Origin of the sequence: Acinetobacter radioresistens DSM 6976 = NBRC 102413 = CIP 103788 (assembly GCF_006757745.1) — a bacterium.
Classification (GTDB): domain Bacteria; phylum Pseudomonadota; class Gammaproteobacteria; order Pseudomonadales; family Moraxellaceae; genus Acinetobacter; species Acinetobacter radioresistens.
This window is the reverse complement of record NZ_AP019741.1, coordinates 173015-230685: the sequence shown is the minus strand read 5'-3', so window position 1 is coordinate 230685 and position 57671 is coordinate 173015. Positions and strand designations below refer to the sequence as shown.

Sequence of the window (57671 nt, the reverse complement as noted above, 5' to 3'; positions counted from 1 at the left end):
AATCCATCTGTACAGAAAGGATACGGTGACGCAAGCAATATTCAAAAAGGTACGAATGATGCTCGTTCAGCGAATGATAATAAAGACATTTATGATCCTTCCAATCCGAAAAATTTAGGAATCAATTCAATGGATGATAATCGGAATATTGTCAAATATTCCGATACTCGTGACCTGACGAAGCAACAATCTACTATTACTGATTTATATGGCGGTGGGGGTGACGTAAGCTCTCTTACTGCGACATACAACACCAATACCATGCCTGACAAAGATGGCTTAGCTCTTAAAAATAAGTGTTTTCAATATTCTGATGCACAATTAAGTCAAATGGCAGAAGGTACGAATAAAGCAAATGCCGACCTAGCTAACCAGTGCCTCGTAATTCGTACTGTTTCTAATGCCAATGACCAAGCAGTTATTAGTGGATTTTCTGAAAACGATCCCTTACGCAAATCGGTAGTTAAACGAAATACAACCAACCTAAATACCAATTCTAAGGTAGCCAGTGTTAATAATAATTCGAGTGCTAGTGTAAACGCTGCAAACAGCCAAGCTTATTCGTGCGGCATTGAACCTACACGTACTGAATATTTATCCAAGACTTGTAACTCCTATGCTGTAGGCCGCCAACAAACATGTACTCAAAACCGTACAGTAGTTTGTGGCAACAATGTCACAGGTACTCGTGATTTACCTGAATGTCTATCAGGTATGGATCGTGGCACAGTTAAGTTAACCAGTGCCTCCAACGGCAGAAATAGTACTTTTGTATCCAATGATGCCGGTTTTTCGATGAATGAGCGTTGGAAAGATAAGGGATCATCTGCTGCTCAATGGGATTTCAATTTCCTTGTTAAAAACCCTGAACGTACAGTAATGACTTTTGTAAGTTTCTATTTTGATAACAAGTCTGAATTCTTCTTAAATGGCAAATTGATCGCAAGCGCCGATTCCAAAAAAACTGATGGTAGTCGTACTTTAAATCTCGATTTAAGACCATTTTTAGTTGTTGGCCAAAATACTTTTGTTGCAAAAATGGTTAACTACGATGGTCCGGCTGCAATGAACTTCGTAATCAAAATTGACCCTTCAACATATACAGGATGTCAGTGCAAAGAATCTTGGGTAACAACTTGCACCATCTCTAAAGTGGGGATTTGATCATGAATAGTTATCTAAAATTGCTCACAAAATCCCTGCTAGGTATGTCCTTGTATGCAACTGCACAGGTTGCCTTGGCAGGGCCGTACGATCCAATCTGCTCTTATACAAACAACTTTCGGGATACCTTTCAGGTAGTCCGTCAGGACAGACCCGTTACAGTCAGTTTGACTGATAAAACCTTTGGATTCTCATGGGCTGCAAGGGAATATCCGACTGATGCGAGTTGGGAGTTTAAAGTTAATCTGACCAATGCAGAAAAAGTGAGAGTACGTCTAAGACGAGTTGTTTATGACGACAATATGTATATCTATGTGAATGGACAAGAGATTTTTGGCCGTGTCGGTGGTGGTGTTGATGGCTATGATGCCAACTTAGATGTAGGAAGATATTTCATCAATGGTGAAAACTCTATTCGAGTCCGACTGGTCAATGATATTCCGAAGAACGCAGCAATCGGCGCAACTTTTGAATATTCAGAGGGCGGTTGTACTTTTCCAGAACTACCACGACCTCCAATTCCTCCATTACAAGATATGCAGCGTTGCGTAGAGCAACTGGTATGTACTCAGCCAGTAGATACAAGGCAATTTAATGGACAAGATGTTAAGCGAGGATGTTGGCAATATACAACAACCCGTACTTGTTATGACTTCTTAGAAGATACATCTACCTGTAAAGAACCGACTCCACCAACCGGCGGTTCCTGTGAAGTTGTGTCCAAACAATGTTTGGATGAAAAAGAATATAAAGTCGGTGACAACACTTTTAAGGGATGTACGCTTTATGAAACTCGAACCAAATGTACGACCCCGATCAAGCCGGAGCAAATGACTCCAACAGAATTAGCCGCTTACAATAAAGAAAACGCAGAACGTCAATTGTCATGTAAGCCTGTTCAAACCTGTGTTGGACCAAACTGTTATATCGGTGAGCAAGAAAAAGATAAACCTGATGAAGATATGCCATATGTTTTGGCCCTTCTTGAAATTGGGAATCAAGCCGGTAAATACATGGATAAAGACAACATCCGGTTATTCAATGGGGTGAAATCTCAATGTCGTTCAAGACGAGGCTTTGGTGCTTTGGCTGCATGTTGTAAGGGCAAGAGCAGTACGCCACCAAAGGCAAAGGATAGTAGTGGTCAAGATATAGTACCGACCAATGAAAATGCTTTTGCAAATACTTTCTCGACTGTAGACCAAAAATACAGTGATCCAAATGCTACCGCTAATCAAGATTTCGTAAATGCCGGCGCAAACCCTTATACCTATGACTCAATGTATGCGCCAAATGAAGCGTTATACATGCTGCAAGGTACATCTTCTGTAGCTGAAACAAAAGCCGGACAAGAAGCTTTAGCAAATGGTGGTGGTTCAAAACTAACTGCCATGGGATATGGGTTTAGTCCAAGTGGTACTGCCACAGGTGATCAACAAACTTTTGCTGAATACAGTCAAGTAAGTAAATCGGGTACAAGTGATGATTAAGTATTTAAAAAATATAGCTTTGACAGGTGTACTTACACTATTTGGTAGTATGGCTTATGCAGCAGACCCAGAGGGATTTGTATGTAAATACCCAACCAGTTTTAAAGACACTTTACAAGTGACACGACAGGACAGACCGATTACTGTTACGAATAACGGTAGCCAGTTTGCATTTTCTTGGGGCGCATCCGAACAATATTCAGATATTGAATGGCATTTCAAAGTTAATCTGGATGCAGATGCAAAATTCAAAATGAATATGGGGTGGGTTAAATTTGACGATGACCTTCATGTTTTCATTAATGGTGTGCAAGTCTTTTCTAGGGTAAGTGGTGGTACTGGCGGGTATACCGTGAACCAAGAATTAGGGCAACATTTCAAAACTGGTGAGAACATCATCCGTGTTCGTTTAGTCAACACAAAACCAACCTATGCAGAGGCCACTCTTAATTTCTCTTATTCAGAGGGTGGTTGTACGCCGATCGACTATACCGCACCAGTATGTACTGATGGACTGGACGGTGATGCCTGTATTGATAAGCTAAATAACTTCTGTGCTGATCCTAAAAATGCAAAATATACCGACTGTATTGAGTGGAAATCAGTTATAGATCAAGCAAAATCAGAAGAAAACACGAGCGGTACAACTGCCGGAACAGGTGGTGCAGGTGCGGGAGTGGGTGGCATGGTTGGAAATGTTAGTACAGCAGCAAACTTGATGTTTAGTCCAAGTGCGTTTGCTGCACAACAAGCAATTGGCTTAATTCAACAGATTTTCACATGTAAAAGTGCGATGTCTGAGGAAGAAAAAGCATTACCGAACCGACTCAGTGCAAACTTATGTATATATGTAGGTGAATATTGCTCTAAGCAAGTCAAAATTCTTGGTGTGAAACTTTGCCGTACCAAGAAGAAAACGTATTGCTGTTTTAACTCTACTTTAGCCCGAATCATCAATACCGAAGGCAACAAACAGCTAGGACGAAGCATGGGTGATCCTAAAACCGCAAAATGTACTGGCTTCACAATTGATGAATTTAGTCGTCTTGATCTCTCTAAGATGGACTTAACTGAATTTGTTGAAGAAGTAACGGCAAAAGCTCAAGCCAGTGGCGCAAAATCTCAAGGTTATTGGGAAGAACGTAACGGAACACGTTTAGAAAATACTTGGCAGAATGTGAATACCGAAGATATGAAGTACAAGATTTTATCAGCCGACAATCCGTACGATGTTATTAACCAACCTACATCTGGCAAAGCATCAGCACAGCAGGAAGGTCGAGTGGTAGAAGCTGAAACTCAGGTAAATACACCTACAGCCAAAGAAACAGGTGTAAACCCTATTAATCAGAGTCAGTTGAATGAAGCTAAAAATAAATTCCAAATGGGAGTAACTGACTAATGAGTATGAAAAAGTTAGCGACTAATCTTTTACTAATTTCTTTAGTTGGTAGTGGTGTGGTACACGCGAAAGAAACAGCCAAACCTGTTCCAGACAAGAAATTAGCATCGCCTGATCATCGCAAAGGTTTACTTGCATCTGAATTACTCAACCCGAGTGCGCTTACTTCTTATGAAGCTGAACAGACTTCTGGTGAAAAGCCTTTATACAGCCACCTTTTTAAGCCTACGCTACAGGAATGGATTAAAGCAAAGGGCAAATTGAAAGCTGACCCAAGCGGCTTGATCTATGAGAAAGATATACAAGTTGCTAAGCCAACACAGTTTATTCAGGAAGTACCTGAATTGATTGAAAAGCAGTATTTCTATCGCCAAAGCCTTCATGCGGAATTAATGGGCAGCAATGCCAAGTCTATTTTGGCATTTACTCATAGTAAGAACGGCAAAGTCTTTGTGAGTACCAGATTCAATAAAGTCTATGATCCGAAAGAATTTATTGATGAAGAAACTAGGGCTAAGGAATATTCTCAATGTGTAGACATATCAGCGCGTATAACAGTTACTAATGTTCCAATGAAGAACAATTTCGGTGTCGAAAGTCTGGTTGATTACTGGCAGGACTTTGAGATACCAGTCTGTCATACCAATAGTGACGAAAGTTAATATTAAAGAAACATTAAATAAAATAAATCGGCAATATTGCCGATTTATTTTATTAAAAACTTAAAATTATTACTTAAATGTTATATTATTAATTAATCTCTTATAATTTGATGTAATAATATTATGCCATCTAAATTTCAAGAATATAAGGCTATTGCAAGTAAGCTTAAGCTTGTTATTGATATACCAAATACATTACTTGAAAACGCTGTTTTTGTTGGGCTTTCTTTTGGCCTTTTTGTGGGTGAAAAGCTCGTTATAACATTACCCTTCATGCCTAAAAATCCGGCAGATTTAGTCGAATATCAAAATAATTTGCGAATGGCGTTTTTACAGCATGGCACTGTTAAAAAAGTAGCGTTATATCAAGATAACCGTAATGGTAACTATTTTGCCTTACCTCAACATAAGTCACGTTTTTATCGAATGAATCAGTTATTTGGGCTTCGCAATGGTGAATCACTACTAAAGGTTATTCAATCAGAACAGATAGTTAAGGTATTTCATGAAGATCAGTCAAAACATGAAGCCTACGGCGTTTTTGATTCCGTGAAGAATACTTATAGTTTTGATCCTTTTATAGTTTTTAATCATGCTTTACTCACCGAAGAAATCTTATTCGACCTCATTCCGTTAGCCGTATATCTGGGTAGTGGAAACTATATTGATGGGTATATAAGTAACAACAAGAAGGATAAAAAAAGGGTTTTTATTCCTAACTATTTACCCAAACATTTGCATTATCTAAAGCAAGTTCAAAACTTCAATTTCCATAAAGATATTTTGATTAAAAACCGTTTAAGTGGTTCATTTACTAATAATGAATGCGTTTTTTTAGTTAATAGATTCGTGAAAAAAACATTACGGATAGGTGACAGCCTTGACCTAGATTGGTTCGGCAGAGAGTTCGGTTTTTGGGCAAAAGACGAGAATGGAAACGTCTTTAGATTTTATAGCGGTAGCAATACTGACAAAGGGTTTACATGCCCAATTAATGAGTTAGAAGATTAATACGGTTTGAGGAATTCATAATGCGAGTAATTTTAGCGGAAAAACCATCAGTCGGTCGTGAGATTGCTCATGCGTTAGGTGGCTTCGTTAAATCACCTACCAATCGGTTTTTAACAAACCAGAAAGATTGCATCATTACATGGGCTATTGGTCATTTGGTTGAACTTCACCACCCGACTGTTAATGATCTTTCTAAATTGCCTATTCTTCCTAATGACGATGATTGGGAGCTACGGATTATCAAAAATGATGGCTACCAAGAACAATTTGATGTTATTAAAAAGCTTTTTGACAGTCCTCAAGTTACAGAGGTAGTGAATGCTTGTGATGCGGGTAGGGAAGGAGAGCTAATCGGTCGGCTGATTTACGATAAATCAGGCACTACAAAACCACTTAAGCGAATGTGGATTAATTCAATGACCAAAGATGGTCTGATCAAAGCTTATAAAAATATTAAAGACTCAGATGAATATGAAGGCTTGAATCAGGCTGCACGTTGCCGTTCTAAATCGGATTGGGTAGTAGGAATAAACGGTTCTATTGCCGCTACAGCAGTTATGAGCCGTAAACAGTATCTTTCCCAGATCACCGCGATTGGTCGGGTAAAAACTCCAGTATTAACCATGGTCGTTCACCGTCAACGAGAGATTGATAGTTTCGTATCACAAGCATTTTGGGAGATTGGAGCCAAGTTCCAAGTTGGAGCTGAGAACTATGAGAGTAAGTGGGTAAATTATGATGAAATTCTAAAGAAACAGAATCAGTCTAGCGAATCGAACGAAGCGTCCGGAGAAGAAGATGATGAAGAAAACTCAACAGATTCTTCTAGTAGTAACCGTTTCTATGATCGGGACAAAGCCAATGCCATAGTTGCAGCTTGCCATAATGGTAAAGAGTTAAAACCCGTATCCAAAGTCATTGAGAACAAGACCAACAAGAAGTCTAATGCACCGAATTTATTTGATTTGACGACAATCCAGTATGTCGCCAACTTAAAATACAAATTCAGCAGTAAGTTGACACTAGAATTGGTCCAAGAGCTATATGAAAAGCACAAAGCTGTGACATATCCACGTACAGAATCACAACACCTACCTTCGGATTATCCAAATGAAGTGGCGCGAATCTTTGACGATCTGATGTCTAAACAAAAGGGTGATATAAAAATTACTCTAATGGCTCAAGAAGCTAAAGACCGGATAAGTGTGGTCGGCAAGCATATCTTTGACGACAGTAAAGTAACTGACCACTTTGCAATTATCCCGACTGGTACTGTATTAGACGCTTCCGCTTCTGATGCTGTTAAAAAAATCTACTATCTCATTGTCGAGCGTTTTAAAGCTGCATTCTTGCCACCAATGGAATATAGCGAAACTGAACGCTTTACCTTTATCGAGGATCAGGCTTTCCGCTCTGTAGGTAAAACTATTATTAGCAAAGGATGGAAAGCTTTAGTCGAAACTGAGGAAGAAAATGGCGATAAAAAGAAGGGCAAGCAAGATGTCATTCTCCCTGCATATCAGGATAAAAGTGAAATTTCTCCATTATCTGTTGCCTTAAATCAGGGTAAGACTACGCCACCAAAACCGTTCACCAATGGTACGCTAATTCGTACCATGCAAAATATTTCACGATTATTGAAAGGAGATCAGAAAAAGGCTTTAAAGGATTGTGGTATTGGCACACCGGCTACCCGAGCAAATATTATTGATGATCTGCTATCTACAACTGCTAATAATGGCTCTCCAAAAAAGGCGATGTTGCAGGAAGTTGGTAATAACAAGTACATTGCGCCTACTGAGTACGGTAAACAGGTAGTCGAATTTTTGGAAGAAAATGGCATTACTTCATTGACTAAGCCAGAATTTACTGCGAATTGGGAATTGCAGTTAGCAGAGGTGAATAAAGATGCTCACAAGTCTATTGATTTTATGAGCCATACACATGAGGTTGTATCTGACTTCATTTCCAAACTACAGCTTGCACATAAAAATATTCCAGTAATTAAACTGGCTGGCTGTGTATGCCCTGAATGTAGCAGTGATCTCACCTTAGAGCCACGCTATGTCATCTGCTCTGATACAACATGTCGTTTTAAACTTCAACGTATGGTTGCAGACAAAATACTTTCTGATGCAGAACTACAAGTGTTAATTAATAACAAGGCGACTGGTGTGATCAGTGGCTTTGTAAAAAAAGCTGATCCAAAGGTAAAAGGTTCCAAGAGCAAAACCTTTAGTGCTGCACTTGAATTGGAGATTAAAGAAGATAAGACGTATCACATTAAATTCTTTTTTCCAAAAACTAAATATGATCTTCCTTGTCCTATCTGTAAATCACCAATGGAAGGTACTGTTTCAGGTGTTGCTTGTACCGACCATGAAGCATGTAAGTTTATGGTATGGCGTACCATTAACGAAAAATCGCTCTCTGACTCAGAAATTAGAATTCTTATTCAGAACGGCGTTACTGATGTACTTGAGGGTTTTAAAAGTGCAAAAGGAAATAATTTTTCAGGCAAGTTAATCGTTAATTATGAATTAAAGCGTGTTGGCTTTAGTTTTGACGGCGTAGATGTGGCGAACACTGGTACTGAAAGTAAAGATGACTGCACGCAAGAAAGTTGCACAGGCAAATATCTGATTTCAGGTAATCGGTATAAGTGTAATACTTGTGATAGTTGGTATACATCAAAGCCTAAAATTGCGCTTAAGCCATTCTCAGCAGCCCAAATGTCCAAGCTATTTAAAGGCAAAACGGTTACTCATGCGATCAAGATTGATGATGGAACTGGCAATGAGGTCAATAAGAAAGCAGAATATTATATCGATGCAAAGACCAAGTACATGCGTTATAACATCCTAGATTAAATAAAATGCCCTTCGGGGCGTTTTTTTTGATTATTAAATAATATTATAGTTAATGATTATCTTAATAATAAATAACATATTAACCGTATCATTTTAATTTTATTTTAGTTATTATTATCTCATTCATATCAACTTGGAGAATTTCGATTGCATTAACTTGTGAGGTGTCACTATGGGTATTATTTCCAAATTGTTCAAAAAAGATTCTGGCAAAAATACAGAATCACAAACACAGTCTAAGCAAACTGTAGAAGTGTTAAAGCGGAATTTTATCTTATGTGGCAACGTCTATCGCAATCGTGATAACTCCGTTCCTGACTTAGAACAATTCCTTAAGCTAAATCTTAGTGTCGATGATTATGTACTGTACGTGCATGGCAAATCACAAGAGGATTTACAGAAGCGATTGGCATTCAAAAACAAAGCTAAACGTATTTCCAAGAAACGCACAATGGAAAAACGGCTTCAATTAAAAGCGGATAAAAGCCAGAATAAATCTAAACGTATTGATGGACTGCAAAACGAGTTTTATGACTTTAGCATGTTCACTCCTTACGGCGTTTATCATGCAGCAAACACATTTGGTCTACATACGTTGAACCACTATAATCGTGCGACAGGCGCGATGATGGGTGGGGTATTTATGACAATGGGTTCTATTGATCCATCTACGACTACCTTTGATGAAAGTATCATTCAGGGTATGAATGACTATGCAATGCAAGACCTACAGGAATTCTCAGATTCGAGTAACGATCTGTTTTAATCTGTATTAATTCTAAATTTTAGATTTAAAGCCTAATTTAATATTAGGCTTTATTTTTTATAATTATAAAAAAACATTTCTGTAATAATATTTATTAAACGCCTCATATTCTATAATATAATATTGTGCAAATAATTTAGAATATTTCTGATGGCAAATGCAGACTTTATAATTTATACGCTTGGTGATACGGCCACTTTTGAGGCAATGTTACAAGGGGTAGCCTTAATTTTTCAAGACCCTTTCTATTCAGGGGATGCTGCATTTGGCGTGGGATACGGCGTACTTTTAGGTGTCTTAATCCTATTCACTATGGCGCTGTATCAGTCTGCATTTAAGCAAAAGTTTGATCTCAAAATGCTGATCATTCCATTTATATTTTATGTAATGCTGACTTTGCCTAAAACTACAGTAACTATTGTAGATTCTTATAATCAAGAAACTCCAAGACAGGTTGCGAATATTCCTCTTGGTTTAGCACTCCCAATGACTTTGATCAGTAGCGTTTCTCAAAGCTTTACTGAATCCATGGAAACGGCGTATAGCACGACAAATAGCCCAAGGCTTCTGGTAGATGGTTTTGTTTCACCATTGAGAACACTTTACGCATTGCGCTATGTGAACGTCAGTGAAGAAAGCCCATTTGTTTCCAACATGATCAATCAAGTCTATCAAAGCTGTATTGTCGGTAATTCTAAGTTTGATCCGGACGAATATAAAAATTCACCAGATAGCTATACCTATTTCATGAACTTCCTATATGACAATGCAGCAGGGATTGTTACCTTGCGTCAGATGGATGGTTCTTTTAAAACCTATAGTTGTTATGAAGCGGCGAGTGAACTACAGAAATCGTTTGAATCGTTTGTGTTTGGTGACGGCGTTAATCAAGGGACTTTAAATTACAACTTTAAACGTGCTTTAAATGGCGCATTACTCATGACGGATGGTTCTGGCACATTAACCAAAACTCGTGATTATAACGATGTAATGGCTAACTTTGCTCAGCTCACCGACTTGACTACAAATGACGGCCGACAATTTCTTTTAAATAGTTTATTCAATCAGCCGCTTCAATCAGCTTCAATGTGTACCAACAATAGTGGCTCTACTTCTGGTGAATTAAGTAATGCAGCTCACTGTACAGCATGGGTACAAGGTGAAGCTCAATTAGCCGAGGATAATGCCGCAGCAGCGACAGGCTTTCTTAAGATGATGCAGGATGGACAGAATATCTTACTTATTCTGGCAATCTTGATGTTTCCATTAGTGGTGCTGATGATTGTGTATATGGGAACTAAATCGGTCATCATCGTTTCAAGTTACCTGATGTACTTGGCTTCGGTTTATCTATGGATGCCGTTAGCGAGTATTATTAATTTCTATTCATACATTAAAATTAAAAATACGATCTATACCTTTACTGGTTCTGAATCAGGCGACCTATTTTCTATTTCTGATTATCCTGCTTTCTATCAGGCCGTAAGTGATTCTCTTGCATTCGCCAATACGCTTACAGCCATTTTGCCTATCTTTTCCATGATGTTCTTCTCTGGAATGACAATGGCTATGGTTGGTTTAATGAGAAGAATGGATGTCACAAAATCTCCATACTATGACTCGAAATTAAATGCCCCTGATACACTTGGCGCTTCACCATTTGCAAATAAGACATCTATGTCTACTACAAATGGTTTAGGTGCAGCCACAGATACAAACGGCGGTAAAGCATTCACAACCTCTACTTCACAATCATTTGAAGCATCTGCATCACAAATGGTTGCATTACATAAGAAGAAGGCACAGCTCGAAAGTAAGTCTGAAAGTCTGACAGCTCAAATCAGTAGCTTAAGTGCGATTGCGGTAAGTGGGGGTACTACTGATAACCGTCTAAGCAATGTGAATGATACGACTCGTAAAGATATTATTTCTGGTCAGGGCTATACACAAAGTTATGAGGAAGCCAATAGCGGCCAAACCATCAAAAACTCTAAATCTGTTCAATTAAAAAGTGATGAACACGATACAGTAACGGCGACCAACCAACAGGGACTCAATCTGGGCGCAGGAATCGGATTAAAGATAGGTAAAGGTACAACTTTCGCTGAAACAAGTCTTGCAGCAGACGGCACACCAGTTGCCTTACAAAATGCCAGTACTCAAATGACCCCTGCAAAGGGTTCAGGCGATAATACTTATGGTATCGGCCCATTACAGATTAAAGCCGGATCAGCAATCTTAACGCAAGCCGGTTATCAAGATGCGGATCGTAGTGTGATTGCGGGTACTGAAAATGATGCACTATATAAGGGTAGTGGTAAGAACTCAAAACAATACTCAGACAGTCATTACGCGATCACTGACGGCTTTAATCAAACTAGAACGCTTAACGGTCAATCACACAACTTAGACGAGAGTATTAATCAATCGTCTACTGAATCAAGAAAAGAAGCACTAGCCTATAAATCTGCTTTAACTCAGTCTTTATCTGAAACGAATTCAGAACTGGAACAAGTGAATAGAGCTATTGCGAGTATTGCTTCATCAAGCCTCACAGTCAGCATGTTAGGTTCAGACATCATGCACCGTATCTCACGCCATGAAACAGTTCGGAATGACCTAGAAAATATCGACAAAGTGTATGGTGAGAAATACGGCGAGAAATGGGAACAAGCAAAACGTGATGCGGCCGCTCATGCACGTATGACCGAACTGGCTGCTTCTCATGTAGCTAACCCTGAACAATTAGCTTATTACGCAATTGTAATGGCAGGGATGAACATGGGTTATGACTCTGCACGCGAAACGTATAAAGCACTAACTGGCTTTGAGGCTCCGGATCATGATTTGAATGGAAATCTGAGATCAGCCAACACCGACTGGAACAATTTTCATATTAACAACAATGATTTAAGAGGGAAGTTTGACAAATATTTTGGGACCAATCCTAGCTTAGATGCTCAGTATGCGTATTTGGCCGGCGAACTTGAGGTTAGAGGTGATACTCAGCAACGCAACATGATCATGGTCTATAACTCATTCCTTCATGCAGGGTTCTCACCAAAACAAGCAGCAATTTTGACCGCCGAAGTAGGCCGTGAAAACAGTTTTAATTCTTCATCACTGTTTGGCACTCATTACGATCCAGAGAAGAAGCATCTTACCAACGGCGGTATGATTAGCTTTAACCAAGACCGTAAGATTGAGCTAGATAAAGAAATGATGGCTAAAGGTCTGGTTTCAAAAGGTAAAGTAGGAACAGCTTCTTATGTAGAAAACCAAGCATCTTTAGATGCGATGGCTCAGTTCATCCATAAAGAACTCACCACAAAATCTCATTACGCTACGGCGTGGAAAGCATTAAATGACGATTCTAAATCTATTGATGAAGTTCACTATGCAGTAGGTAAAAACTACATTGTATGGCGAATTGATGATGAAAAATATCGTGAGTCAGGTGAAAAGAACCGTAAGGATTTTGCGTCAAAACTTGAGCAAGAGCTAATCAGTCAATCCAAGGCTAAACAGCAAGGTAGTGATTTAGGCAGTATTTCTACTTCTGATTTAAATAATCCGTCTTTAGCTAAAGCATTAGCCGGTACTGGATTGAAGGGCCAGATTTTGGGTGATGGCTTTGTCGATAATAAATATATCGCTCGTGCCGGCTTACCTATTAAGGCTCCTAAACACAATCCGGATCAGGCATACGGTGGCGGTAAATCTCGTGGATATACCGTGGAATTTGCACACCTTGTTAATGACAAGCTTGGTAATAAAGTAAAGTATTTCTCAGGCTTCAATGATGAATACCATCAGAATGTTGGAAGTAAAGGCAAGCACGTTCAAGGTAAGGCATTTGACCTTATTCTAACCAATCCTAGTGATGCCAGAAATGCGATTGCAGAAATGCAGAAGGTGGCTAAACAGCATGGCTATAAAGTAGCGTTTGTAAACGAGTACGAAACGAAATCTAAGGATTTCACAGGTCAGCATTTACACGTTTCTGTTTTAGGTCGTGAAGGCAATTATCAAAACAAAATTAGTCAGGAACTTGAAGCCAGACAAAAGGGTGCGGCTCAAAGGCTTGAGAATGCGGATCAAACCAGAACTCAAGTTGCTACCGCAGTTAAAACCAACGTGGGAACATTTATACCTCAAGGCCATGGTAAGGACTTTAAAGGTCCAAACATTGAGGCGATTCATGCTAAAAATATTACTGAATCCACCAAAGAATTTCATAAAACCACTTTGGCTAAAACTGGCGTAACGGTTTCCCCAGACAAGAACGGTGAAGATTTCCACTTTAAAGTAGAGGACAAGGCTACCCTTGCCCAAAATTTAAAAGCACCTCTCGTTAAAGCTGATGTAGCGGCATCAACACTTAAAGACAACGTATTGAATGCGATTGAACGTAATAAAACCATGCCGGCCGACTTACATCTTGATAGGGAAATGGGCAGAGCGAAGGAAGATGCACCTCAATACAGCGATTACAACTTGAATCGCCAGAAGCACAAAGAAGAATCCACCAAAGAAAATGACCTTAAGTTGCAGGAAGCAACCGGTTTACATCGTCATGAACTTGGTCAAGACCGCAGAGAAATTGATGCGGCAAATGATCAATCTCGTGAAAGTTTAAAAGAAGGTTTGAATCAGAAGCGTTTTGAAGAAATGGACCGCCGCTTTAACGTCATTAAAGATGAATTAAAAGAAAATCCAGTCGAGAGAACGCCAAATTCTCCGGCGACTCGAAACTCAGCTTTAGTGACTCAAAGCCATACCCCTGATCCTAGCCAATCCATGCTTACCGCAGACAATTTAACGGTTGCAGAAGCAATACAACGATATAACGCCAAACGCGAAGCGAAAGACAAGGAATAATGTATGTTTGAGATATTTTCTCTGGGGGACACTCAGACTTTTGCGGAAGTTTTAAACGGCGTTGCAATGATGTTTAGCAACAGTCCAATATTGAAAGGTAATGGGCCGTTGCAATTGGGTTTCGGTGCATTTCTGGGCGCAATGGTTCTGTTCTTAATCATGATTTACAAAGCGGTTTTTGAGAATCGCTTTGAACTAAAAACATTGCTAGTTCCTTTAGTCCTGTACATGATTTTGACAGTACCAAAAACAACAGTTGTGATTACTGACGTTTATAATGTTGAAAATCCAAAAGTGGTAGACAACATACCTATTGGTTTAGCAGTACCGGCTTCGGTTATCAGTGGCATTGCAACTTTAATGACTCAGTACATTGAAAAAGCATTCATGATACTGCCGACAGATAACAGCGCAAGTGCGCCAACACAGCTCACTCAGGATGGTTTTTTAACACCCTTACAAGTCCTTAACGCCATTCGGTATGACAACCTAAATACGGATCATCCATTACTACAGGGAGCATTCAACCAGATATATGCACGTTGTATCGTAGGTAATGATCTATGGAACCCAGAAGAATACACACGCTCTAAAGATGCGGCTGCTTATTTTCAGTCAGTACTAAACTCAACCGAACGTCAAGTTTCATTTACGGTGAGCCAAGCCGGACAAGGTAACGTTACTACGATGTCATGCTCTGACGCAGGATCATACGTGGCAAAGGCCATGGAGGTTCACGTAAAAGGTGAAAATGCCGATCCGACTGGACTGTTAGGTTCTAATTTCAAGAAAAACTCCATGAGTGAAAAGATTGCTCGTGCGATGGCTGTACACAACAGCTTCGGGAAAAACAAGAGTGTTACTGGAACAATCAAATATTCAGATGCAGAAATCGCTGCGATGTTAAGTAGCGTGACAGGAATGAGTAACTCAGACAGCCGCTCATTCATGATGAATGTATTGTTTGATCCTATGGTTCGGACTGCATCAAGATGTACAGATGAATTTGCCCTAGACCAGATTTCAAAATGTGCAGCATGGGTGAGTACAGTAGAACAGTGGAAAGATCGATCTGCGGCCAGTGGCACGAGCTTTTTGAAGAAAATGAAAGATGGTCAGAACGTCATGGTATTGGTGGGCTTTATGCTTTTCCCATTCATGGTATTTATGATCATGCTTCAAGGCATGGCAAGTAAAAAAATTATTGGTGGTTATGTGGCATTCATGCTTTCAAACTATCTATGGTTGCCTATGGCAGCGATTATTAACTTTTACGGCCAGTACCAGTTTCATGAAGCAGTCTACCTTCTAAAACTTAGCAATCCGGATGGCCTTTTCACCATCAGCCAAGCACCCCATTTATATGATGTAGTAACGACCAGACTTGCAGTAGCCAATAACGCTATGGGTATGGTCCCTATTTTCTGCTCAATGTTGTTTGGTGGAATGATGTGGGGAGTTAGCTCATTCTCTAAAGCTATTAATCCATCAGACGGCGGCTATAACACTCAGCTCAACAGTAAGACGGTTATGGGTTCAGCTCCATTGAATTCACATTCAAGTATTACAAACAAAGATGGTTTTGGTGCGACCACTATTCAAGGTGTTGGAACCACAGAAGTTAAATCTATGAATACTATTAGCGCAGCGAGATCAAGAGCTGCGGAATATGATGATCAGATTAACCAAAAGCTATCCCGATTAGAGCAACTTTCAGCGCGTACCTCAGACAGCATGGATAACTCTGTAGCTAACTCACAAGGTCATCGAAGCTCTACTGAAACTGGTAAAGAAAATTTAGCGACCTATAGTGATTCAGCCGGTGATACCAATAAAAGGCTTTTGGATGGCAGTACGCATTCTGAAACGAATGTGAATAGCTCAGATACGCAAACCGTTAAAAATGAGAAATCTGGTAATACTGTAATCAAAGGTGATGCTACTTTGGCCGGCACTGTAAAACAGGGCTTTGGTGAGCATGATAAATCAAAATTGGCGGCCGGTATTTCAGCAGGGGTTGATAGTAATGTAATCAATTCGAGTGCAGTTAAAGGCGATCGTGCAGTTATCAATTCTCTGACAGAGAAGCCAACTTTTGACAATACCGTAAGTAATGAAAGTGGTATCCGTGGTGGTGAGTTTAAAACATCAGAGGGGGTTACGACTGAGAATATCATTCAGAAAATCAAAAGTAGTAAAGATGCAGATTTTAAGGCTACGGCGCTCAATGAAATTATTCAGCAAGATAACTCAAATACATTTACTGCGGCTGAAAAGCGAGAAGCTGCTCAACTTGCCAGTGAAGTACGCAGTTTAAGTAATCAGAAATCTGAAAGCTTGCAATGGGTACTTTCAAACACAATTACTGATTCTGATATTTCTGGCCGTACCAATGTCCTTGCACCTAACAGTAAAGTCGTTAATGCAGCTTTAGATCAGACGGATGAACTTGGTCGCGCCAATGTAAAGAATTGGGATGAACTTAAGCAAGATGCTGAAAAAATACTTCGTCTTGGTGGACAATCAACACCAGAAGCTTTAGATCGAGTTTCGATTTATTTAGCTGCACGCCAGTCAGGTAATTCAGAAGTTATGTTGTCAGCTTTAGATGCTGTAGCACCTACTACGACCGTAGTAGATACTTTCCGAGAAAGAGGGACGTTATCTAATCTAGGATCAATTGATTCTAAAATTGAGAAGCAGGAGGCTCACCTTGATAAAGTCAGTGCAAGTATTGATGCCGACACTATTGCAAAGGCGAAAGAGAAATATGGTACTTCAATTAACGAAGCCGATGATCTTATTAAAGATACTGGAAAACTTGTTAAAAAATCTAATGATCTTACAGGTCAAGAATTTGATCCTGTTAAGCAAGTCGATGTAAATCAGATTTCAATTGATAAGCAGCAGAAACTTAATGTCATCAACAAAGAATATGGTGATGTGAGTGCCGAGATCGCTTCTAATGCCCCTGTAATACGTGATGCGTCAGGTAAGTTGATTACACCGAATATTACTCCTTACACGGAAAATTCGACAGAATATGACCGTCAGCTCACTACGGCTCAAATGGAAGGCAATAATGAGGAAATCATTAGATTGATCAACGATAAGCAATTACTTGAGATGGGCCAGAATGGAACTGTAGATGAAGCTATTAAAGGGTTTGACAAAAATATAGAAAAGTAAGATAAAAAAAGCGGCTTTTCAGCCGCTTTTTTTATTTGTCCGAAGCCAGAAATTTATTCAAATCCCGCTCATAAAATTTAAAAGGGAATGTCTTTTCATATTGAGCGATTAGCTGTTCCTTCGTCTGTTCACCGACTGAAATCTCTTTGTTTAAATGATCCAGTACAAAGGTGTAGTAAGTATCGAAATAGTTTTGTTCTTCTTTGTTCAGCTTGACGATTGAGTTGTCATTAACATGGAAGTTGCCGCCAGTAACATCATTCATTGACATGATAAAAAGAAGTTTTTGCTCTGGTGTTTTCAAAGTTTTTAATCGCTCATTAACATCAGTAACTAACGATTTTCTGAAGGGTTCAATATTACCGATCGTGGTTACACCCAATTTAGTATGTAAGGCTTTATATTCCTCTATTTGGCTTTCAGTCATTAAGGGTTGTGCGATTTCACCAGATACAGGAACATTATTGGCTAAAACAGCAAAAGAACATGAAAGTCCCGAAAAAATTAGAAGTGATGCTAAAACTTGTTTTTTCATAAGTGGCTCTATTTTATGCTAAAAAAGGTTAAGACCTAAGAAATATACTTTAAATATTATAAAAATAAAAAACAATTTAAACTATTAAAGTTTTTTTATTGTTTTATTTTATATTTACTAACAATACATTTATAATCTTATTTATTTACTAATAATTATTAATAGGATTTCGGATGGCTGATCCTTTTGTAATATATACCATGGGCGAATCTGGCCTTTTTGCGAGTGCCTTAAATGGCGTAGCAATGCTGTTTAATGACACCGCTCTATTCCATGGTGACGGCGTTGGCAACATGGGTGTCGGTGCTTTTTTTGGCATGGTGATGCTTTTTGCTGTCTGGATTTACAATGCCGCCTTCAAGCAGCAAATGGATATGAGGGCATTGTTAGCACCCTTGGTTGTTTACATGATTTTGACAGTCCCTAAAGCTTCTGTTGCGATTGAAGATATTTATAGTGGCAATGTCAAAACTGTAGACAATGTACCTTTAGGTTTGGCTTTGCCGGCATCTGTAGCCAGTGGGATCAGCGTGGTATTTACTGAAATCATTGAAAAGGCATATCAAGTCGTTGATGATTATCCTAGTGGATATATGCCTAAGATTTCTGAGGATGGTTATGTTACCCCTTTAAAATTAATCAATGCTCTACGTGATTCAGCATCTATTGTTCCATCACAATCCTTACTTCAAACAACAAAAAACATTTATCAGTCATGTATCGTAAGTAATCCAAATTTTAATACAGAGCAGTATCAAAAATCTGATAATCCAGTCAAATACTTTACGGATGCTGCCAAAACAAGTACCAGTACTGTCGTATATGTAACTCTCGCTGTTACAGGTATTACAACTGACAATATGATGACTTGCGCTCAGGCAGCAGACGAACTTGATAAAGCAATGACGGCGTATCTTGATGGCATCAACAACTCTGGGGGCGGGGCTACTGATGTCAATAAAATCATTGGAGATGTAACACTCTACAATTTAAGAAATGCCTTAATCCGTCAAATGTCAGCAAATGGTGAGTCTGCCGGCTTTAATCCAAAGCCTCAAGCAGGAGGTAGTGACTATTCGATTAATGATATTGTGAATTACGTCAGTCTTATGGGAAATACATCTCAAGAGAACGCACGTAACTTTATGATGGCAACCATTTTTAACCCAATGCTCCAAACAGCAAGCTATTGCTACGATCAGGCTGATGGCATGTCGGGAATGTCAAAATGTTCTGCTTGGATCAGTTCAAGAAATCAATGGGAAGAAAAGAACGCAGCAGCAGCTACAGGCTTTTTACAGGTAATGCGTGACGGGCAGAACGTTCTGATCATGTTCTCGTTTCTAATTTTCCCGATTGTAGTTTTGTTCATCATGATCCAAGGAACAGGCTCATTTAAGCTACTTGGTAATTATATGGCATTTACGGTAGCTGCTTATTTATGGCTACCGATGGCTGCAATCATTAATTTCTACATACAGAACACCTTATCAGATGAATGGTTAAAAGTTGCTAACGCTACAGGCGTACATGAACTCAACCTGATCACTGGTCCACAATTCTATGCAGCAGTTTCCCAAAAACTTGCTCTAGCAAACGCTTTACTGGCGAGTGTACCTATACTTTGTATGATGCTGTTTAGCGGCATGATGATGGGTATGAATCAGATTTATGGCCGTATGAATAGTGCTGATGCGGGTAACTATGATGCCAAGGTTAATAACCCTGATGTTGCTAAGTCAGCACCAATGGCCTCTACCAGTTCAGCAGTTACGATTAGTGGTCAAAACGTTGCAACGGTAAATGGTGTTTCTCAGGTCAGCTTATCTTCATCTAACACCCAAAAAACATCTTCTGAACTATCTAATTCAATAAGTAGTCAACGAAGTGAACTTGAAGCAGAAATTGCAAGTTTAAGTAGCAAATTGGGTGTTGATGTTAGTTCTGCCCGAACAAATTCGACCTCTATGGGTAGTAATGCTGCTTATGCACAAGGCAATACGATTAGCGATTCAAGTGTGACTCAACAAGGCTCAGCATTTAACAAATCTGTTGTTTCAGGCAATCAAGTCGGTTTAATGAATCAGTCGGGAACGCAAGAAATTACTGCTTCTGGTGGCGCGGTAAGCGCAGGGGTTCAAGGGGGTGTTAATGGCAATGCAACCGTAGGCGGCGGTCAACAAACGGCAGGGAAAAATAATGCAGCAGGCGAGGATAAGAAAAATGCTCATGCTGCCGCAAATCTTCAAGCGGGAGCGCAAGTGGGTGGCACTGTTTCAGGCTCTAAATCAAATGTAGCAAGTGACGGCACTACTCTAAGCAATGCAAATACATCTAATCTGAATACGAGTGATAGTTTAACTAAAACCACCGCTTCCGCACATTCAAATGGCAAAAATACTTCTTTTACTGCATCTGACTATTCTCAACGTTTACAAGAGCTACGCACTACAGCGACTCAAAGCAAGGGAAGTGATTTTACTGAACAGTACTCCAATGATTTCAACCGAATTCAATCTAAAATTGAATCATTGAAACAGACTGAACAACAAAGCATGGAATTCACAAGTTCAATCGCAGCCAAAGCGCCAGAAGTGCAGGGTATGATTAACATGAATCCACAAGCATTTGAGAAATATAAGTCTGCTGTGAGTAGTGTAGACGATCCAAATTTCCAACAGAATGTTGCCCGTCAACAGCAATCACTTATCTCTCTTGGAAACCCAAATGATAGAGCTAGTGTGGCATTAGTAACCGCAGGAATGCAGTCTAACAACCCACTAATCAATCAGGCAGCAATGGAATTCCTAAACCCTCAAGGTGCATCACGCTATAACGAAATGAGTCAGGCTGTTGGTCAGATCAATGTTCAAGATGTGGGTAATCGTGTAGACCAAAGAGCTGACAACTCTGCGGCACAGATTCAAGCTGCTCAGGAGCGAACAGGACTAACACCGGATGCAAGCGCCTTACCACAAAACGTTAATGGCCCAACGTCCACGACTACGGCAGCGCCTAAGCAAGTGAATGCAAATATGATCAGCGTAACACCTGAAAATTATAACGAGGCGGCTACCACAGCCAATCAGAAAGTTTATGAGGGTACTAAACAGTATGTGAGTACAGAACCCAAAAAGTAATTAAACAGCGATTAAAAGCCTCTTATATAAGGGGCTTTTTTTTAATATTAAGATTAATATTAGTATTTATTTAAATATAAATAATACTATAATATTAATATTATTAAATCACTGGCATAGCGATTATATGAAATCAAATACTAATCAGGAGCTTTATAACGAGCTACTGCGCGAAGGGAAAATTTTTGCCACAAATATTAAACCTCCCTATGGCAATAATATTCATAATGAATATCTCTCTAATCCTTTCTATGATCCAAACAATCGCGCATTTAACATCTATTATTTGAATTCTAATGAGTTTGTCGATCAGATCAGAAAAAACCCTTTGTATCTTGGCTACATCCCACCGCAAATTTTCAATGAGAATGATATTTGGGATTTGATCAATGCTAATCCCATCTCAATCATCAACCTAGATGATTCATATATTCAACCGAATATGTATGCAACGGCGGTAATGATTGAGCCAAGACTACTAGGGCTATTGAATGAAAGTCACCAGACTGTTGATGTTGTCAGTGAGGTCATCAAAAAAGTACCAATGGCCCTACAGTATGTGCGTGATGATTTAAAGTTCTTCTATATTTGTCAGAAGGCTGTATCACTGGATTGGCGTGCTATTGAATTTGTACCGCCAAACATTATCGATTCAAAATTAATTGAAATTGCGAGTAAGGATGAAGATGCGTTTTTACTGGATAAAGTAGATCGCTCAAAGCTTGATGCTGATTTCTATGTTGATCAGCTTATGCGTTTCCCAATCGAAGGGGCCACGCATGTTATTGCAGCCAACTTGGTCAACAATGAACAACGCATCAATGAACTAATGTACTTTATAGAAAATTTGAACGCTTATGCACCTCAGTTCATTTTCGATAATTGTGATCCTAAAATTTTAATGCACCATGAAAAGTATGATGCACTGGTGTACATGCTGTCACAGCGTCCACAGTGGATCGAGTATTTAAAACCTAGATTTATTACAAAAGAGATTTTTGATATTGCACTTAATAATGGCATTTATCCAAAATTGGAAAGCATTAACTGGACAGGCGACTTGATTGCAAGTGCCTTCAATCTCAATAAGCGTGCTTACGTCAATCTTCCTGTAGATCGAGTGAATGCAGTAGGTGTAGAGCGTCTTACACAAACGATTGTTGAAGCCATTCAAAATGGTTGGGTTGATGAATTACCTAAGTATGTTTTCATTGATGAAGTCGTGAATAACCTTGATCTACGTCCAGACTTAATCGGCCAACGTCCAGAATTGGCATATCTCGTTACACAGGCTCATAACATTGAATGGGATCGAGTTCTAAACTTAGATTGCTCAGTTGCAGAAATGCGTTTGCTCAATGATCCAATCCCGACTGAATTAGCAGCAGAATTTTTCGATCGTTATGTCGAATCTTATGTAGCATTAGCAGATAAGGATAAAACTTTAGAAAGAACTGAAATCTTTTTAAAGAAATATCCAAATGAAATTCGTTCACTACCCAAGACGATGCAACAGAATTATTCAATGATGAGAAATTTACTTACTGGCAATCCATTGTTGGGACGTTATCTGCAAAAAGAAGAAATAATGGATATTTTTGCTACTTAAAAAAGGCTTAACCCAAGTGATCTAAAAGGTCGCTTGGGTTTTAGAATCTAATTTTATAATGAGGATTTAATGGTGAAAATTAAGATTGTAAATCTAAAGGGAGTAAAACGTGTCATTCATGGGAAGCTTCTCGATGACCTTGATATTGACTATACGCAAAATTTAGAAAGCTTGAAGGCTGATATTGAATTAGCTTTAACTACATGGATAAGAATGAATAAACTAACCTTAATAGGCAGCCTAAAAACAATTTCAGTAAAAAACGTAGTAGTTCATCAGGGTTCTTCGCACTTGGATATTATAGAAGATGGTGTCGGCTCACTTAATTGGCTAACTGTTTTAGATAACAACATTTTCTAAAATATAATTACTCAAAGTTAAAAGTTATCTTTCAGCACCCTACTTTAAACTTCAAGTAGGGCTTTTTTTATTTAATCTGAGGATGTCTTTATCATATCTAACATTATTAACAAGCAGTTAGGATTATTATCAGAAAAAGTAAAAGGCTAACTTAGTATTATTTTTATTTTTGATTATTATAATATAACGTTAATTAACCTTTAATTCACTTACTTTAATTATGCAACATTCCTAATATGATCTCTGATCAACCCGCCCAATTCTTCTGTAGGGGTCTTATTCGTGATCCTTAAGGTAGGAATTCCGGCGGCGGCGGCAATCTGATCACGTTGTAAATCTCTCATTCGGACTTTCTTGCTTGTATGTGAATCGTCATCGCATTCAACCACCAATAACGGATTGAAATATTCGTCAACTATCAGATAATCAACAGATTTTCTATTGAAACGATTGCGAAGGGTCATTTGCTTGCAATCGATAAAAGCATTAAAACTAACTTGTGGGCAAATCATCACACCATCCGGAAGATTGCTAATAATTCTCTCAAGGTTATATGCTTCGCTATCGGTAAGAATCTTTTTTGGGGCAACGTTTCCTTCAAATTCGGAAACTTTATCTTCTTCTTGATCAGAATCTATATGATCGTCAGGGATGTCATTTTTCAATTCTTTTGTCTTAAATATTGTGCCAAACACTATGACAACGATCAAAAGAAAGACAGCAACAAAGGCCAATATCTTAAAAAATAAAATCATATTAAAATCAGTGAGAATTCTACATAACTCGATTATATTTTAAAAACATTAGCATATATATAGAGTATTTGATTATTATTTATCAAGTGTTCTTATAATAAACTTTTAATATTTTATTTTTTGATTTAGTATAACCTATACCTTAATATTCAAAATGTTTTATGACTACCAACGCATTGCAAGATTTATCAGAAAATTCAGCTTATTGGAATTTGGTCAATCCAATTGGTGCAAAGTCAGACGTTGATGTTGTACGAGCATGGATTGAACATTCATGTAGCAATTCAGAAAATACACTTTCAAGCTATCTCAAAGAAATTAAACGATTTCTAATTTATTGCGATTCCATTCACACCCGATTTGATCATATATCTGCTTTAGACATTAATCGTTATTTATCAATCCTATTAAATCCGGATGAAAATTGGTTAAAGCCCGAAAGCGGAGATGTAACGTGCAAAACTCAAATCTTGCTCAAACCTTTGAAGTTGGATTCAGTAGAATATTCACAGCGAGTTCTTAAAAGCTTCTATAACTACATTAAAGAAGCAGGGGTCATCAAATCAAATCCTGTTGTACTGTCTACTAAGATAAAGGGTAATGAAGCTTATACCACCTCTGGCAAATCGCTGAGCTTTGATGCTTGGGATTACTTAAGTTCTTGGTTAAAACATGAAAGTGTAAAATCAAATTCTAGTCATGAAAGAAGTAAGGCAATCCGAGATAGATGGTTGATGCACCTTTTATATTGTACTGGCGCACGTAGATCATCTATTGCTCATATTAATATGGCGTGCTTTTCAGTACAGCAAACGGCGAACAGACGGGTGTGGGTACTAAAATTCATAATGAAAGGCAATCGTGAACATACCGTATTGCTCACTGATCAGCTTATGGAAGAACTCAAATTTTATAGATTAAGTATTGGTTTACCTGAGTTGCCGAATGCTCACGAAGAAAATATCCCCGTTGTTCCACCAGTCAGCCTAAAACCTAACAGCATTTTGAAAGCTACAAAGAATATTTCTGAACGTGGAATAAATTATGTGATTGAGGAATCCCTAAAAAGGGCAGCAAGTGATTGTGAGGATTACTTTATTGCTAAAGAGTTAGAGTCTGCAACACCGCATACTTTTCGCCATACTTGTGCAACGCATTGGTTGACGCTTGGCATAGATGTAGTAGCTACTCAAAAACATTTAGGACATAAGAACATCAATACCACTATGATCTATATGCGCGACACGGATGAACACCGACTCAATGAAAACGATAGGTTAACCAAAATTCTTGCGGAACGAGAAAGACGTTTCAAATAGCTGTAATACCTAGATTTTTATATGTTACAAACTATCAAAAATTAGATTCTTTTAATAATCCTCAATGGAGATTTATATCTCATTTTTAAAATACAAAAATAAAAAAACGATCGTATATTAATCACATGAATATTTCACATATAGCTTATAATAAAAATTAATATTTAAATTTTATTTAATTATCTGTTTACGATTTATTTAACTTTTCTTTTGTCTTTATTGCTTGAAAGTTAATACAAACAATAAATATTTAGGTCTGATATATGACTTTAAAATTAAAAAACTATAAAGATGTAATTTAAATGTATCTTTTAGTAGTTAATCATTTTCCACACATAGAATTTAATAAATGATAAAAACAAAATATCGCTATTTTTAACAAGATAATGTAACAAGAAATAACAAATAATGAATAGTTTCAATTTTCATCTTTAATATTAATGATCCACAACGACCTGTAAGCCTTTCTATATCAAGCGATCAGTAGAATAGGGGGTTGATATGGCGAAGAAAGTATTTATGCTGAAAAATGTCAAAAAGGGGCAGAATTCACACGAAAGTAATGAGTTTTGTGTTCATTTTTCCTTTATGCACAATAAAAGAGTAGAAATTTATAAGCTTAAGATAGTAAAACCTAGAGCCATCAACCCTCAATTAGCTCCAAGATGAGGGTATCCAAGACACGAGAATTTTGAACATTCCTCAATTATTCGATGATAAAAAGAATATAAATAAAAGAACACTTTTCTCGTATTTGTAACATTTTGCCCTAGCCAAAATAAACGTACATATATCCAGAAATATCATTTTCATTTAGCTTCCACGAGGCTTAACTTATAATATGAAATATGATTTTATACCAGTCGTATTTAATTAAATGGATAATTTGTTTTAAAAATTAAATAGGGTTAATTTAATCTATAGTTGAGAAATAATTTAATCATGAATTTATTTTTAATATTATTTAATTTTATTATTTTTTAACGTTTGGTAAAATAATTTATTTAAATAGGTGCGCTTTTCACGCCATTTCTTTTAATATTTAATTTAGAAAAATTGATTTCACTATTTATTTTTTTTTTTCTCCATTTAGAGCATGAATATTTTTTAGTTTAACCTATAAGGTAATATTTTTTTAAAATTAGTATGGAAACCCCGTCTAAAATTATTACACAAGATTACATTGAAAGCTTAAAATTTGGTACTGCACATAATAATAGTTATATGCAGTATGTGGGGGAGTGTTGATTTTAAGGGATTTTTTTTACCGTTTTATGACTTTGAACGACCTAATAGGTCGTCAACTCGAATAAATTTTTTAAACATTTCTACCAATCAATTATTAAATCAATATGTTAAATTAAACTTAGATTCAAATTTATTTCATTTATTGTTCACCTTAATATTTAAAAATACTTCCCTTTTAGTTTGTGAATTAATGGTGCAAATATTTTAAGTGAAAATATTTTAATTTTAGGTGAATATAAAGCAAATAAGTGGTAATTTATTACCATGGAATGTTTGTAGCAGAGATATAGGGTTAGCCATGAATAAACAAATAGCAAAATCTAACAAGTTGCTTAAAGATGTATTTAGATCACCAGATAGTCATAAAGGTTTAGATAACATTGCAGCAACAGTTAGCCAATTACCATCTGATGTAATTGATAAAATGTTGGCTCATGCAGCGAATGAACTTGAAAAGCGAAAATTGGTAGAAAAAGACGAAGCGATTCTCAAAATTTTGGAAATTGTAAAAAAATACAACATTCCATTTGATGAAATTACGCACGTTCTTGAAAGCTCTGACGCAATTTATGGTAATCATTCCGATAACGGAAAATACCGTAAGCTTTATGTTGATCCTACGAATAACAAGAACATTTGGACCGGCGTTGGCCGCAGACCTGAATGGATTCGTCAACAAGTTGAACAAGGCGTAGATATTGAAAAATTTGCTGTTCAAGTAAGTAGTGAAGATAACGTTCGTAAGATGTATTTCTTCAACCCTAAGAAGCCAACTCAACGTTGGAATGGTCTTGGCCGTAAACCTTTCTGGTTTAAAGACCTTGAAGCAAGTGGTGAAGATTTAGAGCAATATAAAACGTATTTCTAAATCTACATTCTTGGCTTTCCATAGAAGCACTTCTTATAAGTGCTTTTTTTATGCCTGTTTATTTAATCAACTACGGCGTTTATATATTTCAATCATAAGGACAGATTATCCTGACTTATTGTGTCTGGGTTCCCTGATCTTTTTTCCCCACCGTTGGTCTGCTTCCGATTTATTTTTCTTGTTTTTAAAACCATATTAAGATTAACATTTGATTTTGTGACAAAATCAAAGGAGATTTTAATGAGTGATAATCGTGGTGGATCGCGTGAAGGATCAGGCCGTAAGTCTATCTATAATGAACCAACAAAGACAATTCGTGTTCCTATTTCTCGTATTATCGCAATCAAAGACTTTCTAGCGCAGTCCAAACAGCCGAAAGTAGATGAAGTGGATTCTATAGCTGCTATCGTACCTACCATCAAAATGAGTATTCCTTTAGCCACTGAAAAGGTAGCAGCAGGCTTTCCATCTCCTGCACAAGATTTTGTCGAAAGAACTTTAGATTTAAATGAACATCTGGTGAAGAATGAAGCCGCTACTTTCATGGTTACAGTAGCTTCACTCTCAATGCAGGATGTAGGTATTGAGATAGATGACGAGCTTATCGTGGACCGTAGTATTGAAGCCAAACACGAAGATATTGTTATAGCCAATATAGACAATGAATACTTCACCGTGAAACGGCTAATGATCGAGAACGGTAAATGTTGGCTCCAAGCAGAAAACCCAGACTTTTCCGACATTCACTTTAAAGATGGTCAAGAAATGATGATCTGGGGTGTAGTGACATTCGTAATCAAACCGTTCCGTAAAAAGTATAAATAAGACATAACTATTAGACTGGTTCATTTTCATGGATAACCAAAACAAGATCATTGCATTAGTGGACATCAATAACTGTTATGTCAGTTGTGAACGTGTTTTTAATCCGAAATTAAACAATAAAGCGGTAATCATCCTCAGTAATAACGATGGCTGTGCTGTTGCAAGATCACAAGAAGCGAAAGACTTGGGAATCAAAATGGGCGTTCCCCTGTTCCAGATTCGAGATATTGTTGAGAAGCATGATGTACAGGTGTTATCAAGCAATTACGCTTTATATGCAGAAATGTCGCGCCGGTTTATGAAAATCTTAGGTGAGTTTGTTACTTCATCTGAGCTAGAGGTATATTCGATTGACGAGGCATGGCTAGATTTAACAGCTTATGAAGCTAACCTTGATTTAACTGAATATGCTTATGAGATTTTAAAACGGCTGATGAAATATCTGGGCCTTCCCGCATGTATTGGAATTGGCCGGAGTAAGACAGAGGCTAAACTCGCCAATCACCTTGCCAAAAAAAACAAACAGCTCAATGGCGTATGTAATCTCACAGCTATTGATTACAGTTGGACCGAGAGTATGTACCAGTCTATAGAAGTCGGAGAGATTTGGGGCGTTGGCCGGCAGCACGCGAAGAAACTCAATAGTCTGGGAATTATCACAGTTCTGGATTTTTTAAATGCAAAACCCCAGATGATTAAGGATCAGTTTTCAATTGTGATGCAACGAACCCTGTTAGAGCTGCAAGGTATATCGTGTATAGAGATAGAACACGCGCCCCAAGCCAAGAAACAGATTATTGCTAGTCGTTCTTTTGGTCAGAAGGTCTATAACAAGGATGAACTGAAAGAAGCAATTACCTTGTATGTGCAAGATGCCGTTTCCCGACTGAGAAGTGAAAAACTCCTATGTGGCTGCATCATTGGATTTGCTCATTCCAACCCTTTTGATAGCTCTCAGCCCCTCTACAAGCGGTCGGAGTCATTTGCCCTACCCGAACCCTCAGATAATTGCTTAACACTCGCTAAGATTGCTACGGCGATGATAGAGAGCATATATAAAGAAGGAGTGGCCTTTAAGAAATGTGGCGTGATCCTTACTTGTCTTGAGCCGAAAGAAAACCATATCTATGACATGTTCACCGATATGGATCAGGTTGAACAAAGTAACCGGCTTATGGATTCTCTGGATCAGATTCATGAAAAATTTGGTAAGAAGAAATTGGCTATTGGAGCCAGTATGCTACCGAACAGAACTTGGACGATGACTCGTAATCAGCTTAGTCAAAATTATTTCAAGTGGGACCAACTTTTAAAAGTAAAATGAATCCCATGCTTAAGCGTAGCATCCATACCGACAGTACAGATGGCTCGTGCGCGTTTACCTGTACTTCCCTCTAAAAAGCCACTCAATTAGTGGCTTCTTTCTTCTATATACATAGTGACATAGCTGTATTCCGTATCCGGATCAAAAGCCAGTTCATACAACATTGCAGCAGCATCAGACTCATATTCACCAAGGCGGCCACAATCCAAGTGGTATGCAATCATGAATTTCTCAATGATTCCTTCGAGAGAATTACTATCCCCGACTGTAAGGATTCTCTGTTTACTGGCTTCAACTCTATCAAAGGCGAACATCACGTTCATAAGCTTTATCCGGATGTGGTCATGATCCAATAGTACATAAGTATTTTCGTTATTTTTACCAAAAAACTAATATTTCATTAATGTTTTGTGATATTAATCAAAAAATATACTAAAAATAAATAAAAATAGGGTGTATTAAAATTTGATACAGTCAATATTTTGAGATATACTCAACTGCATGAAACGGATTCCAACTTTTGATATATACTCAAGTGGATCAAAATCAATAAATTAAGGCTTAACATATTAAATAGGTACTAAAAAATGGCTAAACACCAAACTAAAGTTATCCTTGTCGTTTCGCAAAAAGGCGGATCAGCGAAAACGACAAATGTTCTAAATCTTGCGACTGCTTCAATGTTTCAGGGGACACGTAACGTAGTTATTCTGGACTGTGATCCACAGCGTACAGCTACTTTATGGCAAGACGATAGCCGCGAAGATCGTATTAAGAATTTTGACTACGTTCTACCTCAAGTGGTAGCGCCGGCAAACGATATGATGCCGTCAGAGCTTATCAAGCGCCTGAAAGATGCCGATATGGATGAAATCTGGATTGATACAGCCGGTTTCGTAGGTTATAAGCAAGATACGGCGCACATGTACCTAAAAGATATTTTGCCGCATGTAAACCTTATTGTTACTCCACTCAAAGCATCTAAGTTTGATTTGAATGCGACTAAAGATACGATGGAGTTCATCAACTTCATGGGTAAGAACATCAACCTGAATGTACCTAAACTACTACTCCCATCAGATATTAAAGGCGGTGAAAAAGGTGTGGCGTACGTGCATACCCTACTTGATCCTGTAATATCTTTGCCAGAAAACGCTGATTGGAATGTAATGAGTACCTATATTCCTTACTCTGGCCTATTCGTTAAAGCGCATGAGCGTGGCGGTAATGCTTTTGTGCCACGTAAGATTGAAAAAGTAACAGAAGCTTATGTTGAGGCTTTATTAGAAATTCATGAAAAGTTAGGTCTAAGTTCAGGCAGCAAGAAACGTGAATCTATTCAGGACATCATTTCTAGTCTGCACTCTACCCGATTAAATGCAAGTAAAGAGAAACGCCAAGACGAACTTGAAGAAGAACAATAAGGGGTTCATGACCAATGAAAAAAAAGGTCGATCTGAATGCGGTGTTAGGTGATACGGTAGCTGCAAAAGGCTCCCGTATTACTGACAACCTGACTGATTCAATGCTTAATACAAAACAGATCATTAAAGTCAGTTTAAGCAAGATTTATGTATCAAAACAGATTCGTTTGAAGATACATCAAAGTACTGTCGATGGTATTGTTAAGTCTTACCAAATTGAAGGTTTGCATAACTTAGTGGAAATCCGCAAAGTTACTCCTGCTATTGATGAAAATACTGTACCAGAGGGTTATGACTACGTTCTACTAGCAGGAGAACACCGCTTTCGCGCTCTTGAGTTGCTAGGTATTGCTGAACATGATTTCAGCTATATTCCACCAAGTATTATCAAGACGAAAGAAGATGTGATCACGTATCAGTACTCAGAAAATAACGTACGTTCTGATATGCACCTTGTCGAAAAGGCAAATACACTTGCCAAATATTTAGAACTAGGTGTTTCACAGACTCAAGCCGCCGAAAAAATGGGGATTACTGCTCCTTTAGCAAGTCGTTTGAATCGTATTAATAAGTTCCTTACAGAAGATGATAAGTTTAGTGTGATTGAATTACAGATCAAATCTGAGCGTGTAATTCTTGGTATCGCAAAGCTTATTGAACTTGGTCATGCCGATTGGCTTTCTGTGATCCGTCCTTATGCACTAGATGAACAAGGTGAATTTGATCCAGAACTGATTTATGAAAAAACATTGAATCAGATCATTAAGGATTTAACTGCACCACCTGAGTCAGAGGCAGAGTCGCAAGCTGAACCTGATCCGATACAGGAAACTCAGCCAGAAACAGAAGAAACGGCGACACATGATCAAGATACGTCTAAACCGCTTGCTGATGACATTGTACCGAATGCCTTTAAAGAGGAAGCTGAACCACAGCAAACAGCTCCTACGGCGCAAACAACAGCAACTAAGCCTATTCAAACGTCATACGACAATGAATACGAAGATGATTCAGAAGCAGAGGAAGAATCTCAACACGATCCGGCTGCACAACAACAGAGTAGTACGCCGTCTGTAGACTCCCCTACTCCCCTTACCCCTACTACTACCTCCCCTGCATCAAAAGGGGATGATAAAGAGGCTTCTCTGAAACTTGCAGCAAATGTATTGCAGCAAATTTTATCAGGTAAGGAAGTTGAAGAAATCCTAATTGAGCTTGGTCCCGATCTTAAGAAATATGTATCCAAAGAAGAAACACCGGATATTTATGAAATGATCCAAACCCTGCCTTTCAGTGAAGCGAAAGTATAGGAAATTAATAAATGGATAAGTTGTTGCACAACATTCATGTTCTGGGTGAAGTAAGTGGACTTTTAGCTAATTCCTTAATTTCTGATGATTACCCGATTGAGAGCAAAGAATTTCAGTTTGATCAGGAAATGAGCCATCATTTTATCAATAAGCTAGAAGCTACGATCCGGAAGCTTAACAAGGATTTCTATTTTTCCTATAAGCATTTTCGCACCCATGATCAAATTACTCTTGCACAAGAACATAGTCAAAATGGCCTATCGTTCTGGATGGCTTACACGATTAAAGCATGTTTATGCTTATCTAATGTAACATCAAATATCGTATTTTCAGGTTTCCATGAAGAAAATATCGATAGCGCCAGAGAGAGCTATAACAAACTGCGTTTGGCGATAAGTGATGTTGTCTTTGGGATAATCTGCCTTAATGATTATGGTTTGAACTATAAGCAAGATGATATTTTTATTAATGATCATGTCGCAAATATGGATAAAGTATGGGCGGGTGAAAAGGGTTTTGTTGATCAAATCAAAACTCCTATTCCTCCTGAACAATTTCCTTATTGGTTGTTTTTGTATTTAGGAAATAATGGCGAACTTCATGTTGATGAATACAAGATTACGTTACCTATGAAATTGGATCACATTCATATTCGTGAAAAAACGTCTGATTAAGCTTTTCTTTACTGTTGATCAACTTGGAATATGAATGGAAACCCTCTCACTTTTTATTTATTCACATACTTTTGCAACGATTCTAGTTTCGATCGCCGTAGGATTTGTAATAGCGGTATTAATAGGAAGATTTACAAAAGTTAAATCCTTATTCCCGACTGTATTTACTTTCAGCATACTAACCTATGGCGCGATATTATTTTCACCTATTCCACCGCCTGTTGAGCGCCAGATCATACAGATGCTCGACCTAATGGAACATAATAAAGTTGATTCCAATGGAACGATAAACGCCGTACTATTCCCCTGTATGAGTAAAGATTTCAACGGCGTTCGAGGTATGCAAGTACAAGAGATTAGAGAAGCATTCAGAAGTGAAGTGGATGAACAGGTTAAAAAAGTAGGCTCATTTTCAGGCGGTGAAACTGCATTGAAGCTTAAGACCGATGATCTATGTGAAGCAGCTTGGCAATACAATGCTGTGAAAATAAAACGGCTCAATTCAGACTCATAATCAATTGGTGATAAAACTATAAATAGTAGTAATACTGGACGTTCTGGCTCAAAAAAATCTATTGCTTTTCAAGCTACTTTCCCATAAATTCATTGGAGGTAGCTCAATACCGGCCGCAGACATGGCAAATTACTTTCGAGTAAGTGAGCAGTAAAATTATTAAGAACCAGTATCCCTTTTTTTATAGTGGCTTCTGAGAGTCTGCATCAAAAGTTGCTTTAAAAAAGGATCATTCCGTGAAGCACATCAAAACTACTGCTACAGCTATTAGTAAAATCAAATCTACCGCAAAAAAAATCAAAGTAACTCAAGACATCCAACACACTAAAGCACTCGATATAGCGGCCAAAGAAGCCGGTTATGAGCATTATCATCATGCGGTCACTTGTGCAGCCAAAACCTTAGAAGATAAAAACAAGCAACATAAGGCAGCAGAAATATATAGAGTAACGGATGAATTTAGAAATCAGGTCAATGCGATATTCAAAGAACGTACTGCACTTAAGGCGACATTTGAAACTGCACCAGACCATTTCGCTACTGGATGTCTGTTTGCCATGGATGATATGGAATCTGAACTCTTAAATATTAATAATGTCGTGGTCCGTTGCCCTCCACCAAATGTAAAGCAAACTGAAAAGCTCTTAAATCTGTATATGAAGCGATATGAGCGTGAAGATGAAGAAAGCCCAAAAGAGTATTTGCGATCATTCCTAGATTATTTGGCTGAGCTAAACTTCTGTAAATTTTTTGATATAGGCGAATTAAAGACTGTAGAGGATGTCTTAAAAGAAGTCGGAAAGCATTCATTCTGGATGCCAGAAGTAGTCGTTATAAATGGCGTATGGCATGATACACAAGGAGCTGCTTCAACCGATCAGGGCGGCAATACTGTAGGAATCAGATTCTAATAAAACTTATACCCCCACAACCCAACAAGGAAAAAATTAAATGGCAATTACTGCGAATGATGTACAGCGTGGTTGGTTATTCAAAACACCAAATAATCAAGAACGTGTAGTACTAGGCTTTAATGAAGATAACAAAGTGGTGTATGCCAGTCGCGGTGGCAATGTAAAAAATTCGTTTGATCACCGTGAAGCTTGTTCAATTGAACGTTTTGTGGATAGCTGTTCAGAGCGTTTAGAACAGTATTCAGATGAACGTCTTGCAGACATTATTGTTCAGTGTAATGCTCAAAATTTAACATTAAATTAAACACTCAACAGTTAAGTTTAAAAGCAAAAAGCCTCCACTCTGGAGGCTTTTTGATGTCTGGTTATTCAATTTATTAACGGAGGATTAATTAGTTTGGGATTACTTAATTAAATAGTCAGCCCACCATTGCATCATACCTTCCCTTTGATTTATATAATCAGCATGATTATATGTACCACGGACCAAGTTTTTATCAGTATGGGATAATTGAGCTTCAATCCATTCACTTTTAAATAAATCTGATTCATTCAAAACTGTACTCATTGTGGATCGTAAACCATGAGAGGTTAAATCATTTTTGGTATAGCCCATTAATCGAATAGCTCGATTTAAAGCATTAAAATGAATAGGCTTATTTTTAAGAATAGGACTAGAAAACACATATTCACTACCATGTGACCACTCTATAGCAGATTCAATGATTTCAACAGCTTGCTTAGACAATGGGATCACATAATCAGGTATTTTATGGCCTTCAATAACCTTTCTACGAAACTGTTTAACCTGAATAGCAGGAATATACCATAAGCGTTTTTCAAGATTAAAATCGTTGACTTTTGCATTAATTAATTCAGCACCACGAACACCAGTAAGGGTTTTTATTTGTAGTGCCTTTTTGATTATTGGATGCGAATTAGAGCTATTAATTTTAGAGAAAAAATCTTTAATTTCTACGCCGTCTAAATAAGCATAATTCTGCTTAATTTTAGTTTTAATCAAAATCTTATTTAAATTGGATGCGATATTTAATTCAGCATAACCCATAGAAATTGCATATTCATAGATTTGATTTAAATAACTGCAAGCCTTTTTACAAGGCTCTTTTACACCCCGACTTTCTATTTTCCTAATAACTTTTACTAGGTCAAGTCTTTTAATATCGGTAAATAGTTTATGACCAATAATAGGTTCTAAATCATTTTTGATACATTTCTCTGCCAGTTCAAGTACACCACTTGCCGGCCGGTCCCCGAGAGAATTTTGGATTTTGAAATCTAACCATTCATGGGCCACTTTTGAAAAAGTCAGTAATTGATTCAGCGCGACTTCATTTTCTAATTCTTCTTGAAATTCATTTTGGAGATTTCTGGCTTCTCGCAAATTTGTGTCCGGATACGACCCCAGACGTTTTGTTTTTCTTTTTCCATTCGGATCAGTGTAGATCAGCTTCCAGTATTTTTTTCCACTTGGTTCAACTGCCAGACTCAGGCCATCACCACAAGCAACCTGATACAGCTTATCTTTAGGTTTAAGTTTTTTGAGCTGTGATTCTGTCAGCATATACCCTTTTTTCCTTCCAAAATAAGCCACTTTTGCAAAATTGCTTCTACGTGAATGAGCAAGCTAATTACCCTGCTAGTTTTCCAATATTCACTAAAATAGACATCCGTATTATGCGTACAATACGCATAACACCAAGATTATAAGTTATTGTTTTAACAATGTATATCTTTAAAGTATTTTTAAAAGTAAACAAAAAAGTAAACAAATGAGAATGTTAGGGAAAATGGACGTTTTTACCAAAAATTAATTTTCAAGTTTTGGACCGAGGCACCAAATTTTTATTGAGTTTCTTCGGCATTTCTAATACTGTTCTTTCAGGGATGCTCAATCCCTGCCGCAGACATGGCGAATTACCTTCGGGTAAAAGAGAAATATCAAATTTCTGGTAGTAGCCTTTTTTAATGGTGGCTTCTGATAGTCTGCGTCAAAAGCTGCATTGAAAAAGGAATATTCCATGAAGCACATTGATACAACCACGACTGCTCTAAACAAAATCAAATCACAGGCAAAGCAAATAAAAACCGAACAAGGGATCAAGCACGCACTTGCTCTTGAGATCGCGGCCAAAGAATCCGGCTATGAAAATTTCCATCATGCGACTACATGTGCTGCCAACACTTTCCAAGATCAAGCAACACCATTATTGGGTTCACTTAAGATCAGTCTTTATAAACCTGAATTAATAGCCGAATTTACTGTAGACGATGAAGAATCCTTGTCTAATGTAACCGAAGAATTGGATGAAACATTGGGCCTTGTATTGGGTTTAACTACAGGTGATCTAACCACTTTAGATGATGCTGAACTTGAAATACTCTTACAATCGTGTAAGGCCCTAACTAAAATCAACCCAGAATTTTTAGATGGGTATGCTCATTGGGTAGGTGCATTAATTGCCCGAGAAAAAAATAAAGATGCGCGAACTGCGGTCGCCGTTGGTATGCCAGTATTGGAAGCAGCTTTCGTACTGATTGATACCATACCGAAGGACTATTATCTTAACTATTATTCTCTGGCGAATAGACCATTTTTCCGCTTGGCTCACAATATGGTATTGGCTCTATATGCGGTGAATAAAAATGATGAAGCACAAGCTCTGGCTGAAAAGATGCTTAAGGTCTGGCCGAATGATAATGTAGGCTTTAGATTTTTACTGGAACCACCAAGATACTACTGATCAAAAATAAAGAAAAAAGGTTAAAGATACCTGTTCTTTAGCCTTTAATATTCCGTTCCGGATCATTTATTAAAAGTATCTGGTTTAAGTTTTGAAAGTACATCAGCTTTAGATTGTGAAAACACATCAGCTTTTGGCCGAACACAGGCATCAGGTTTTGATGTTGAAAAGGCATCAGGTTGGTTCTCTTTTGCCTTAGATGCTGATCTCGCCTCTGAAAAGTGTTGTTTAGTTTCTCTTAATTTACTGTTTTCGGAATCTGATTTTTTGATAGGCTCATTCATCATTTTTTTGATGTCAGAAGCATGATTATTGTCGGCCCAAGCAGTAGTATTCAATGTACCTAAAACAAGCATAACGGCGAAAGCATATTTATTCATGGGTATCCCATTAATCGATGTTTAATAGAGTTTGAGGTTTGATGAAATTAGCTAATCTATTGATTCATCTTAGTTTCTGTGCTTCATCTTCTTTCGCATCTTCAAAGCCATCATCCCAAATTTCAAATTCCAATGATCCTTCTGGATAAGGATTATCACCTTCTTCTTCGCCGTTGTAGGCGCTATAACCTTCCCACCAGATTACTTCATTTGGCTCTAATTGCGTATTGTTCTGCATAATGCTCTCCATATTTACCCGCCGACTTAACAGCATTCTTTAATTTTCATTAAGTTTTCCTTCCCCAAAATGATTCCCTGTTGCAATGCACTTTCCATATTTTCAGCAAACACCCAAGTACTTCTACAGGAATCCCATGTTCCCTCATATGAAACAATGTCATTCCGAATATTAAAACTTACTTGTCCTACATCTTGTGCGATTCGCACTTCTACAAGAAATGCAGCCTCAGATGTACAATGTAGATCAAGAATAAATTCAAAAGCAAAATCCTCTCTATCTGCTACGGCGCATTCCATATAGTTCTCATAATGCTTTTTAAAGCCTTCTAACTGTCGATCTAGGCTTTCAACATTCTTTGGTTCCAAATTATCCATGAAATTGAATAGTTCAATATTGGGACTATTAGGGTTCAGAGTTGGTATATAGATGATTTTGCCGAGGTCAGCCCCATATTTATGCAAGTTTTCTGTGAGGTTAAGGATGTCACTATTTCTTTTGAGGAAGCACATACATCTCTTACAAACAGTATAGTTAATATTAATTATAATGTAATATTATTATCCAATATAATCATAATGTTTCATTAATGTTATTTTTTTAAATATACAAGCTAAAAAAAAAGCCAATTAGAATAAGTTCTAAAAGGCTTTTATTATTAAGCGATACTGTTCAGATAATTAGTAAGAACAGGTTTTGGCATCAAACGTTGTAATGCCAGTTCATTTTCGGGGAAAAATGAATCTTTTCCAGAATTAAGTACTAACAAATCATATTCATCTAAATGACTAATTATGACTGGTTGAAGATAGGCAAAAAGCTCTTGAGAAAGCTTTGAATTACCTAAATCAGTAAGTACCGCTACCATTAATCCTGTATCACGTTGATACGGGATCAAATCAAGCATTAAATCGGCAACTGCTTTAACAGGTAAACGATTCAATAATTTTGAAAAATAACGAGAATACTCAACTTGGCAGTAATATTCAGATGAATAAGCGAAAGGCTTAGGCAACTTGATAAATTCCATACGATCATTCATAGACATTGGCATTTCAGTAGTAATGTCAAGCATATACAATGATGAAAGAATTCTACGTGCTTCGTATTTGTAACCTCTAAAGCTTTTATCTTCCTCAATAGCAACAGCAGTATCGGTAAACTCTACAGTACAGATCGTATCAATGATCTGTTGTGCAATTTCAATACTTTGAACAATATCTTCATCTGACAATTTTGATAAATCGACAGTAGAAGTAAGTTCTTCGTACCAAACGCCTGTAGTGCATTGTCTATGAGTCCATTTGTCATTAAGTTTAATCTTCTTGCGGCCAACATTTTGAAGTACACAAGTAGAGAAACATTCAACGCCAAGAACAAGACTAAATGCGAGTTTAGTAAGAGGTAAATCTTTTGGAAATTTAGACCAGTCCCATTGAACATTATTTACATAAAGTTCATTAGATGGACAGTAACCAAAAGGATAATTATTTTTAACGCTGCAAAGAATTGCAGTTACATCAAAAGCATTATCTTTTACCCAACCGACAGGTTGTGCTTTAGAGAAGCCTTTATGTTGTGTAAACGCTTTAACACGAGAAACAACTAAAGTAGATTCTAGCTTTGTAGAAATAGCTAAATTTGTCATGGGGGGAACTCCGTTGGCGTACGGATAACGGAAGATCGCTTGAGAGCGGTCATCTGCTATCCGAACAAAATTATTAATTTTGATGAATAGCATTAGATGAAAGCACTTATAGATAAGTAATCTTCAAGATCAATATTAATTGAAGTTTTAATATTAGGCAAATGTTATGATTTTAGTATAGCCACGGCGCTCATTGTTGCCGATCGGCAAGTACATATTGATTGGGCTGCCGCCCCTACATATCTTGAGCAGGATAAAGTTATGGCCTATCAAATTAAACAAAATGGTTGGTATTTCAATCCAAAGCGGGAATCGAACAAATGGAACGGAGTGGGACCACGCCCTATATGGTTTAATGAACTATTAGCCAATGGTTTGAATCCTAATGATTACTTCATTCCAGATACACCAGAGGATAAACAGCTTAAGGATGATTTAGAGAATCATCTCAGACAAATTGCACCAAGAAAATCATAAGGACCCGAATGAACCCTCAACGTAATTCAACACCTAACAATCCCCTATTACGTGGTTATTTAAAGATGTTTGGCATTTTGGGGATCATAGTTTTAGTCTTACTGGTTCTACTGATTATGGGCCAACTACGCAATTCCAAAATGACTGATCTTGATGTGATCAATAACACTAATATCTTTGGTGAAAGGAATGACTGCTATTTTGATAATGTGAAGGTCAACCGAAATGCAAATGGTGAGATCACATCACTGGATGTTAAGGATCAGGATTATAAGCTCGACATTGTTCCTTTCATTGATCCGGACACCAAGAAAGTAATTGCGTATAAGGTTAGTCGAGAACAAATCATGTACTGTACGAATGGTCGCTTTAACTATAAAACGCCGTTTATTACTGAGAGCCGAATCCTGAGTGAGCAACCACCAGAGATCGCAGCAGCCAAAGCACCGCAGCTTCAAAAAGACAAACTTTTTAAACGAGTGGAGAAGATCGGCAAGTACTTCATGGACTAATCAAATACCAGTCCAATTAAGTAGCCTCATGGTCCTAAGCCATGGGGTTTTTTAGTACCTGAGTATATAGATCATCTTAAGGCATACTGACCAGACATAAAAAAAAGCCAAGTAGAATAAGTTCTAAGTGGCTTTTATATACTGATTACATACTGAGGATTAGTCAGTAGTTGTTTTAGCAATGACTTTAGACCATTCAGTTTTAATACCAAGAAAAACTGAAACGGCGAATGAGAAACCTATAAATAGGAAAACAAACAACCAAAAAGTATAAAGATCATTAGAACCATCTTTTAACAGAATAGAGATACCTTTCACGCATGGAAGGATCACTAAACAAATGATTAAAGAGATGATGCTAAGTAAAGCATGAGTATTAATAACACTCATAACTTTGTCAGAAGCTTGTTCTTTTTTGATTTTCTGAGTTAATGCAACAAGAGCAGAAATCAGTACACAGCTTACAAGGATGTAAGTCATGTATTTCAAACCAAAAGTTACACTATCCATAACTACAGGTTTAACACCAGAAAAAGGGAAATGTGCTTGCTCTAAACGAGAAAGAATAGATTCTTTCAAGTAAACAGCGAGAAGAACTAAAGCTAAAGTGAAAGTAGAAAAGTTCATGATAAGACTCCGTTGGCGTACGGATAACGGAAGAAGGCAGCAAGGCAATCATCAGTCATCCGTACAAAAATATTGAATTTATAGTAAGGATAGAAACTGGTGAGAATTGCTTAATAAAGTGCATTCTTCAAAGCCAATGTTAATGCAATCTTTGATCTGAGGCAAATAAACGATTCAATTTAATGGCTATTTGCATTATATGGTTGAAATTAGTTCTTCATCTAAATATTCATCACCGCCATACAATTCAACCAAGGTTGGAATATAAGCGCCATATTCCAACTTAGTATTCTCTTGCTTGGTTGGAAATGCAGTTAAACCCTCATAACCTTCGGTTGATTTTAATGAAGATGATGGAGTCTTTAAAGTTGTAATAGATCGAGCCACTTTGTTATATAACATTTTTGCTCGAAGCACCTCAAAGGTATATCCTCGTCCCATTCGATTTGCGACCCTTGTAATACCATTATGCCCCTCAGTATAAGCATTGGTAATTCTTATTGGCGCATCCCAATAGGTGAATATATCCTCAAAGTGATTATTCACAGTTTTAGCAACGTCACGGAAAGACTTTAAATATTTGGGAATACTGCTTTCCCATTCATGAAACCTTTGTATGGCATCGTCTTTGGTTGTTGCTTCATAAATATTGTAAAACTGCTCTTTGAGGTCATAAGCTTCCTTAAATTCAGGATGCCATTTTTCTAAATTTCCTAAAATTCTTTGTTGATCTTCGGTCAATGAATTTGGTCGTCTAAGCAGTATCCACCGTAAATGTTTTTTCATATTCAGTCGGGCATCACGATCCAAACTACTTTGTAAAGCTTTACGTTCAGTGTCTAAAGCTTCACTTGCCATTCTCACTACATGAAATTTATCAATGACCAACTTGGCATTGGGTAGATGCAGACGAAATGATTTTTTGAAGGGTCGCCACATATCACTGCAAATCCATTCTACTTTGTCTGCATCAGGCAGTTTGGCGAAGTATGGCATGAGTGTTTCCTGAGTCCTTTCAGGTAGCATGTCATACAAGCTGTTCATCGCAAGGTTGGTGATGACACAGCGATATGTTCCCATTAATTTAAGTTCATCAATCCCCATAATCGTTGGAGTTTCAAACTTAATATCTCGTTCTAATTCCTCCACGAAATCAAGCGTAATGTTTTTAATGGTGTTCACGACTACACCCGTATCTTCGGCAAGTTGCGTAAAGGTTCGATCTAAGCAACGCTTGCGTACTTGCTGAATCAGCCGATGGGTCGCTCTACGTTTTTCATCTAAGAAGCTGAGTTGAGGGGTTATCATGCTTTTGCATTCAGAACAGCGATAGCGTGTTCGTATCACCTCAATTTTTACTGGTTGCATCTGCAAAGGGGTATCAGCAAAATGATTGATTCGCTGACCGTGCTTATATAAGCGTCCACCGCATTCAGGGCATGTTTGCAAATGCTCACCGCTTGGCTGTACGGTAATCATAATACAGCCATCTTCATTACGGTAATCTATCGGCTGTACACCTTCCAGTTGCAGAATATCAATCATTCCAATACTCCGTTATGTTAGACGATGCACATCAATGGTTTCACCATCTTTAAGCAATTTATACAGCACCTTGATCACATTCTGCATCGCTTGTGCATCGGTCTTGAGCAACAATGCTGATAAGTCTTGATGTGAGGTCAGTGCTTGAATAATTGCGCCTTTCGTTGCCGATGGCAAATTACCTTGCAAGGCTGTGGATTCAGGATTATTTTCAATCTGAGCCATAACTACATCGTTATTTCGTAGAATGGTTACTAAATGATTGATGTACACCACCTGTTCTTCACGGGTAGAAATATCCCCAAAGGTTTGTGCAATCAGCTCGATCACTTCTTTGAGATAAGTCATTTTGGTTGGCTGTACATCGCCATTGGCTGTACCTTGGATCGGAACTAAAGGTTGGGGTTCATCCGCTTCAGGATGGTCTGTATCATCGGTTTTAAGTTTCTTTTTAAAGATGCCAAAGCCAGTCAGTACCAAGCCTGAAATATCAATTTCTTTAGCAGACATACCATTTAATCGTTTGGATAAGAGCTTGGTAAATGCCGAGAAGTTTTCAAGTTCAGGATCGCCAAAGTCAATAAGCTGTGCTACATAGGAATAAATACGGCTAAACTTATCCAAATTGCCTTTAAAGCGCATTAAAGTTTGTAATTCTACGTCTAACTGCTTGCGCTCAAATTCGGCTTTTTCTGCGCCTTCATCATTGCCGTCTGCTTTTGCTTGATCAAATGTGGTTTCCTGTAGCTCAATCGCCTGTTTGAGCATTTTCAGTTTTTGGTTAAACAGGCGGGCGACACGATCAGTTGCTTTAAACAGGTCGGGATGCGTGGTTTCTTTGAAATTATGATTACTAATATCGCGGATAGTTTTAAAACGAGCTGCTTTAAACTCCTCCAAATCATCCTCGGTAATCAGATCAAGTTCTTCAATATTGTCTTTGATGGTATAAACCACATTCGGGTCTTGTACATCCACCATTGTTGCCCCGTTATCGTACTTTTTGAAGCACTTTAAAATCCATTCAGGGTCATTTACAAAGTCAATTACAAAAGTTTGATCTTTGCCTGTGGTGGTACGGTTTAAACGTGACAAGGTTTGTACGACTTCAACTTCATTGGCAATGACTTTATCAATGTACATGGCGCAGAGTTTGGGTTGGTCAAAACCTGTTTGGAATTTATTCGCCACTACCATTAAACGATATTCAGGGCGGTCAAATGCGATGCGTAAATCAGAATTAGGTGCATCGGCATTCATATTGGCTTCGGTAAATTCAGCATCTTCACCAACTTGAAATAGCGCCCCGTTTTCGTTATCACCATCTGCTTCATGGCTAATCTGTTTGCCAGTGAGCTTACCCGAAAATGCCACCAAGACACGGTAAGCACTGTATTCAGGGTTATCTTCAATATATTTTTCCAAGGCAATTTTATATCGTGCTGCCGCAGGGCGTGAACTGGTCACGATCATGGCTTTGGCTTGACCATTAAGTAAATTGGCAACATTGTGGTGAAAGTGTTGAATAATAAACTGCACCTTTTGCGTGACGTTGGTCGCGTGTAACGCCATCCAACGGGCTAAGGCTTTCTTAGCCGCTTTAGAATTAACTCGTTTATCATCATCGACTGCATCACCGCCGAGTTTAAACGCAGTTTTATAAGGTACATAACCTTGTAGCACATCTAAAATAAAGCCTTCATCAATCGCTTGGCGTTGTGGGTACAAATGAAAGGATTCAGGCAAATTTTCATCGCTTGCAGGCTCACCATTTTTAGTGCGCCCAAACAGCATTTTAGTCGAGTGTTTTGGGGTTGCAGTAAAGGCAAAGTGACTGATGTTTTTAGACTGTACACGGGCTTTTTGAATCTGCTCAAGCAATTCCTCAATCGTCAGATTCGCCATCGCTTCACCCGACTGCAATGCCAATGTCGCTTGTAGTTTAGATGCTGTTGAGCCTGTTTGCGAGGTATGTGCTTCATCAATCACAATACCGTAGTTACGGTCGCTTAAACTGGTATTGGTCAGAATCGCTTCCATCACATGCGGGAAAGTCTGAATGGTCACAATAATGATCTGTTTATTGGACAACAGTGCATCTTCAAGCTGTTTGCTTTTCGATTTGCCTGCATGTTCTTTGTCATCACGGTTAATTGCAGCAATTAAGCCTTTCTGATGATCTAATTGTTGAATCGCTTCCTGTAACTGGTCATCCAGTACCGTTCTGTCTGTCACCACAATGACGGAGTTATAAAACGGTGTACCGTCATTGTGACGCAAACGCACCAGTGAATGACACACCCAAGAAATCGTAGAGGTTTTACCTGACCCTGCGCTATGTTCACATAGATAATTCAGTCCTACGCCTTTTTCTTGCACATCGGCAATGATTTTATTCACCGCATCAAACTGATGATAACGCGGGAAGATCAAGCGTTCCTGTACCGTCCAATTACCATATAGATCGACTTTGTTTTTCTTTTCTACATAGACAAAATTATGGAAAATTTTCAGCCAATTATCACGTTGGCAGACATAATCCCAAAAATACGCCACTGGATAATCCTCACCTTTGGCTGCATCCGCAGGGGGATTGCCTGCATGTCCCTGATTACCTTTGTTAAACGGCAAGAAATAGGTGCTTTCACCATCTAAAGCGGTGGTCATGGCAATTTCAGATTCAGACAAGGCAAAATGTACAATTGCACCACGCTTCGGGGTGAGTAGTGGCTCTTTACGTCTTGTTTTTGGGTCTATTGGCTTGCGGTCATTTTTATACTGTTCAATGGCATCTTCTAAAGACTGGTTAAACTCAGTCTTAATTTCCACCGTTGCCATTGGCAAGCCATTAATAAAGAACACAAGGTCCAAAATCCCTGCATCTTTGGATGGATGATATTTGAGTTGTGGGACAACACGTAGAATATTGGCATTATAGCGGTCAATGACGGCTTGATTGCGTCCATCTTCGGGTGCGCTTTCACTGAGGTCGATTGTGCCTGCGCCCGCCATGCTAAAGCCATTACGAAAGATATGGATTGTGCCTTTCTTATTCAGTTCATCATCCAAGCGGTCGATGATGCGTTTTTCGGTATTACTACCATTTAGTGCTTGCAGTTTTTCCCACTTTTCAGGCTGTGTAGCTTGAATCCATGTGATTAAATCTTCGGGATACAGTGCATATTCGGTATGGTAGTTTTTACTTTGCCCAACCACCCAACCTTGCGCTTGCAGTTTTTGCACAATATAAGCTTCTAAGTGACTTTCATAATGGGCTTTGTCTGTCAAAATATTCATGCTTTTTCCCTAATTTTTAATTCTGTTGTAATGCGTGTTGCCAAAATGGGGCTTGATGCCATAACTCAGGCATTCCCATATTGGCTTTAGATAGTGTTTGCTAAAAATTTCATGCGCCAAACTCCCGTACGTCAATTTTGCCTGTAACCGCATGGGAGATAATCGAAGAACGATATTCTTTAAGTTTTTCTATTAAAGAAATCTGTTTGTTAATGATTAATTCAATTTTCAAAACAGCAGATTCAAGATATTCGACTATCTCATGCTGAACCTTTATGTGTGGCAAAAAAATTGAAATGCAACCAATAAAATCCCAATTAGCTCTTGGCATTTTTGTACCATTGGTTGAACTATTCACATAATCAATAAACTTTTCAGATAGCATAAAAAATTTTAAAAATTGAGGATGTATTAGTTTATTCGGGCGTAATACATAAATATCACCTACCGCTTCACCCTGATTTTCTACCAAATAAACTTTAGCTAAATAAGGTCTTAATTTTCCAAATAAAACGTCATTTTTTTTAAATTTTACAGCATCACTCTCAAAAGATGATTCTGTTTCAATATACTTACCAGTCCAACTTTCTATATTCTCAAGTGCAATAACATTGGATTTTTCAGAAGTTTTTTCATTAATTAATTTTGAAATAAACTTAATTTTCTGTTCTACCCAAGACTCAGGCACTTCCCCCAACCATTCCACACCACTGTCTTTCATCGGTGCATTAGGGTTTAAACCTTTGGTCACGGCATGAGAAATAATCGACTTACGCTGTTCTTCCAAAAGCTCAATTAACTTTTCTTGCTTGGCAATAAGGGTGTCAATTCGGGCAGTTTCGGTGTCGAGAAATGAAACAATGCGTTTTTGTTCATCTTTATTTGGTAAAACAACAGGCATTTTATTTAATTCGTCCATCTTTAAAGATTGACGCATACCTTCGCCCATCGAATAAAATACTTTCTGTAAGTCGTAAGCACGAAACAAATAATTATAAAAATCTGCATTCTGTTTGGTTTTGACGGCAATATATGCAGACGTAATAATTCCGTGATACTTTGAGATAGCACTTCTTAAACTACGTTTATCATTTTGCAAATCCGTAAAGCGGAAAACAATATTATTTGGTTCAATAATTTGATAAGTTTCAAAGGATTCAGGCAATAAACCTTTATTGTCATCAATATTCTTTTCTTTAATATTTCCATAACTTAAAGACAAAACATTAGTTTCTTTTAAGCCAATATTTTTCTTTTTGTTTTCATCAAAAAGATAACCAAACCTTTTTAAATTCCAATGTTCAGGTACATCACCTAACCATTCCACACCACTTTTTTTATAACTTGGGTATTGTTTAAATTCCATTTTTAAACCTCCCCAAGCAATTTTGCGACTTCGGCAGACAACTCTTTGATCTCCGCCATAATTTCATTTGGGTGGCGTGGCTGCTCAAATACATAGAAATAACGGTTAAAGTTAATTTCATACCCCACCACACCGACTTGACCGTCTTTGCTATCAGTATAAGTGGTATCAACTACCGCATCAGGCGCATGAGGAAGTACCTCTTTCGCCATATAGTCCTGAGTATTCTGATTTAACGGAATATTTTCATAATCAGTCAGGTCACTATCCATTTGCACTTCACCGTTAATTTCTACGGCTTCGGCATCAGGATTTTGCACCCCAAACGCAGCGATTAAGGCATTCTTTAAGCCTTTACTGACTTTGCTGAGTGGTAGATTGTTTAGGAATGTATTCTCAAACCAAGCATAATCTTTCGATTCGCCGAACTGCTGTTCAATATAAGCCGATACAGCATTTTGGTCGCTGTCGGATAACTTGCCAAACTCTTTTGACGATTTGAATGTTTCTAGTTTCTCAGCGTCAAATTGAAGATCAATACGCAAAGGACGTAAGACTTTTACTCGGCGGTAGCCAAAATCGGTATAGTCAAAAATCTTGCTGACTGAGCTTTGTTCAAAGTCGGCGTAAATACGGCTAATCGCATCAATCGAATTTTGGTCAATAAACTTGCGCTTGTTGCCCTCATTCTTACGCATAGATGAACCCATGCCAGTTGCATCAATGAGCTGTACTTTGCCTTTGCGCTGTTCAGGTTTACGGTTTGAGATTAACCAAATATACGTTCCAATACCTGTACGGAAGAAAATATCAGTCGGTAATGCCACAATTGCTTCGAGATAATCATTTTCTAAAATAAAGCGTCTGATTTCAGATTCGCCTGACCCTGCACCACCGTTAAAGAGTGGCGAACCTGAAAGTACGATTGCACCACGACCACCGCCATTTTCAGGCAGTTCTAGTTTGGAAATTAGATTTTGTAAAAAAAGCATTGAGCCGTCACTGGCTTTAGGCAAGCCCGCACCAAAACGCCCATTTAAGCCTTTTTCTTTATGCTCTAATTGAACTGCACTGGCATCTTTCGCCCATGACATACCGAAAGGTGGGTTAGAGCATTGATAATGGAAACGCTGCCCTGCAAATAAGTCATTACTGAGGGTACTACCCAATTTAATATTTTGTGATAAATCACGGCTTGGATCAGACTCCAGTTTTTTGAGCAACATTGAACCCAATGCGACCGCATGAGTTTCAGGCTGCAATTCCTGTCCGTGGGGTACAAGTACAGGGGCAATTTTATAGCGGTCTTTAAAACCGTCTACATAGTTCATCATGTCAGTTAAAAAGCCCGATGTACCGCACGTTTGATCATAAATAGTGCGGATTAAACCATTCTTTTGTTCAAACAGCTCATTATCAGGCTCAAGCAATAAAGTCGCTGCCAAATGCACAATATCGCGCGGAGTCATAAAGTCCTCAGACCCCGTACCGACTTCTGCACCAAATCTTGCAATTAAATGTTCATAGACATTACTCATGGTACGGTCAGGCACAACATTCGGATGTAAGTCGATGGCAGCGAAATTATTGCAAATACGCAGTAATAGATTGGCTTTGGCTAATTTATTAATTGTTGTATTGAAATCAAATTGTTCAAAGATGACACGTACATTTTCAGAGAAATTGGCGATGTAATCTTCAAGATTAGCTTTGGTTTTTGTACCGCCTAAATTGGATAGGTTATAGGTTGATTTGTTATAAAATGGATTGCCGCTTACGTTAGTAAGAATATCGTCAAGCGCCATCCCTTGATCTTTGAATTGCGCATAAGTATTGAGAACAGCTTCTTTCGTTGGCTCAAGTACACATTCCAAACGTCTTAATACCGTAAAGGGTAAAATGATTTTGCCGAACTCTGTATGTGGGAAATCACCCCAAAGATCATTCGCATTGTTCCAAATAAAACTTGCCAGTGTAGATTCGGTATTGTTTGGTGCAGAAGCCATTTTGTTTTTCAACCTTATTTTGCAATAGTTAAATATTATGCAATAAACGTAAATTTTTCAACCTTGAAATGCAATATTTAAAAATTTCAAATCTGACTAATTTTTTATTTCAGAATAAAGACTTAATGTTAAAATTTATCACAGGATAATCATTAGGCTTGGTGTGAGATGTCAAATAAGCAAGAAAAAATGACAGCATTTGGACAGTTTCGTATCTTAAAAACTGGAACAAAGTATATTCAAGCTGAACTGATCGGTAGTGTAAAAAATTATCAAGCCCAACTTGTCAAAAATGCCGTGCTATCAGATATAGAAATAGGTGCAACCATTTTTCTGCGAGTAAATGATCAATCTACCCAAAACAGATACGGCACTAAAGTTCAGTTTGAACCAATTGAGCTTTTAACTGACCAAGCTGAAATTGAGAAATACATTTTGGCTGACAGGAAGCGAGTAGCAGAAATTTATATTCAAGCAGCACAAGAAAATTTGGATAAAGGTTGGTATAGCGGTGATGCCATAGATAAGGCACTATTTTTTAGCGCAAGCCATCCAACTTATAAACCAATCAATATTGAGCTACGCCACAGACGACTCAAAAATATCATTCATGCTTGTTGTAATTATCAGTACAAAACAACAGCACACTTCATTCATTTGTGTCGAGCAACTATAGATATGTACAAAGATGAACAACGATTGAGTGATTTGGAATTAAGCAAGTTTGAACAGAGCATCATTAAGATTCAATCTGATTTGAATTTATCAGAAGAAAATTCTCAACAAAAAGCAAATGAATATTTGAGTCAACTAAAAGGATTATTAAAAAGCTAAATTCGCTTTCAACCTTATAATGCAAATTTTAAAAATGATTAGCTCAAGTAGTTACAACCTTAGATTGCAAAATTAGAGTTTGTTAAGTAAAAAAATAAGGTGAGATTTATAAAAATCCCACCCTAAAATGCAAATAGCCAATTTAATTTGCTTAATAAATATCTTTATCTTTAAAAAAATAATAAGATTAAAGCATGGGTGTAATGACCTTGCCTGCATTGGAGCAAAAACCATTTGTTGTAAACACCATTTTTAAACTGTCCTTATCTTCTTTGTGAGCGCAGTTAAACCAATGCTATGCTTGCGTTTGAAATAAGGATAACTTCTATGAAGCTTTCTGCATTCACACCTTTTACTTTCTCAGACTCACTCGAAAATACTGTCAATAACATCGGATATTATTTCAATTGGTTCAGCCTGACCAAAGGATGTAACCTTGAAGGATTGAAATTATCACGCGCTCAAATTTTTGAGTTATTAGCAGCTTCTCATTCTTATAAAACCTATGCGAGTTTCAAAGCAACTAACGATAAAGAATTGCTTACAACACTGAATTCAGGCGACATTATTAGCGCCGTGGACCATGTAATTCAGCGCATGGAGGAAGTACTTGGGGTATCAAACAAACTTTTCGCTGAGATTTTAGTTGCTTCACTCAACAGAATGTTAGCCATTAGGTCTGAGTACAATTTTAAGATAGAGGCAAGTAATCTGATTTGCTTTTATATAAAAAACTACGGCGATACCAAACGTTCAGGTATACCCGTTCTGACTCATATCTATATGATGGCATTAAATAACATTGGTCTATCTATAGAGCTTAATCAAAGCCCTATTTCTCTCGATCCACTGATCTATAAGCACTTCATTGCTGATTCTAAATCCCCTATAACTGATGTGCTTAAAATACAGCGTGTTTATGAGGTTGGACACCTTAAGGTGGATATGGCTGTTAAATTGAATAGTAATGAATGGGTGGGCCTGTGTAATTCAGCGATAGGAGATTGCATAAATGAGAATGCTTTAATCTTGTCAGGTTCTAAAGATAAAATTTCTTTGTCTACTGACACAATCCAATATTTATTACACATCCTCAATAATTCAGATCAACACAAAACTTTAATGCCGCAATTGGCAGAATCAAAATTTAATATTCTCACGATCGAATGCAAAAGCTTAAGTTGCTTATCAGATTTCTTGAAGCATAAATTAAGCTACTCATTTTCTGAGGAAGGTGAAAACGGCGTTTTCGGTTGGCATATCGATGAAAACTCAGTTGAGTTAATGGATACGTTTACTGTTGTGTTTTACATATCCAATAATGAAGTAACACTGGATATTGAAATTGCAGCTTATATGCCTACGGAAATCTTAATGGCTGATGCCGAATTAGCGATCAAACCACGATTTGATAAGTGCATGGACTTGATCGCAAAAGTGTCAGTAACCTCGAATGATTATGGAAATGTTTTTGTACCGGATCAGTGGTTGAATTTATCGAATTCTGATACCAAGTTAATTCACGATCTTTACGGGCAGCTCATACCCAATATCAGAAAAGCAAAGTATTTTTATGCTTGTGCTATGGATAATATACTTTCTGTATCAGTTGAAAATCCGGCATAACCAAACCATTAAAAAACACCCTTAATGGGGTGTTTTTTCCAATATCGCTTAGTGAAATAAACAATAATATTTCGTTAATGTATCTTTTTTTATTGAGTTATATTATTTAAATATTAACGCTCAATATACAAGGCATCTCTAATGAATAGATTAAAAGAGTTCATGCGAAGAATTTTCAATAGGGATTCTGACCTACCAAGAACAGTCACATATAAAGTAAAAAAAAGAACTTGGCTTGAAATCACTGCAACATCATTGGGTATATTCCTTACCTTACTGGCAATTTACAGCCTCAATAGTAGCCTTAAGATCACAGACAATATTAAGAATTCATTTGTAAGCGGTCCACATATCGCCTTAATTAAAGTGAATGGAACGATTGCCTCAAATACCAATGCAAATGGTACTTATATTACCCAATCATTAAGACAAGCTTTTGAAAACGAGGATAGCTCAGCAATCGTATTACAGATCAACTCGGGTGGCGGCTCCCCGTATCAAGCTGAAATGGTATGGAATGAAATTCAGTATTTAAAGAATAAATACCCGAACAAGAAAGTGTATGCCCTCATTGAAGATATGGGCGCATCAGCAGCGTACCAGATCGCATCTGCCAGTGATTACATAATCGTGGGCAAAACATCCCTTGTAGGCTCAATTGGGGTGATTATGAGCAACTATGACTTTACCAAGCTAATGGACAAGGTTGGTGTAGGTGATCGTACTATCACTGCCGGCTCAAACAAGGCAGCCTTTTCCTTCACGCAGAAGGTGACTGATGAGCAAATGGATTATTACCAAAAGATGTTGAACAACGTGCATAAGAACTTCATCAAGTATGTACGTGATGGACGTAATGGCCGACTGAAAGAAACTGATGATATGTTCTCAGGATTAGTCTGGACAGGTGAGCAAGCGGTAGAGGTTGGTATTGCTGATAAAGTGGGTGATATGAATACCCTTAAGCGCGAATTAAAAATCGATCAAGTAAAAAACTATACCTATGTCAATAATGGCTTGGGTGGACTTTTCAATACAGCTTATAGTGATGTAGGTAGATCGATTGGTCAGGGCTTATCTGACAGCTTAAAAGAAGAACTTCAAATCCAAGTTCAATAATTTTAAATCGTAACGATTTAAAAGCATAAAAAAAGGATCAGTTAGAAATATCTGATCCTCAATTACCAACTTTCGATTATTTTTTCTGCAATATACTGGTGTATCTGTATGGAAGTTAAACACAAATTTAAAAAAAAAGAAAAATGGATTATTCCATTTGCTGAATTATTTTTTCATTTTATTTTTATAGCACTCTTTTTTTGGCTATGTAATTTTTTAATCTCAGAAGATATTTTATTAAATCTCATAAGTTCGCTTTACTCTAAGTACTTTCTTGAAATGATGGTAGTAGCTCTACTCGTATGTTTTAGTATGACTGGATTTTTGTACTCGTTATCGATAATTGAAAAGAAAATTCGCATTGGAGATATTGATGTAGCTACTTTAATCTTAAAGTATGGCATTGATTATATTTATATAATTTTTATAAATACCACTGTAATGTTCTTTTATATAGTTTTTTTTGGGGAATTTGAAATACATATACTTTTCTATTCTTTGTTGTATTTAATAGTTAGTTATATTCTCCGTGTAATTATTTTCTGTTTTTCAAGTAAAGATTTTGAATTCCCTTCTAATTACAATCAGACAGAAAAAAAGGACTTATAAAAAGTCTTTTTTTCTTAGAAGCTATTAAACAAAAGCTAAAGCATATTGCTGTATGTCTTTAATAGTAAGAGCATTACAAGTTTCACTAATTGCTTTCATTTTCATTAACCAAAAGAGGCAATACTTTGTATCCAGAACAAAGTATCGACCATCATCAAGTGACAGAATAATTATTTTTTGAGTTTTGAATTTGCTGCATAGCCTTCCCTATATATGGCTTGCAGATTCGTATGACCTCATTGCATTGCTCAATGTCAAACTCCCCTATATGGCAGTCAACAAAATCTATACCCATTTGTAAGGCAAGCCAGTGATATGCAGTCTTTCGCGCTTGGGAAACGGTTAAGGAATCACGCTTCATCTTGCATCGCCACAATGGATCAAAGTAAGAATGTGCTTTTTTTCTAGTCGCACGCAATTCCGGATTAGCTAACGATCCTAAAGGCTGATTATTATGTTTATGGACCCCGACTTGAGCATCGCATGGTTCACAGCGATAAATACGCTTAGATGGAAGATAGACAGAGAGATTTGAACAGTATGGGCATACGGGAACACACGCCGTCTGCATCTTGGTAATCGCGTCTAACGAAAGCTTACACAGCGTTTCATCAAAGCGATCAATATTGATCTGTTTGGGGTTTAGATTAAGTACATTTGCCAAATCATTGATAACCTTCTTTCTGGCCTGCGTTTTACTTATGCCATTACTAATATGATATTGCATGACCGCACCAAAAGACTGGTGTATCTCCTTCCTTGCAGTCCATAAAGCGTTATTTGCCATGGTTCCCAATGGTCGGCCAGTTTGCTTATCTGCCCTACCCAAAGCATTACAAGGATTGCAACGCCACAAGCCTTTATCGAATTGTGCTTCTTCTTTGCAGTATGGACAAAGTACAGGCTTCTTTGGTGAAGAAGGGAGAATATGTCTTGATAGGTCGGTAATAGTATTCATATTGCTCACAACTTCGTTAAAAAGAATGTTTTGATCAGGACTCATGTAATTTGTGAAGATAGTCGTAAAGGTTAATGCTTAAAATTAAAGCACCAAACAGAAAACCAAACATAGCACTCCCCAAGAATGCACCAATTAACGAGAAAGAAATTAAAACGGTAGCCGATATTTTAATTAGCAGTTTTCTGAATTCATCATTTTCTAAACATTTCTCTAAATAATGACGGGTGCAAGAATTTATTTCTTCAATAATATATTCTTTTTTTCCAAAAGTTTCTTTAATTATTTTAAGAAATTTACTAATTAACGGAGCTAATATTATGGAAATAATAATTACAGTCAAGAAATATAAAAAATTAATGTCTGAATTTAATTGGACATAACCTAACTCATTTATCTGGTGTACAAGCCATTCATTCCACTCTCCCCACTCACAAAAATCTGTACATTTAACATTTAACAAATCCGCTTTTGTAATATCCATCAGATAGCTCTCAAAAATTCTTTTTTTAATAAAATATTTCTAAAATTGCAAATTAAACGAAATTATAAATCTTGATTTTGTTTAAGTTTTTACGTGTTTTTATAGGCTTGTTACAAGATTATAAGTCATTGTATTTGCGAATTTTTATTCATTATCCTTAGAGAACAGTATCGGAACACATATTCGGCACTTCGATATTTTTGTAACTATAATGTTTCTTGATTTTTAATTATAAATATTCATAATCATTATCGTAATATTATTTATTAATTTCTAAAAAAGGTAAATGAAATGCTAATTGATAATTTCTTTAATCGACCAGACGAATCAAGCTCTACAAGTTTTTACTATAATCGTGCCATTACGCACATAGAGGTGATCATCTCTAGTATGGAAAAATTAAAAAGAGAATTAAATGGTCAAATCCTTCACGGCGTATTGACTAATAAAGACTCAATTTCAGAAATTGAGAAAGAGATAAGCGAAACTCTACCAGAGTCAGAAGAAGCAGCGTTTTTTAAAAGCTTACGGAAGACTGATTCAAAATTCCATGAATGTTCTTATGAAATTATTGCCCCTTTTTTGCGACTGTTAACTATCAAAAATAGTTAAGCAGTAGTAACTATCTAAAAATTGGGATCAGACCCATTCTTTAATAAGATTTCTCTAATTGCGATACACAGAAAGGTTTATATGAAAGTTAAAGTGGTTAATTTAAAGGGCATTAAAAGAGTTATTTCTGGCGAATTACTCAAATAGCAATAAATGCGCTTTTTAAGGAATGTATTTCATCTAACCACGTTGCAAATGCTTCATATAAATCAGCCAATTTCAGGTTTTCGTAATGCTGCAATATTAAAGCGTTACACCACGCAACACGCTCAATTTCGTTATCACCCTCCACCAAGTACCAGTCAGGCAGCCAAGTGGTCAATCTGGCGCTCTCACGCGCAAATTGAAATAGGTTCATCCTAAAGCCTACTGAGTGCATTAGCTTAATCTGGATTGCAAACGTGCGGCATTCCCTTAATGTGATCTGATTAGTCTGCACTTGCTCATACAGCCGGCCATCGATTTCAATTTGATTAGTGTCGAAATGATACCGTCCACCCCTAGCCCTTTGCTTAGGATCATCTCCCGAGAGAATAAACTCTATAGAGTGGGCCATCTCATGAAACAGGTTACTGATGGAGATTGCAGGACCCGTGACAGCGCCGTAGGTGAAGTCTTTGTAACCAGTGAGGGAGAACGAATATTTGAAGGCAGGATGATTTAAAAACGGCGTACTGGACATGCGACCACGAAAGACCAGATCAGCCCTTTCAATTTGTTTGGATGTTATATCTCTCACCATTCCCACCCGACTGTATTTTTCTTTTAGGCATTAAAAATCGCCCGAGCTTTTTTGGGCTACGGGCGACTATTGAGAGTTATTGATAGAATTAGCCATCAATATTGTTTTCAAACCGAAGTGTGAAAACAGTCGTATTTGAAGCACATCATCTACAATCATTGAGAATCAGCCAACAAACACTTGATCATAAAGAACTCCGGTAACGCCGGATTGCGGAACTATGTTCAAGATCAATCATAGTACATTTCAAATTAAAAAGCATTAACTTTTTTTAAATGTTAATAATATATTTACATATTATAGTTAATAGTTACAGATAATGATTAGAATAATATTAACCAATAATAAAAGATAATATTGAGATAATAAAAAAAGCCAAATAAGTAAAAACTTAGATGGCTTTTGTTAGAAGATTATTGAAGTAAATTAAGCTTCAATTGCGACAGGAGCTTCAACATCAGAATTATCGGTAGATTCTTCTGGATGAAGAATATCCCACATATAAAACGATGCTTTAGAAGCAGCTTTAATCGCTTTTGCAAAAAACTTTGGATCATCAGATTTTGCCTTTTCTAACCATCCGTGAATATATCCGGCATGGCTTTCAAGGGCAATTTTCTCAATTCCAAGCATAGAAGATACGAACACAGAGATAAGCTCAGCAACACATTCTTCTTTAGCATAGAGAACAGAACCAAAGACATCTTTCTTCCAATCAGGACGTACAAAACGGTGAGTAGAGTGTCCTAATTCATGGAGGTAAGTTGCTAAGTAACCTTCAATTGTATGAAACTCAGGGATAGTCGGTAAGTAAACTGCATGTTCAGAAGGTCGATAGAAAGCACTACCCAAACCTTCATGATGATGAACAGTTACGTTAAGACCGGCACTGAGTCGTTCAAGCATGTTGCGTTGTTCCTCATGTGTCGGCAAACCTGAATCAGATTCACCTTCAACAATATCAACATCACCAACAGATACAGGATTGCCATCAGCATCAACAATTTGATCAAGATTGAAAACGGTAAAGTATTTAACAAACCAGATTTCTTTCTCAGGATCATTTTTGTCTTTGATAGGACTCCAAAACTGAATCGGTGTGCCTGATTCACCTTTAACTACACGCCAAGATTTCGCTTGAGCCTGTTTAAAAGTAAGCCATGCTTTAGATTGATAGTTCTTGTTTACTGCAACCATGGACAATAGCCAAGCATTTACGCCGTTGTATCGTTTTCCAGATTGAGCATTAAAGTGAGGACATGCAGCTTTGAAAGGCATTACCCATTTACCAGTAACGAACTTAGCTTCAAGTTCTTCTACAAGTTGAGCAAATTTCTGTTCAGTAGCATTTTTAAAAGTTTTCATGGTAAGACTCCGTTGGCGTACGGATAACGGAAGAACGCAAATTGTGCGATCATCAGCTATCCGTACTATTTTTTATAAATATGTATGAATAGTGATGAAAAACACTTAATAGTTAAGCGATCTTCAAGATCAATATTAGTAGATGTTTTAATATTTGGCAAATGTTAGATTTTTTAGGCAATAAAAAAAGCCAAATGAAAAGAATTC

General features: G+C 37.5%; 48 protein-coding genes (1 of these 48 cut by a window edge). 31 read left to right on the top strand and 17 right to left on the bottom strand.

The annotated features are described in order from the left end of the window. The 9 genes from ACRAD_RS15540 to ACRAD_RS15500 form a co-directional block, all read left to right on the top strand. Positions 1 to 1164: the 3' portion of a hypothetical protein gene (locus ACRAD_RS15540; RefSeq protein WP_010700017.1), read on the top strand. It extends 183 nt beyond the left edge of the window; the window shows 1164 of its 1347 coding nt (coding positions 184–1347); the start codon falls outside the window, past its left edge; it ends in the stop codon at positions 1162 to 1164. Positions 1165 to 1184: 20 nt separating this feature from the next. Next, on the top strand, positions 1185 to 2654 hold the full coding sequence (gene traN / locus ACRAD_RS15535) for a conjugal transfer protein TraN (protein ID WP_170211174.1): 1470 nt from the start codon (positions 1185 to 1187) through the stop codon (positions 2652 to 2654). Then, positions 2647 to 4056, top strand: a complete 1410-nt coding sequence (gene traN, locus ACRAD_RS15530) for a conjugal transfer protein TraN (RefSeq protein ID WP_010700015.1) — start codon at positions 2647 to 2649, stop codon at positions 4054 to 4056. Before traN (ACRAD_RS15535) ends, traN (ACRAD_RS15530) begins: the two co-directional genes overlap by 8 nt. Further along, positions 4056 to 4718, top strand: coding sequence for a hypothetical protein (locus ACRAD_RS15525; protein WP_010700014.1), 663 nt, complete (start codon positions 4056 to 4058; stop codon positions 4716 to 4718). The genes traN (ACRAD_RS15530) and ACRAD_RS15525 overlap by 1 nt, the downstream gene beginning before the upstream one ends. Positions 4719 to 4841: 123 nt before the next feature. After that, positions 4842 to 5729, top strand: coding sequence for a hypothetical protein (locus tag ACRAD_RS15520; protein WP_010700013.1), 888 nt, complete (start codon positions 4842 to 4844; stop codon positions 5727 to 5729). Between the two features lie 20 nt (positions 5730 to 5749). Next, positions 5750 to 8599, top strand: coding sequence for a type IA DNA topoisomerase (locus tag ACRAD_RS15515; protein ID WP_010700012.1), 2850 nt, complete (start codon positions 5750 to 5752; stop codon positions 8597 to 8599). 451 nt (positions 8600 to 9050) lie between these two features. Then, positions 9051 to 9365 carry a hypothetical protein gene (locus ACRAD_RS15510; protein ID WP_142093842.1) on the top strand — a complete coding sequence of 105 codons (315 nt, stop codon included), beginning with the start codon at positions 9051 to 9053 and terminating at the stop codon, positions 9363 to 9365. 150 nt (positions 9366 to 9515) lie between these two features. Beyond that, positions 9516 to 14246: a conjugal transfer protein TraG N-terminal domain-containing protein gene (locus tag ACRAD_RS15505; protein WP_010700010.1), complete on the top strand. Its 4731-nt coding sequence runs from the start codon at positions 9516 to 9518 to the stop codon at positions 14244 to 14246. Between the two features lie 3 nt (positions 14247 to 14249). After that, positions 14250 to 17435 carry a conjugal transfer protein TraG N-terminal domain-containing protein gene (locus tag ACRAD_RS15500; protein ID WP_010700009.1) on the top strand — a complete coding sequence of 1062 codons (3186 nt, stop codon included), beginning with the start codon at positions 14250 to 14252 and terminating at the stop codon, positions 17433 to 17435. A gap of 31 nt (positions 17436 to 17466) precedes the next feature. Here the strand turns inward: ACRAD_RS15500 and ACRAD_RS15495 are convergent, their stop codons facing one another. Then, the gene (locus tag ACRAD_RS15495) at positions 17467 to 17970 is read right to left on the bottom strand and encodes a hypothetical protein (protein WP_010700008.1); all 504 of its coding nucleotides are present in this window, start codon (positions 17968 to 17970) and stop codon (positions 17467 to 17469) included. Positions 17971 to 18143: 173 nt separating this feature from the next. Between ACRAD_RS15495 and ACRAD_RS15490 the strand changes: the two genes are divergently transcribed. From ACRAD_RS15490 to ACRAD_RS15480, 3 genes are all read left to right on the top strand, one after another. Continuing rightward, positions 18144 to 21110: a conjugal transfer protein TraG N-terminal domain-containing protein gene (locus ACRAD_RS15490; protein ID WP_010700007.1), complete on the top strand. Its 2967-nt coding sequence runs from the start codon at positions 18144 to 18146 to the stop codon at positions 21108 to 21110. 127 nt (positions 21111 to 21237) lie between these two features. Beyond that, complete coding sequence (locus ACRAD_RS15485) at positions 21238 to 22719, top strand: hypothetical protein (protein ID WP_010700006.1); 1482 nt, start codon at positions 21238 to 21240, stop codon at positions 22717 to 22719. 69 nt (positions 22720 to 22788) lie between these two features. After that, positions 22789 to 23079, top strand: coding sequence for a hypothetical protein (locus tag ACRAD_RS15480; protein WP_010700005.1), 291 nt, complete (start codon positions 22789 to 22791; stop codon positions 23077 to 23079). Positions 23080 to 23297: 218 nt separating this feature from the next. Here ACRAD_RS15480 and ACRAD_RS15475 read toward each other — a convergent pair whose 3' ends face one another. Next, the gene (locus ACRAD_RS15475; protein ID WP_010700004.1) at positions 23298 to 23834 is read right to left on the bottom strand and encodes a DUF2726 domain-containing protein; all 537 of its coding nucleotides are present in this window, start codon (positions 23832 to 23834) and stop codon (positions 23298 to 23300) included. Positions 23835 to 23995: 161 nt separating this feature from the next. On the opposite strand from ACRAD_RS15475, the gene ACRAD_RS15470 reads away from it, so the two are divergent. The 5 genes from ACRAD_RS15470 (at position 23996) to ACRAD_RS15455 (ending at position 29418) form a co-directional block, all read left to right on the top strand. Beyond that, the gene (locus tag ACRAD_RS15470) at positions 23996 to 25153 is read left to right on the top strand and encodes a tyrosine-type recombinase/integrase (protein ID WP_010700003.1); all 1158 of its coding nucleotides are present in this window, start codon (positions 23996 to 23998) and stop codon (positions 25151 to 25153) included. Between the two features lie 501 nt (positions 25154 to 25654). Continuing rightward, positions 25655 to 25822, top strand: coding sequence for a hypothetical protein (locus ACRAD_RS16525; RefSeq protein ID WP_010700002.1), 168 nt, complete (start codon positions 25655 to 25657; stop codon positions 25820 to 25822). A gap of 877 nt (positions 25823 to 26699) precedes the next feature. Further along, positions 26700 to 27269 carry an H-NS family nucleoid-associated regulatory protein gene (locus ACRAD_RS15465; protein ID WP_010700001.1) on the top strand — a complete coding sequence of 190 codons (570 nt, stop codon included), beginning with the start codon at positions 26700 to 26702 and terminating at the stop codon, positions 27267 to 27269. 240 nt (positions 27270 to 27509) lie between these two features. After that, entirely contained in the window at positions 27510 to 28094 is a 585-nt protein-coding gene (locus ACRAD_RS15460; RefSeq protein ID WP_010700000.1) for a LexA family protein, read from the top strand. A gap of 28 nt (positions 28095 to 28122) precedes the next feature. Continuing rightward, positions 28123 to 29418: a Y-family DNA polymerase gene (locus ACRAD_RS15455; protein WP_010699999.1), complete on the top strand. Its 1296-nt coding sequence runs from the start codon at positions 28123 to 28125 to the stop codon at positions 29416 to 29418. 86 nt (positions 29419 to 29504) lie between these two features. Here ACRAD_RS15455 and ACRAD_RS15450 read toward each other — a convergent pair whose 3' ends face one another. Beyond that, positions 29505 to 29741: a hypothetical protein gene (locus tag ACRAD_RS15450; RefSeq protein WP_010699998.1), complete on the bottom strand. Its 237-nt coding sequence runs from the start codon at positions 29739 to 29741 to the stop codon at positions 29505 to 29507. A 264-nt stretch (positions 29742 to 30005) separates the two neighbouring features. Here ACRAD_RS15450 and ACRAD_RS15445 point away from each other — a divergent pair, with 264 nt between their 5' ends. The 6 genes from ACRAD_RS15445 to ACRAD_RS15420 all read left to right on the top strand — a co-directional run bounded on the left by ACRAD_RS15445 (position 30006) and on the right by ACRAD_RS15420 (position 34558). Beyond that, complete coding sequence (locus tag ACRAD_RS15445; protein ID WP_010699997.1) at positions 30006 to 30842, top strand: ParA family protein; 837 nt, start codon at positions 30006 to 30008, stop codon at positions 30840 to 30842. Positions 30843 to 30856: 14 nt separating this feature from the next. Continuing rightward, a complete protein-coding gene (locus tag ACRAD_RS15440) occupies positions 30857 to 32152 on the top strand; it encodes a ParB/RepB/Spo0J family partition protein (protein ID WP_010699996.1) in 1296 nt (431 codons plus the stop codon). A gap of 11 nt (positions 32153 to 32163) precedes the next feature. After that, positions 32164 to 32826, top strand: a complete 663-nt coding sequence (locus tag ACRAD_RS15435; protein ID WP_010699995.1) for a hypothetical protein — start codon at positions 32164 to 32166, stop codon at positions 32824 to 32826. Positions 32827 to 32860: 34 nt separating this feature from the next. After that, positions 32861 to 33340: a hypothetical protein gene (locus tag ACRAD_RS15430; RefSeq protein ID WP_010699994.1), complete on the top strand. Its 480-nt coding sequence runs from the start codon at positions 32861 to 32863 to the stop codon at positions 33338 to 33340. A gap of 236 nt (positions 33341 to 33576) precedes the next feature. After that, the gene (locus ACRAD_RS15425; protein ID WP_010699993.1) at positions 33577 to 34251 is read left to right on the top strand and encodes a hypothetical protein; all 675 of its coding nucleotides are present in this window, start codon (positions 33577 to 33579) and stop codon (positions 34249 to 34251) included. A 40-nt stretch (positions 34252 to 34291) separates the two neighbouring features. Beyond that, a complete protein-coding gene (locus ACRAD_RS15420) occupies positions 34292 to 34558 on the top strand; it encodes a hypothetical protein (RefSeq protein ID WP_010699992.1) in 267 nt (88 codons plus the stop codon). A 99-nt stretch (positions 34559 to 34657) separates the two neighbouring features. On the opposite strand, the gene ACRAD_RS15415 is transcribed toward ACRAD_RS15420, so the two are convergent. Continuing rightward, complete coding sequence (locus ACRAD_RS15415; RefSeq protein ID WP_010699991.1) at positions 34658 to 35839, bottom strand: tyrosine-type recombinase/integrase; 1182 nt, start codon at positions 35837 to 35839, stop codon at positions 34658 to 34660. Between the two features lie 457 nt (positions 35840 to 36296). On the opposite strand from ACRAD_RS15415, the gene ACRAD_RS15410 reads away from it, so the two are divergent. After that, positions 36297 to 37019: a hypothetical protein gene (locus tag ACRAD_RS15410; RefSeq protein WP_010699990.1), complete on the top strand. Its 723-nt coding sequence runs from the start codon at positions 36297 to 36299 to the stop codon at positions 37017 to 37019. 62 nt (positions 37020 to 37081) lie between these two features. Here the strand turns inward: ACRAD_RS15410 and ACRAD_RS15405 are convergent, their stop codons facing one another. The 4 genes from ACRAD_RS15405 to ACRAD_RS15390 all read right to left on the bottom strand — a co-directional run bounded on the left by ACRAD_RS15405 (position 37082) and on the right by ACRAD_RS15390 (position 39285). After that, a complete protein-coding gene (locus tag ACRAD_RS15405; protein WP_010699989.1) occupies positions 37082 to 37399 on the bottom strand; it encodes a hypothetical protein in 318 nt (105 codons plus the stop codon). A 64-nt stretch (positions 37400 to 37463) separates the two neighbouring features. Beyond that, a complete protein-coding gene (locus ACRAD_RS15400; RefSeq protein WP_016801649.1) occupies positions 37464 to 37673 on the bottom strand; it encodes a hypothetical protein in 210 nt (69 codons plus the stop codon). Then, complete coding sequence (locus ACRAD_RS15395) at positions 37664 to 38014, bottom strand: hypothetical protein (RefSeq protein WP_142093840.1); 351 nt, start codon at positions 38012 to 38014, stop codon at positions 37664 to 37666. The genes ACRAD_RS15400 and ACRAD_RS15395 overlap by 10 nt, the downstream gene beginning before the upstream one ends. 281 nt (positions 38015 to 38295) lie before the next feature. Next, positions 38296 to 39285: a hypothetical protein gene (locus ACRAD_RS15390; RefSeq protein WP_010699986.1), complete on the bottom strand. Its 990-nt coding sequence runs from the start codon at positions 39283 to 39285 to the stop codon at positions 38296 to 38298. Positions 39286 to 39546: 261 nt separating this feature from the next. Here ACRAD_RS15390 and ACRAD_RS15385 point away from each other — a divergent pair, with 261 nt between their 5' ends. Further along, a complete protein-coding gene (locus ACRAD_RS15385; protein WP_010699985.1) occupies positions 39547 to 39762 on the top strand; it encodes a hypothetical protein in 216 nt (71 codons plus the stop codon). 8 nt (positions 39763 to 39770) lie between these two features. Further along, positions 39771 to 40274 carry a hypothetical protein gene (locus ACRAD_RS15380; protein ID WP_010699984.1) on the top strand — a complete coding sequence of 168 codons (504 nt, stop codon included), beginning with the start codon at positions 39771 to 39773 and terminating at the stop codon, positions 40272 to 40274. A 159-nt stretch (positions 40275 to 40433) separates the two neighbouring features. On the opposite strand, the gene ACRAD_RS15375 is transcribed toward ACRAD_RS15380, so the two are convergent. The 5 genes from ACRAD_RS15375 to ACRAD_RS15355 form a co-directional block, all read right to left on the bottom strand. After that, on the bottom strand, positions 40434 to 40901 hold the full coding sequence (locus ACRAD_RS15375; protein WP_010699983.1) for a hypothetical protein: 468 nt from the start codon (positions 40899 to 40901) through the stop codon (positions 40434 to 40436). Between the two features lie 195 nt (positions 40902 to 41096). Further along, positions 41097 to 42446 carry an ISL3 family transposase gene (locus ACRAD_RS15370; protein ID WP_010699982.1) on the bottom strand — a complete coding sequence of 450 codons (1350 nt, stop codon included), beginning with the start codon at positions 42444 to 42446 and terminating at the stop codon, positions 41097 to 41099. A gap of 12 nt (positions 42447 to 42458) precedes the next feature. After that, positions 42459 to 45743, bottom strand: a complete 3285-nt coding sequence (locus ACRAD_RS15365; RefSeq protein WP_010699981.1) for a type I restriction endonuclease subunit R — start codon at positions 45741 to 45743, stop codon at positions 42459 to 42461. Between the two features lie 109 nt (positions 45744 to 45852). After that, entirely contained in the window at positions 45853 to 47109 is a 1257-nt protein-coding gene (locus ACRAD_RS15360; protein ID WP_010699980.1) for a restriction endonuclease subunit S, read from the bottom strand. Between the two features lie 2 nt (positions 47110 to 47111). Further along, entirely contained in the window at positions 47112 to 49115 is a 2004-nt protein-coding gene (locus ACRAD_RS15355; RefSeq protein ID WP_010699979.1) for a type I restriction-modification system subunit M, read from the bottom strand. Positions 49116 to 49283: 168 nt separating this feature from the next. Between ACRAD_RS15355 and ACRAD_RS15350 the strand changes: the two genes are divergently transcribed. The 4 genes from ACRAD_RS15350 (at position 49284) to ACRAD_RS15335 (ending at position 53303) form a co-directional block, all read left to right on the top strand. Beyond that, positions 49284 to 49949 carry a hypothetical protein gene (locus tag ACRAD_RS15350; RefSeq protein ID WP_010699978.1) on the top strand — a complete coding sequence of 222 codons (666 nt, stop codon included), beginning with the start codon at positions 49284 to 49286 and terminating at the stop codon, positions 49947 to 49949. A 327-nt stretch (positions 49950 to 50276) separates the two neighbouring features. Next, positions 50277 to 51575, top strand: a complete 1299-nt coding sequence (locus tag ACRAD_RS15345) for a hypothetical protein (RefSeq protein WP_010699977.1) — start codon at positions 50277 to 50279, stop codon at positions 51573 to 51575. A gap of 255 nt (positions 51576 to 51830) precedes the next feature. Further along, positions 51831 to 52694, top strand: coding sequence for a S49 family peptidase (locus ACRAD_RS15340; protein WP_170211173.1), 864 nt, complete (start codon positions 51831 to 51833; stop codon positions 52692 to 52694). A 108-nt stretch (positions 52695 to 52802) separates the two neighbouring features. Next, positions 52803 to 53303 (top strand): hypothetical protein, encoded by a 501-nt coding sequence (locus ACRAD_RS15335; protein WP_010699975.1) that lies wholly within the window; start codon positions 52803 to 52805, stop codon positions 53301 to 53303. Between the two features lie 154 nt (positions 53304 to 53457). Here ACRAD_RS15335 and ACRAD_RS15330 read toward each other — a convergent pair whose 3' ends face one another. Together ACRAD_RS15330 and ACRAD_RS15325 are read right to left on the bottom strand one after the other, a co-directional pair. After that, positions 53458 to 54261 (bottom strand): zinc-finger-containing protein, encoded by an 804-nt coding sequence (locus tag ACRAD_RS15330; RefSeq protein ID WP_227548713.1) that lies wholly within the window; start codon positions 54259 to 54261, stop codon positions 53458 to 53460. Between the two features lie 34 nt (positions 54262 to 54295). Next, positions 54296 to 54745, bottom strand: a complete 450-nt coding sequence (locus ACRAD_RS15325; RefSeq protein ID WP_010699973.1) for a hypothetical protein — start codon at positions 54743 to 54745, stop codon at positions 54296 to 54298. Between the two features lie 291 nt (positions 54746 to 55036). Between ACRAD_RS15325 and ACRAD_RS15320 the strand changes: the two genes are divergently transcribed. Then, positions 55037 to 55357 (top strand): hypothetical protein, encoded by a 321-nt coding sequence (locus ACRAD_RS15320; protein WP_010699972.1) that lies wholly within the window; start codon positions 55037 to 55039, stop codon positions 55355 to 55357. Between the two features lie 139 nt (positions 55358 to 55496). Here the strand turns inward: ACRAD_RS15320 and ACRAD_RS15315 are convergent, their stop codons facing one another. Further along, a complete protein-coding gene (locus ACRAD_RS15315) occupies positions 55497 to 56039 on the bottom strand; it encodes a hypothetical protein (RefSeq protein WP_142093838.1) in 543 nt (180 codons plus the stop codon). A 486-nt stretch (positions 56040 to 56525) separates the two neighbouring features. Further along, a complete protein-coding gene (locus ACRAD_RS15310) occupies positions 56526 to 57464 on the bottom strand; it encodes a zincin-like metallopeptidase domain-containing protein (RefSeq protein WP_010699970.1) in 939 nt (312 codons plus the stop codon). Positions 57465 to 57671 lie beyond the last annotated feature (207 nt).

Excerpts from the sequence above, each read along its gene's own strand:
- traN (WP_010700015.1), top strand. The coding sequence starts at position 2,647 with ATGATTAAGTATTTAAAAAATATAGCTTTGACAGGTGTACTTACACTA.
- ACRAD_RS15525 (WP_010700014.1), top strand. The coding sequence starts at position 4,056 with ATGAGTATGAAAAAGTTAGCGACTAATCTTTTACTAATTTCTTTAGTT.
- ACRAD_RS15520 (WP_010700013.1), top strand. The coding sequence starts at position 4,842 with ATGCCATCTAAATTTCAAGAATATAAGGCTATTGCAAGTAAGCTTAAG.
- ACRAD_RS15515 (WP_010700012.1), top strand. The coding sequence starts at position 5,750 with ATGCGAGTAATTTTAGCGGAAAAACCATCAGTCGGTCGTGAGATTGCT.
- ACRAD_RS15510 (WP_142093842.1), top strand. The coding sequence starts at position 9,051 with ATGGAAAAACGGCTTCAATTAAAAGCGGATAAAAGCCAGAATAAATCT.
- ACRAD_RS15505 (WP_010700010.1), top strand. The coding sequence starts at position 9,516 with ATGGCAAATGCAGACTTTATAATTTATACGCTTGGTGATACGGCCACT.
- ACRAD_RS15500 (WP_010700009.1), top strand. The coding sequence starts at position 14,250 with ATGTTTGAGATATTTTCTCTGGGGGACACTCAGACTTTTGCGGAAGTT.
- ACRAD_RS15495 (WP_010700008.1), bottom strand. The coding sequence starts at position 17,970 with ATGAAAAAACAAGTTTTAGCATCACTTCTAATTTTTTCGGGACTTTCA.
- ACRAD_RS15490 (WP_010700007.1), top strand. The coding sequence starts at position 18,144 with ATGGCTGATCCTTTTGTAATATATACCATGGGCGAATCTGGCCTTTTT.
- ACRAD_RS15485 (WP_010700006.1), top strand. The coding sequence starts at position 21,238 with ATGAAATCAAATACTAATCAGGAGCTTTATAACGAGCTACTGCGCGAA.
- ACRAD_RS15480 (WP_010700005.1), top strand. The coding sequence starts at position 22,789 with ATGGTGAAAATTAAGATTGTAAATCTAAAGGGAGTAAAACGTGTCATT.
- ACRAD_RS15475 (WP_010700004.1), bottom strand. The coding sequence starts at position 23,834 with ATGATTTTATTTTTTAAGATATTGGCCTTTGTTGCTGTCTTTCTTTTG.
- ACRAD_RS15470 (WP_010700003.1), top strand. The coding sequence starts at position 23,996 with ATGACTACCAACGCATTGCAAGATTTATCAGAAAATTCAGCTTATTGG.
- ACRAD_RS16525 (WP_010700002.1), top strand. The coding sequence starts at position 25,655 with ATGGCGAAGAAAGTATTTATGCTGAAAAATGTCAAAAAGGGGCAGAAT.
- ACRAD_RS15465 (WP_010700001.1), top strand. The coding sequence starts at position 26,700 with ATGAATAAACAAATAGCAAAATCTAACAAGTTGCTTAAAGATGTATTT.
- ACRAD_RS15460 (WP_010700000.1), top strand. The coding sequence starts at position 27,510 with ATGAGTGATAATCGTGGTGGATCGCGTGAAGGATCAGGCCGTAAGTCT.
- ACRAD_RS15455 (WP_010699999.1), top strand. The coding sequence starts at position 28,123 with ATGGATAACCAAAACAAGATCATTGCATTAGTGGACATCAATAACTGT.
- ACRAD_RS15450 (WP_010699998.1), bottom strand. The coding sequence starts at position 29,741 with ATGAACGTGATGTTCGCCTTTGATAGAGTTGAAGCCAGTAAACAGAGA.
- ACRAD_RS15445 (WP_010699997.1), top strand. The coding sequence starts at position 30,006 with ATGGCTAAACACCAAACTAAAGTTATCCTTGTCGTTTCGCAAAAAGGC.
- ACRAD_RS15440 (WP_010699996.1), top strand. The coding sequence starts at position 30,857 with ATGAAAAAAAAGGTCGATCTGAATGCGGTGTTAGGTGATACGGTAGCT.
- ACRAD_RS15435 (WP_010699995.1), top strand. The coding sequence starts at position 32,164 with ATGGATAAGTTGTTGCACAACATTCATGTTCTGGGTGAAGTAAGTGGA.
- ACRAD_RS15430 (WP_010699994.1), top strand. The coding sequence starts at position 32,861 with ATGGAAACCCTCTCACTTTTTATTTATTCACATACTTTTGCAACGATT.
- ACRAD_RS15420 (WP_010699992.1), top strand. The coding sequence starts at position 34,292 with ATGGCAATTACTGCGAATGATGTACAGCGTGGTTGGTTATTCAAAACA.
- ACRAD_RS15415 (WP_010699991.1), bottom strand. The coding sequence starts at position 35,839 with ATGCTGACAGAATCACAGCTCAAAAAACTTAAACCTAAAGATAAGCTG.
- ACRAD_RS15410 (WP_010699990.1), top strand. The coding sequence starts at position 36,297 with ATGAAGCACATTGATACAACCACGACTGCTCTAAACAAAATCAAATCA.
- ACRAD_RS15405 (WP_010699989.1), bottom strand. The coding sequence starts at position 37,399 with ATGAATAAATATGCTTTCGCCGTTATGCTTGTTTTAGGTACATTGAAT.
- ACRAD_RS15400 (WP_016801649.1), bottom strand. The coding sequence starts at position 37,673 with ATGCTGTTAAGTCGGCGGGTAAATATGGAGAGCATTATGCAGAACAAT.
- ACRAD_RS15395 (WP_142093840.1), bottom strand. The coding sequence starts at position 38,014 with ATGGATAATTTGGAACCAAAGAATGTTGAAAGCCTAGATCGACAGTTA.
- ACRAD_RS15390 (WP_010699986.1), bottom strand. The coding sequence starts at position 39,285 with ATGACAAATTTAGCTATTTCTACAAAGCTAGAATCTACTTTAGTTGTT.
- ACRAD_RS15385 (WP_010699985.1), top strand. The coding sequence starts at position 39,547 with ATGGCCTATCAAATTAAACAAAATGGTTGGTATTTCAATCCAAAGCGG.
- ACRAD_RS15380 (WP_010699984.1), top strand. The coding sequence starts at position 39,771 with ATGAACCCTCAACGTAATTCAACACCTAACAATCCCCTATTACGTGGT.
- ACRAD_RS15375 (WP_010699983.1), bottom strand. The coding sequence starts at position 40,901 with ATGAACTTTTCTACTTTCACTTTAGCTTTAGTTCTTCTCGCTGTTTAC.
- ACRAD_RS15370 (WP_010699982.1), bottom strand. The coding sequence starts at position 42,446 with ATGATTGATATTCTGCAACTGGAAGGTGTACAGCCGATAGATTACCGT.
- ACRAD_RS15365 (WP_010699981.1), bottom strand. The coding sequence starts at position 45,743 with ATGAATATTTTGACAGACAAAGCCCATTATGAAAGTCACTTAGAAGCT.
- ACRAD_RS15360 (WP_010699980.1), bottom strand. The coding sequence starts at position 47,109 with ATGGAATTTAAACAATACCCAAGTTATAAAAAAAGTGGTGTGGAATGG.
- ACRAD_RS15355 (WP_010699979.1), bottom strand. The coding sequence starts at position 49,115 with ATGGCTTCTGCACCAAACAATACCGAATCTACACTGGCAAGTTTTATT.
- ACRAD_RS15350 (WP_010699978.1), top strand. The coding sequence starts at position 49,284 with ATGTCAAATAAGCAAGAAAAAATGACAGCATTTGGACAGTTTCGTATC.
- ACRAD_RS15345 (WP_010699977.1), top strand. The coding sequence starts at position 50,277 with ATGAAGCTTTCTGCATTCACACCTTTTACTTTCTCAGACTCACTCGAA.
- ACRAD_RS15335 (WP_010699975.1), top strand. The coding sequence starts at position 52,803 with ATGGAAGTTAAACACAAATTTAAAAAAAAAGAAAAATGGATTATTCCA.
- ACRAD_RS15330 (WP_227548713.1), bottom strand. The coding sequence starts at position 54,261 with ATGAATACTATTACCGACCTATCAAGACATATTCTCCCTTCTTCACCA.
- ACRAD_RS15325 (WP_010699973.1), bottom strand. The coding sequence starts at position 54,745 with ATGGATATTACAAAAGCGGATTTGTTAAATGTTAAATGTACAGATTTT.
- ACRAD_RS15320 (WP_010699972.1), top strand. The coding sequence starts at position 55,037 with ATGCTAATTGATAATTTCTTTAATCGACCAGACGAATCAAGCTCTACA.
- ACRAD_RS15315 (WP_142093838.1), bottom strand. The coding sequence starts at position 56,039 with ATGTCCAGTACGCCGTTTTTAAATCATCCTGCCTTCAAATATTCGTTC.
- ACRAD_RS15310 (WP_010699970.1), bottom strand. The coding sequence starts at position 57,464 with ATGAAAACTTTTAAAAATGCTACTGAACAGAAATTTGCTCAACTTGTA.